The sequence below is a fragment of the Pseudarthrobacter sp. J1763 genome (assembly GCF_050490295.1).
In the GTDB taxonomy this organism is placed as follows: Bacteria; Actinomycetota; Actinomycetes; order Actinomycetales; family Micrococcaceae; genus JBNPEO01.
Map to the genome: position 1 here is coordinate 112,334 of NZ_JBNPEN010000006.1, position 56,237 is coordinate 168,570.

Sequence of the window (56,237 nt, forward strand, 5' to 3'; positions counted from 1 at the left end):
CAGCAAATAACGGTGCCCACCCTTGGGCCGCACTGTCCCCGACCATGGCGTCAACGTTTTCTCGAGTGCCAGCATGAAATGCCAAGTGGTTCAGCCCGGGAGAGGTGCGGTTGTGTTCCCGGCCGGTCATGTCGGACGATTCCTCGAAGACGATGTACGTGGACCCTAGCCGCCAGCTAATCCCGTTTTCCCAACTCTGGTAGATCTCATAGCCCAAGAGATCCAACACCCAGCCCCATTCGCGGGTAGCTCGGTTCAGCTCGGGCACCCAGATTTCAACGTGATGAAGTACGCCCTTTAAGTCATCGTTCACGTAGTGAGTCTGTCACGCACAAAACTGCTGTGGGACAGTCGATGTGCAGGAGATCAGACAGATGCCTCAATCCAGTAGCGTCGCTTGCCATTTCGGGAGTCCTCGTAGACGCCGCCGTTCTTTTCGATCGTCGCCCGAGACCCAACATTGTCCTCATCGCAGGTCACCAAAACCCGAGAAATCCCAAGGTCCGCGGCAAGCGGCAGCGCTTCGGCGAGCGCGGCCGAGGCGTAACCTCGACGGCGAGCCGAGGGCCTAACGCTGTAGCCAATGTGGCCGCCATCGTTGAACAGGAAGTCGTTCAACTCGTGCCGGATCGCCAGCGAGCCGACGAACGTGCCGGTGTCGACCATCCACAAATAGGTGCACGGCACGTAGCCGGGCTTGCGCGGAGAATCCGGCAGGGCATCAGCAACGAGTGAGTCGACGAACTCGCCAAATGCCTTCGGGTCCGTGAGCTCCTCATCGGTCCGACCTTCGGCCCCGGCACCGTCCAATTGGGCGCCGTCGAACTCTTTAAACGCCTCCACCCAGGAGGAATGGAAGCTGGCATCAGGGGTGATCAGGCTGGTCATCCCACGACGGTAGCATTCAAATCACCGCGGCCACGACGCGCAAATTACGACGTCGGTAAAAGTAACCGGCGTTGGTGCCCCGCCTGTTTTTTATACCAATTACGCAAAGCGCTCTACGGCCCGAGCATCGCCTGCAGCGCTCGTCGGTGGTCGGCGAACGCTTGACGACCTTCGGCAGTCAAAGCTACCCATGTCCGGACGCGCCCACGGCCGGTTGGCTTGCGGACCTCCACATAGCCAGCTTCGGCTAGGGCAGATATGTGCTTGCTCAACGACGAATCGCTGATGTCCGCTGCATCGCGCAGAGTGGAGAATTCTGCTTCGTCGACGGCCGAAAGAAATGCGCAGATAAAGAGGCGTCGCGGAGGGTGGATGGTCTCGTTGAACTCGCCAGCTCCCTTGCTCACGCCATGGCCAAACTCAATTTTCGATGGACTGCGCGGTCAACCAAATATCCATAACCTAGGTTCTCAATCAGAACAATTGCGGCCCTAACCCAGGCCGGCCATGGTTGTCCAACGTTTTTGACCAGAAATGCACCGGAAAACATCGATGGAAGCATGATGAGAAGGAACCCGATGGTCAGCCACATAACAGCGCTCCCACTGCGAAAGCCTCCCACGAAAGCGCCCCTGGCTCGCTTGTATCCTCGCGCCGCCAGACTCCCTATAACAAGAGTGGCGATGCCAAGGAACGAGACGAAAATCGGCTGACCCAGTGCAATAACCAACTCTGCGCCGGCAAAAGTGACACCGAACACCGGGTAGTACCACCACGGTGAGCCGACGTTTGGCATGGCGCGTTCGCGGCCGCCGTCGATCATGGACAGCGCAGGCATTGAACCGACCGAATCGTTTTCCATGTTGGAAAGTCAACGCTTATGGGCAGCGGAAGTCAATGGGTAGGCAGGCGACGGCCCACAACGTCAGCGGTGGATCTGGTTGGCTTGGTCGAGGCTAATAGTCTGACCGCCGGCAAGTTCTCCGGCGACCATATCTTTGTAGGCGTACCAAACTGACTTCGGGCCAGTGGGAGGAGGATTCGCCGCGGCTAGGGACAAGGCATCGGGAATTCCGAAGCGGGCGGCAATCTGATCCTCCGTGTCCCCGGGAACCGTGTTGTAAGTCTGAGGGATACCCTTGGCGTCGGCGGTAAACGTTCCCCGGGCACCTTCGATTGCGACCGCTCCTGGCATGAGGCTCATCTTGGTCCCGGACGGTATGGGCCAGTCCGCGTGCAGCGTTGGATTCCATCGCAGGAGCTGTTCCGTGGTGATGCGGAATTCGTAGCCGAGACTGTCAAACGAGTCGCCGGCCACCGTGGTGTAGAAAACGGTGTTGTGGAAAGAGTTGTTGACCCTGATGCCGCCACCTGCGCGGCTGTCCACCGGATTCTTTTGAAGTTGGATGTGCTTGCCGGCACGGACGAAGTAGACGTTGCCTTTCTCGTAGGTGATCGCCACCTTGTTAGCTTCAGCGAGCTGTTCTTCGGTGATTCCAAACCGGTAGGTGATGCCATCCAAGGTGTCGTTGGGTTCAATGACATAGCTTGTGGGAATCCCATTCGCATCAACAGTGGCCTTCCCCATGGCACCCTTGATGGCACCCGGCTTCGGGATAAGACGCAAGGTGGTGTTCGGAGCTAATTCACTGCCGACCGTCAGCCCATTGAACTCGGCGAGCTTGGCCTGTGAGAGATTGAAAGCATCGGCCACGGCAGCAGAAGTATCGCCAGGGATGGTCGTGTAGTAATCCACGTTGCCAAAGGAATCTGCGACTGGCCGCCCACCAAGGAGGATTCTTACGCCATTGTCCGTTGCAGCCGACGTACTAGTTGCTGCGTCCGTAGGAACCGTGGCCGAGTGGTCAACGCTCGGCACCAGGGCCCAGGCGGCGAAGGCGATCGCGACAATTGCCGCAGCTACTAGCCCCGCGAGTGCGAAACGCCCCCAATGACGTTTGGCAGGCACTCGATGAAAGTCGCTGATGGATCCGCCGACCGCAATGTGAGTCACGTCAGAATTAATGAACGACGCCGACTGCTGGCGGCTGCGGTCCAGTTCTTCTTCGGTGATGGCGAGGGCAGGATCGGCAGCTAGGAGAAGGTCTAGAGCTGAATGTTCGTGGCTCATTCTGATACTCCTTCTAAAGTTCTTCACTTTGGAGAGCCCGTGCCAATTCCTTCCGGGCCCGGTGTAGACGCATGCGCACGGCGCTCGCTGAAATGTCTAGAAGTTCAGAAAGTTCGACGGCGGTAAGGCCGTCCCAATACGTCAGCAGGAGGACTTCTCGCTCTCTTGGCGCAAGAAGTTCGATCGCGTCCAAGACCACGGAACCTGTATCCGACGTCTCGTGGCGCCGCTCAAATCGAAGTGCCCCCCACGAGCCCGACGGAACGAGCCACTGACCGGTCATGATTTCGAAGGACGTTCTTCGCTACTCCGAAAAGAAGGATCACTGACAGATCGTCATCGCTGTCCGATTTCTCCCACACAATTCTGAAAACTTCAGCGCAGAGATCTTCGGCAGTCGCGGCGCCATCGGTCCTGCGGCGAAGGTAGCGGTAGATGCGATCATGGGCGGCAGCATGCGCGGTGAGAAACCGCTGCTCCCTGCCTTGATCCACCCGTTCCCCCATATTTGCCAACTCATGCCCTGTCAATGTCCGGCAATCAAAGAACTGTAACGAGATTCTTCAAAAAAAATTTTGGCCACGGCAGACCGACGCCCGTTCCGCGAGTTCGCCCGATTTTAACCACACCCAAGTTGGCCTTAACTGGCCTTTGTTCCTTAAGTTCCAGCCCCACGGACCATACGAATATCCCTCACGCCGTCCTCGACTTGTGAGGTGCCGTCTGGCGCAAACCCGTTTTTCTTGTAGAACGCCTGGGCTCGCGGATTTGGATCGGCCACCCACAGCACGGCCGGAGCGCCGGGCTCGATCACCGCGTTCAGCAACGCTCGGCCCACACCCGAGCCGTGGACATCAGCATAGGAATAGAGGAGGTGGAGTTCCTGGGGTTCATCTGAATCAACCAATGTAGGGCTCGCCATCGCGATGCCAACAACGGAGCCTTCATGCGTAGCGACTGCAACATTATTCGCAGAATACCTAGGGTCGGACAGGACCGCGGTCCAGAACGTCTCTCGCCGTGCCAACAGACCCGGGTCATCCAACACGGCGTCGCTCATCAAGCCGCGATACGTTTCACGCCAAGTGTCCACATGAACCCGTGCCATGTCAGACGCATCGGCGAGTTCAGCGCGGCGCACCACGAAGTTGATCTCCATCGCACAAACATACCTGTGCTGGTGGCTTCGCCTGACCGCCTTCCGATTAGTACTTCTGGGGAAGTTTTACGGATGGCGTCGTAGATGGAGCAACGTTATAGGTCCGGATGCTCGAGGACATCGGATTGGCTCCGCACTACTCGACGCCGCTATTGGGCGACAGGAAGTTCCCATCCGCCTAACCGTCTGGGATTGGCGCGACGCGATTGCCCGTCAGCCCAAAAGGTGTTGAACGATCACGCCCTCGCCGTCGCCGAGACTAACTTCCGCAAGTGCGCCATTAACCAGCGGCATCTGCGGCGGCTGGTGTCCAATGTCGAAGTCAAAAATGATGGGTATGCCAAGGTCGCCCAGTGCACGCTCCACGGCTTGTGTTTGGCTTAGGCCGCTCACCTCTCCCGCACTGTTCCGGCCGATGAGGATTCCTGAAGCGTGCTGGAACCACCCTGCCAGCCGCAAAGACAAAAGCATGCGGAGTACGGATGGTGCATCAGAACCAGAGGACTCAAGATAAACGATCACACCTTCCGGTGCATGGCGCTGGGCGAAACCGGAAACGTCTCCGTAGCGTGAGCCAGCTAAGAGGGACACTGTTTCTAGGCAGCCTCCGATCAGTCGTCCACGCATGTGAACGGGCTGGCCATCCAGCGAGCGCCACTGCGTTGGGGCCTCGTAGGCGGACTCTCGGTCAAGCGGTTCGCTGTTCCAGTCACCCCAAGGACGTGAACGACGGCGGGGAGCGGAACGTTGCGTGAACGAACTCCCCTCAGTCAAACCGGCGACGTGGGTCCAGCGCTGGAATTCCTCTGGTAATTCCCACGGCTCATCCATCAAGTTCGCCCCATGAAGCGTGGCTACGCCGGTAAGGATGGTGAGTGGCATCAGCAGGGTGGAGATGTCAGACCATCCAACGAACCACGTTTTCGCCGCGGCTAAGGCATCCCAGTCGAGGTGCTCGATGAGCTCGATGAGCTCGATTGCGAGCTGACCACCCCACGGTGGAACCACCGCACCTGCTCCCAGGAAAGCTGCTTCTAGATCTTCTGCACGCTCTTTGGCAGTTGCCGGCACAAGGCCGTCAATGAAGGCATGCGTGCGAAGATTCAGTTCAAATCCTCGACGCGTCAGGGCTTTAGCGCCTGCGCGGAGCCGCTCATGTAGCGTGGTAGGGACGCCCATGGATGGCGCAGGGACCTCAATTCGATCCCCGGCACGAAGCGGCTTCGGGTACTGAACGGCAACCATCGCTACAAACCGCTGTGACTGTCAGCTTCATGTGGCGGTTAATAACAAGAAGAAATGGCGGCTTTCCGCGCACACATCATGTGCTTCATTCAAACGTTGAAGGCGGTGCACTTGTACTCCACATGAGTACAGTGCACCGCCTTCAACATCTCCGCAGATCATTAGTGCCTAGACGATCATTCGCGGTGATCAAGTAATCCTTGGGCGGGACTAGCGTGGATCCTCGTTGATGTCCTGCCACAACTGCTTGACCTTGGCGTCCAGATCCGCGAGTACCTGATGAATCTCTGCATCGGACTTACCATCGGGGTCTTCAACCTGCCAATCCACATACTTCTTACCTGGATAGATCGGGCACGTATCGCCGCAGCCCATGGTAATCACATAGTCTGCAGCCCGGACAACATCATCGGTCAGCGGCTTCGGATAAGCATCGCGCGTGTCCATACCAAGCTCACTGAGCAGCTGACGGGTCTCTGGGTGAAGATCATGGGCAGGAAGCGACCCAGCCGAGCGCACTTCAACACGATCCCCGCCAAGCTTCTGTAATAGGGCTGCAGCCAGTTGCGACCGGCCCGCGTTCTGAACACAGACGAACAACACCTGCGGAACTTCATTGTCAATGCGGTCCATGGACTGAGCCAAGGCACGCAAGCGACTGTCTGCGAAGTGCCCTGCAGTTGCCGCGAGGTACGTGCGAATTTTCGCGGTGCGGCCCAAGGCCGTGTAGGACTCGAATACGTAGCGTTCCACCATTTCTGGTGTGAAGATCCCTTCGTAGCGTTCTGCCAAGTGCGCGGCGGTGCGTTGAAGGACGTGGGTGTCTTTAGTGGTGGCGTCTTCGGGAGTCGAGACCGGCGAATTGCTCATGACAGTTCCCTAACTTTTCTTCTCGGACAGCAGTTCGGTGTGGCCGTGCAAGGTGCCAGTAGCAAACCCGATCGTGATCGGTTCAGGTGCACCACAGCAAGAATCAGCACTGGTTTCCGGGCTTCCGCAGCTGGAGGCCGCGGTGTCGGCGGACGCAGGCAGATCGCAGGACCCGCCCAGGTCGGTGGAACATACACCTGTTTCGGGCAGTTCGAGTTCCACCTGGTCGGCGGCTGCCCGGTCACCGGCAAGGGCAGCGGCAATGGATCGGACTTGCTCGTATCCGGTGGCCATCAAGAAGGTTGGGGCGCGCCCGTAGCTTTTCATTCCTACGATGTAGAAGTTGGGATCGGGGTGCGCGAGGACTCGTTCGCCGTGGGCCGTGACGGTGCCGCAGCTATGGAATTCTGGATCGATCAATGGGCCCAGCTGCCGTGGCGCTTCAACGATCTGATCCATGTCCAGACGCAGTTCCGAGAGGATCGACAGATCTGGTCGGAATCCTGTGGCGGGGACGAGGAAGTCCACGTCGATGCTGGTGGCATCGGCGAGGTTGACGGTGAGCCGGTGACCGGTCTCCAGTGAGGTGATCGCAACATTCTCTAGAATGCGGATGTCGCCGTTGTCAACGAATCGGCGCAGGGAGGTTCCGAGCTGGCCACGGGCGGGCAGTTCGTCTGCTGCGCCGCCACCGTAGAGCCGCACTGGGTTCGCTGTGCCTCGTAGTCCCCACAAAATCGTTGTGGTCGGGTGCTTTTGGCGTAGCCGTCCAAGGCTGATGAGCGTATTGGCGGCCGAGTGTCCAGCACCTAGTACGAGGATCGTCTTTCCAGCGAAGTGTTGCGCATCGGCGTTCAAGGGGTCGGGCAATGGGGAGGTGATGAAACCGGCGTCTCGTGCCTCAGCTTCGCCGATCGCGTCGATTCCGGATCGTCCCACCGGGTTGGGCTGGTTCCAAGTTCCGGAAGCGTCAATCACGGCCCGAGCGATGAATTCCTGCGCCCCGGCATCCGTGGCTGTGCGGACTAGGAACAGGGAGTCTGGTCGCTGCTTGGAGTTTGTTTTGTCCACGCCTTTGCCGTCTGGTTGGATGCGGGTGACGTGGGTGACGCGTTGCCCATAGCTAATCTTGGGTGCCAGGGCTGGGTGGTTCGCCAAGGGTTCTAGGTAGTCGCTGACCATCTCTGCTCCGGTAGGCAGTCGGGTTTCCCGCGGTGCGTCCCACTGGCCGGCGTAGGTGTCGGTGGGGGTTTCCAGCAGGCGTCGGGCTGCTGCGTCGATGTTGTAGCGCCAGGTGGAGAAGAGTTTGATGTGGCCCCATGACAGCATGGTCGCACCGGCCGTGGGGCCTGCTTCCAGGACTCGAACGTCCTGGTTCCGTTCGAGCAAGTGGGCTGCAGCGGCCAGGCCCACGGGGCCGGCGCCGATGACAACAACGGGGTGAGTTTGATTCATGGTCTTCTACTCCTTCTTAAAGCGGCAGGTGTTACTTGGTGGGCAGAAGCTCAGCAATGAGGGTTTCAATGCGGGTGCGGATTTCGTCGCGGATCGGCCGCACCGCCTCGACGCCTTGTCCTGCGGGGTCATCGAGCTTCCAGTCTTCATAGCGCTTGCCGGGGAACACCGGGCAGGTGTCTCCGCAGCCCATGGTGATGACGACGTCGGATTCTTTGACCGCTTCGGTGGTCAGTACCTTGGGGACTTCGGCGGACATGTCGATGCCGACTTCATGCATCGCGGCCACGGCGGCAGGGTTCACGCTGTCGGCGGGGGCGGATCCGGCCGAGCGGACTTCGATCTGGCCTTGGGCGAGGTGGCTGAGGAACGCGGCGGCCATTTGGGAGCGTCCGGCGTTGTGGACGCAGACGAACAGGACGGAAGGCTTGGTTTCGGTGGTGTTCATGAGGGTGCTTTCTTATGCGTCGGTGGTGGTTGAGCGGAAGAATTTTCTGGACCATAAGGCGACGTAGACCAGTGCGACGAGCACCGGTACTTCGATCAGTGGTCCGACGACACCAGCGAGTGCTTGACCGCTGGTGACGCCGAAGGTTGCGATGGATACAGCGATGGCCAGGTCGAAGTTGTTGCCAGCAGCCGTGAAGGCAAGGGTGGTGGTGCGGGCGTAACCCATACCTAAGCCTCGGCCGATGAGCATGCTTGCGCCGAAGACCACGCAGAAGTAGACCAGCAGTGGCAGGGCAATGCGCACGACGTCCAGTGGTTGGGCGATGATCGCATCGCCTTGCAGGGCAAAGAGGACCACGATGGTGAACAGCAATCCGTAGAGGGCCCACGGGCCAATCTTGGGAAGGAACTTGTTTTCGTACCACACCTGTCCCTTGGCTTTTTCTCCCAGGGTGCGGGTGAGGAATCCTGCCACCAGTGGAATGCCGAGGAAGATGAGGACCGACAGCGTGATGGCCCAGACGGAGAATTCGGCGCTCGTGGTGGGAAGACCCAACCAGTTAGGTAGAACCTGGAGGTAGAACCAGCCCAGTGCCCCGAACGCGATGACCTGGAACACCGAGTTGATGGCGACCAGGACTGCTGCTGCTTCGCGGTCGCCGCACGCCAGGTCGTTCCAGATCAGCACCATGGCGATGCAGCGGGCCAGCCCGACGATGATCAGGCCCGTTCGGTACTCCGGCAGGTCTGGGAGGAACAGCCACGCTAGAGCAAACATGAAGGCTGGGGCGAGCACCCAGTTGATCACCAGGGAAGTGATCATCAGCTTCTTGTCGCCGATCACGCGGTGGGTTTCGTTGTATCGCACCTTGGCCAGGACTGGATACATCATCACCAGCAGGCCGATGGCTATCGGCAGGGAGACCCCGGCGACTTTGACGGATTCTAAGGCTTGGCCCAATCCGGGAATCAGCCGTCCTAGGCCAAGTCCCAGGGCCATTGCGGCGAGAATCCACACGGGTAGATACCGGTCAAGGGTTGAGAGTTTGGCAGTTATGTGCCCCGTGTCAGTTGGGGCGGCAGCGTTTGTCACGGCGAGTTCTCTCCAAAAAACTAGACATCGACGTTGTTCGATGTTTCGAGTATGCTTGCATATATCGATAAATGTCAATCTCCCGATGGGGACTCAACGAAAGTGACGGCGAATCAATGAGCACCACGGTCGCAACGCCTTCAACCCAGCAGACGAACGAGCTTCCAGCATCAGAAGAAACGCCTTGCTGTGTCCCAGCCCAAGGGCACCAGTCGCTGTTGGCGGAAGAAGCCGAAGTGCTCGCCGCGCGCTTCAAAGCATTGTCTGACCCGAATCGATTGCGCATCTTGTCGATCGTCTCCAGCAGTGCAACCGCCGAAACCTGTGTCTGCGATTTGTCTGAACCCCTGAACCTGGGACAACCAACCGTCTCGCATCACCTGAAGATTCTGGTGGAGGTAGGACTGCTACACCGCGAGAAACGAGGCGTCTGGGCCTACTACTCACTAATTCCCGGTGCCTTAGACTCCCTGGCATCCACACTGACTCCGAAGGGCTAACAATGAACACTGTCAACGAGCAAACGGAACGCCCTTCCGTGCTTTTCGTCTGCGTCAAAAACGGCGGTAAATCGCAGATGGCAGCGGGACTCATGACTCACGAGGTCGGGCAAGCCGTTTCCGTCGGCTCGGCGGGCACCCGCCCCGGCAAGGCAATCAACGATCTTTCGGCCCAAACACTGATGGATCTAGGCATTGATATCAGTGCCGAAACTCCCAAGCAGCTCACCGAACAAATGTTGCGCGACGCCGGATTAGTCGTAGTCCTGGGCACCGAAGCGCAGGTTCCACCACTTGATCAAGTGCAGATCGAAGTGTGGGAAACCGACGAGCCATCGTTACGCGGCATCGAAGGCCGCGAACGCATGGAACTAGTACGCGACGATATTCATGCCCGCGTGAAAGACCTTGCTCAGCGCTTACTGGGCGCCAAGTAAACCTGAACTAACCAACAACTAAGAACTTCTTTACCGTGCTCGATGAAAGGCACCCGCTCATGAGCGTTGACTCTACTGAAGCCATCCGCAACGTCATCATTATCGGCTCAGGCCCTGCCGGATACACCGCGGCGATCTATACCGCCCGCGCAGATTTGGCACCTTTGGTCATTGCCGGTTCAGTCACCGCCGGCGGCGAACTCATGAACACCACGGAGGTTGAAAACTTTCCGGGATTCACCGACGGCATCATGGGGCCCGTCCTGATGGACAATATGCAGAAGCAGGCTGAACGTTTCGGCGCTGAAATTCTCTTCGATGACGTGACTCACGTTGAGTTGGATGGCGAAGTGAAGAAGGTGACGGCCGCCAACGGGCAGACTTATCGTGCCCGCACTGTCATCCTGTCCACAGGTTCGGCCTACCGCACTTTGGGTGTCTCCAATGAGCAGCGCCTGACTGGCCACGGTGTATCGTCCTGCGCCACCTGTGATGGGTTCTTCTTCCGCAATCAAGAAATCGCTGTCATTGGCGGTGGTGATTCGGCGATGGAAGAAGCCTTGTTCCTCACCAAGTTTGCTGCCAAGGTGACCGTCGTGCATCGCCGTGACACACTGCGTGCCTCCAAAATCATGGGCGACCGGGCTCTAGCCCATCCCAAGATCGAATTCTTGTGGGATAGCACTGTCACCGATATCGACGGAGACGAGAAAGTCACCGGATTGCAGATTGAAAATCTGCGCACCGGAGCATCGAGTCGCTTAGCGGTCACCGGTGTATTTGTTGCGATTGGCAACGACCCCCGCACCGACCTGGTCAAAGATCAGCTAGAACTGACCTCTGCGGGAACGATCGCTGTCGAGGCCCGTACCTCGAAAACCTCTGTCGCTGGTGTCTTTGCTGCCGGGGATGTCATTGACCCTACCTACCGTCAAGCAATTACGGCCGCGGGGTCCGGTTGCGTTGCGGCCTTGGACGTCACCCATTATTTGGCCGCTGGGGAAACGACGGACACGACAACTGATAAGTCTGCGCAGCTCGTCTAACTCTCTGGGCAGAAGAGGTGGGGCCGGCCGGTGAATTGGCCGCGGCTCCGGTTTCCCCCGACTCTGTGAAATTGTTTGGGGTTAGTGGTCGTGCCGTCTGTGCGCGGGTGGAACGATCAAGAGCGGACGCTGCTGGTACGCGGCCAGGTGCGCACCGGTGGACTCTCCAACGAGCACTGAAATGCGCGAGCTCACGGAGGTTCGTCTAGTTCCAATAATGAGCATCGACGCACAGGACTCATCTGCAAGCCGAGAGAGCGCTCTCCACGGTTCACCAGCCAGGATCCGCAATCTCCACGACACGTCGCGGCCAACTATGTGCGCTTCGATAGTCTCTAACAGCGTCAGGGCGTCGACGGTGTTCTCTTCATCCAAGTCATCAGGATGCAGGGAGCGATTGATGATGTTTTTACTGAAGCCCCACTCGGTGAGATAGCTATCGGGTTTCACGTAGGCGAAAACAAGGGGCACACCGAGTTGGTGCGCAAGATCCGTGGCGCAGGTCAAAACCTCGGGATGCTGGTGAGGAATGAACCCCACGATCAGTGGCCCGGCCAAGTTCTCCTGGTTCGACAGCATGACAACCCCCAACTGCCTTTGACAGGTAGTGCATCCGTTGTGGTCTCAGGATGACGGAAAACTCTCCCGCGCAAAAGGTCCTCTTCGATGATTTACATGCCGTTCCTTTTGGCTGTACGTATCGAATAGCGATTTTTACAGCAAGAAGTGGCGTAGCAAACAAATAACATGACGCTGACTTCTAGATTTGAATGCGGTGCATTCTCCCCGTTGGGAACAGTGCACCGCCTTCAACAGCATTAACGATAGTTTTCTAGGTCAAGACTGTATCTGGTTGTCGGGTTAGTTGTGCCCGGCGAACGCGAGCCGCGCGTAAACCGTTAGCAATCACCACGACCTCGGCTACCTCATGAACGAGCACGACGGCTGCTAACCCCAGCACACCAGTGACTGCCAGCGGTAGCAGAACAATGATGATAGCTAAGGACAAGATGATGTTCTGATTCATGATGGTTCGACCCCGTCGCGCATGAGATAAAGCCTGCGGGATCAACCTCAGATCATGACCGGTAAAAGCAACATCAGCCGATTCTATGGCTGCATCAGCACCGGTCGCTCCCATCGCAATACCCACCGTGGCAGTAGCCAAAGCGGGGGCATCGTTGATCCCATCACCAATCATCCCTGTTGGAACCTGCTGCACCGACGCAGCGACTTCACGAGCTTTGTCTTCAGGACGCAGCTCGGCATGAACGGTGTCGATGCCTGCGATAGCAGCCAACGCATGGGCAGTACGCGCGTTATCCCCGGTCAGCATGAGCACGTCAATTCCCTGATCACGCAGGTGACGAACCGCTTCAGGAGCTTCAGGGCGCAGTTCATCGCGCACACCGATCACACCAATGACCCGCCCTGCACGAGTCACCATCACACAGGTTTGCCCCGATGCTTCCATGCTTTCCACGGCAGGTGTGAGTGTTCCCGGGGTGATCCAGCGAGGGCTACCCACCGCGACTGGCACACCGTTGAGTACACCAGTAATGCCGTGTCCGGGTTCTTCAACAACTTCGGTTGCTTCAGGGATCGCCGATGCCGCTGAGCTAATGGCCCTAGCCAAGGGGTGGGTGCTGTGGTGTTCCAGAGCTGCGGCAACATTGAGCACAGCATCCTGGCTCACACCGTCAACAGCGTGAACCTGAGTCACCGCTGGCTGATTACGGGTCAGTGTTCCGGTCTTATCGACTGCGATGCGGCGCAGTGAACCTAAACGTTCGAACGCTGCACCACTTTTGATGATGACCCCAAATTTACTGGCAGCACCGATCGCGGAAACAACGGTCACGGGAACAGCGATCGCCATCGCACACGGGGAGGCGGCAACCAGCACCACCAGGGCGCGGGTGATCCACGTTTCCGGATCACCCACAAGAGAACCGATGATGGCCACCAGGACGGCTAGGACGATCACCCCAGGAACAAGCGGTCGGGCAATACGATCGGCTAGACGAGCTCGCTCACCGCGTTCCGCCTGAGCTTGTTCGACCAGGCTCACCAGCGTAGTCAATGAGTTATCAGTGCCGTTGGCTGAAGCGGTCACTTCTATGGATCCTGAAGTGTTGATTGAACCGGCGGCGACCTGGTCACCTACGGACACATCCACGGGAATGGATTCACCGGTAATCGCCGAGGTGTCTAAACTGCTAGACCCCTGGCTGATCACCCCGTCAGTAGCAAGGCGTTCTCCTGGCTTCACACGCAGGAGATCACCAACCCGAATCTCTGATGCGCTGACAACGGTTGGCATGCCGCCGCGGATGACCGTTGCTGTTTCTGGGACCAGCTTCAGTAAGGATCGCAGTCCTGACCGTGCACGGTCCATGGCCTTATCTTCAAGGGCTTCAGCGATGGAATACAAGAACGCCAGCGCGGCGGCTTCCTCAACGTAGCCCAGGATGACCGCACCGACCGCGCTGATGGTCATCAGTAGCCCGATACCGATTTTTCGATTCGAGAACAGATTGCGAAGGGCGCCAGGAACAAAGGTATATGCGCCGAGCAGTAGACCGATCCAGAAGAAGACTAGGGCTACTACTTCAGCGGTATCGCTTGAAGTGGTCCATTCAAGGATGAGGCCGGCGAGGAAGAAAACGCCAGAGGTGATAGGAATGAGCACATGCCAATCCCGGTACCAGGGCAGTTCTTCCTCGATTTCGACGGTGATTTCCGGTGATTCACAACCGCACGCGGAACTCATACTTTATCCTCGACTATTAGTGAACTATCGGTAGTGCAGTCCGGACAGGAAGAATCTACACACGGCACTTGGTCATCGACGGCTAAGGTCACATCCACGAGAGCGCTGAGTGCCGTGGTCAGATGCGGGTCGGTGATTTCGTAGCGAGTTTTACGTCCCTCGAGTTTCGCCACGACAATCCCGCACCCCCGCAAGCAGGTCAGGTGATTCGAGACGTTCGCCCGACTCAACCCCAAGTCCTCGGCTAACTGTGCAGGGTATCCCGGTTCATGCAGCAAAGATAGAAGGATACGCGAACGCGTGGGGTCGGCCATGGCGCGGCCGAGCCGGTTCATCGCTTCGATCCGCGATTCAATATTCATCATAAACTGTACTATACAGTAGATCATGTATAGACGATCTCGTGTCATAAACATTCGTTTTTGACACCCTGAAACTGAAGGATTTGCATCACGCCATTTCAGTTGAAAATTCAAGGGTCAATTTTTCGCACAGGGGTTCAAAACCCAGTTCCATATTCTATGGGTCAGTTCTATTGATGTTTGACGAGTTTTGATACATTTCATGGCATGGGACATCTTCTTGGATATGCGCGAGTGTCTACTGGTGATCAAGACGCGCGGTTGCAGCACGACGCGCTCACTGCTGCCGGGTGCTATCGAATTTTCACCGATACCGCGTCAGGTGCTCTAGAGTCTCGCCCCGAACTAGACGCAGTATTAGACCAGCTGCGTCCAGGCGATACTTTGGTGGTGTGGAGGCTCGATCGTTTAGGTCGGTCCATCCGGCACTTGATTGACTACCTTGATGCTTTGCAGCAACGGGGTATTGAGTTTCGTTCGTTGCAGGAGAATATTGATACCAGTTCCTCGGGAGGACGGTTAGTCTTCAATATTTTTGCCTCCTTGGCCGAGTTCGAACGGGATCTGATCAGAGAGCGAACAAAAGCCGGTCTACAGGCTGCTCGTGCGCGTGGCAAAGTCGGCGGCCGTCCCGCCTTGCTCACGGCTGATAAGCTGCGCACCGCCCGACAACTCTATGAGCAGCAGGAAATGACCCTCACTCAAATTGGCGAAGTACTAGGAGTTAGTCGAAGCACCGTCTATCGTGCATTGTCGAAAACAGCGCAAGAATAAAACCCTCGACCTCAGACCATGCCAAGGTTCAGAATGTAGCCATGCCTTCGAACGGTGCACGGCCTGAACCAGCAAGTCATCAGGCACGCGAAGAAACAGCCGCCAACCGATGGGACATCCTTGCCCGGCATATCAACGGTGGACAAACTCTCGTTGAGCTAGCCAATGAAAGCGGCGTAGGGCTGCGCACATTGCAGCGATGGAAAAATGCCTACGCCCACGATGGGATCGCCGGATTACTGCCTGCCAGGCCGGCCCGACGAGATTCGAAAATCCACCCGCAATTGGTAGCTTTCATTGAGCGATGCGCGCTGCAGACACCGGTACTGAGCATCGCTCAAATTTATCGAGATTCCCTCAGTGCAGCTGAAAAGAATGGGTGGCCAACAGTTTCCTATGGCAGCGTCCGTTCAATCGTGCAAAACCTAGATCCAGCAATGCGAACGCTAGCACTTCAAGGTCCAGTCGCTTATCGAGATAAATATGAGTTGGTGTGGCGGCACCGTGCAGAGGCACCAAATGCAGTCTGGCAAGCTGATCACACCGAACTGGACATTCTCATACTTGATGCGAATCAGAAACCAGCCAGGCCATGGCTGACAGTGATTCTGGATGACTACTCGCGCGCGGTCTGTGGATACATGGTTTTCCTCGGTGCGCCTTCTGCCATCTTTACAGCGCTGGCCCTTCGAGATGCTATTTGGCCCTCTGGCGACCCAGTATGGCCGATGTGCGGGATACCTGATCGCCTGTACGTTGATCACGGCACTGACTTCACCAGCTTGCATTTATCTCAGGTTGCTAAGGATCTGAACTTCGAGATCGTTTATTCAGCGGTTGCACGTCCACAAGGACGAGGGAAGATTGAACGGATCTTCGGAACGGTCAATACTGAGCTGCTACCGACATTGCCTGGCCATCTCATTCGCGGTAAACCATCTTCGTCACCGAAGCTCACCCTTAAAGAGCTCGACAGCAAAATCGAGTCTTTCATTACTGAGGACTATCACCAGCGAACACACCCGGAGACTAAAGTGGCGCCCACAGCAGCATGGCTCAGTCAAGGCTGGCTCCCGCGCATCCCTGAGTCCATTGATGATCTTAATCTGCTGTTGCTCACCGTTGCTAAATCTCGAATGGTGCACCGAGATGGAGTGCATTTCCAAGGGCTTCGCTACATTTCGCCCTTGCTAGCAGCATACGTGCGGGAACAAGTCACTATTCGGTATGACCCTAGAGATATTTCGGAGATCCGAGTGTTCTACCGAGACTCCTTTATTTGTAAAGCGGTCGATCCTGAACATGAGTCAAGTACGGTGACGCTCAAAGATATTCAAGCCGCACGCAATGCGCGCAAGCGCGAACTGCGGAATCAAATCAATCTCAAACTGTCACTTGGATCCCCAACCCAGGCGAACACAGATTCGGAACAAGCGCCACTGACGAGTGCTGCACCATCAGCCAGAAAGAAGCTGCGTACGTATCAGGAGGGAAGCTAATAGTGAGCTCGAAACTCATCGTCACCAAAGAACATCGTCGCTTTATAGAGTTTGCGGATTCGGTCAGGAGACAGAAAACCATCGGTATTTGCTTTGGGCAGGCAGGTGTAGGAAAAACGAACTCAGCTCGGGTTTATGCGAGCTGGGACAAGCTAGAGCCATTTCTTCAAGCGTGGGGGCCACGTAGCGACAACGACGAGCGTATGTATGCGGCATGTAATCGAAAACGTACAGTGTTCTACAACCCTCAAGTCATGACCACAGCCAAACTGCTCAAATCCGAATTACGGCTCGTATCCACGAGATTTAGCATTTGCGTTGATGAACATTTGATCAGCCAAAACAACCGTAGCTCACCACCCCACGACCGACCTGGGAACGTTCAGCTGATAATCGTTGACGAGTGCGAACGCCTGAACGCTGTTGCAGTGGAATATCTGAGAGACTTTCATGACCGGACCCAAATCGCGCTGATTCTTATCGGCATGCCTGGGATGGAAAAGCAGTTCAGCCGCTATCCGCAACTATATAGTCGCATCGGGTTCGCCCATGAGTACAAGGCACTTGGGCAAGATGAAATAGTTTTTGTGTTGCAACGGTGGTGGACCAAACTTGGCCTGACGCTCAACATGGATGATTTCACCGATGCGCAAGCGGTAGGGGCTATTCTCCGACTGACTCGTGGGAATTTCCGATTGATCATCCGGCTCTTCGCTCAAATAGAACGGGTTATGAAGATCAATGAGCTCACGACGATCACTGATGAAGTCGTAGAGGCCGCTCGTTCAACGCTTGTCATTGGCCACGCATAGACCGCCATCTTTGCTGCAAATAACCGCCAAACTAAACTAACAGTCACAGAAAAAGTGAGTGCCAGGCAAGACGACCCGAAAACGATCGTTTTCGGTGTCCCGTAAGAGGAACCTCCCACGGGACATATTCTCAAGGGTCCGGTAGGGAGCGGATGAGGCCAATGGCTCTCCATGCTCAATAGCAGAAGAACCACGGGCCTCTCGGGTATAACGGCTAGTGTCCTGCTCCTAGCTTTCCGCCCATGCGTTCGCGCATTTTGAGACTGGCCGCGTTCAGGCCCTCGATTTCGACGGTCTTACCGTATTTCGCGTATTTGGCGGTGATGGCATCCAGTGCTGCGATGGTGGAGGCGTCCCACAAGTGCGAGCTGTACATGTCGATGACGACGCGATCAGGGTCCTCAACGTAGTTGAACTGGGTGTAGAGGTCGTTGGAAGAAGCGAAGAACAGTTCGCCGTTGACCTCGTACTTGGCAATCTGCTCCCCGAAGTGTTCCTCGATGCGGCGTTCCACGGTGACCAGGTGGGCGACCCGGTTGGCGAACAGGACCATGGCAGTGAGCACTCCGACGCCGACGCCAATGGCCAGGTTGTGCGTGGCTACGGTGAAGATGACGGTGATGACCATGACGGTGGTTTCACTCTTGGGCATCATGCGCAGGGTGGAGGGCTTGATGCTGTGCCAGTCGAAGGTGGCCACGGACACGAAGATCATCACGGCCACCAGCGCGGCCATCGGGATCAGTGCCACGATGCCGCCCAGGGCGACAACCAGGATGAGCAGGAACACTCCGGCCAGGAAGGTGGAGATGCGGGTCCTGGCACCGGAAGCCTTGACGTTGATCATGGTCTGCCCGATCATCGCGCAACCGCCCATGCCGCCGAAGAATCCGGTGATGATGTTCGCCGCCCCCTGACCCCAGGATTCTCGGGTCTTGTTGGAGCGGGTGTCGGTAACGTCATCGACAAGCTTGGCGGTCATCAGGGATTCAAGCAGGCCCACGAAGGCCATGGCCAGCGCGTAGGGGATCAGGATCTGCAGGGTTTCGAAATTCAGTGGAACGTTCGGCAGGAACAGGGCCGGCAGGCTCTCGGGCATCTCACCTTTGTCCCCGACGGTGGGGACCGCCAGAGATGCGACAACGGCAATAAGGGTCAGAACGACGATGGCAACCAGGGGCGCGGGGACCACGGTGGTGAGTTTGGGCAGGCCGAAGACGATCAGTAGACCCAGGATGGTGAGCGGGTAGACCGTCCAGGGGACTCCGAGCAGTTCGGGGACCTGGGACATGAAGATCAAGATTGCCAGCGCGTTGACGAAGCCGACCATGACCTGCCGGGGAATGAAACGCATCAACTTTGCCACGCCCAGCAGGGCGAGGATGACCTGGAAGATTCCGGCGAGGATGACGGCGGCAATGAAGTAGTCCACGCCGTGGCTTTTCACCAGCGGGGCGATGACCAGGGCAATGGCGCCAGTCGCCGCAGAAATCATGGCCGGACGTCCGCCCAAGAAAGCGATGGAGACGGCCATGGTGAAGGACGCGAACAACCCGATGCGCGGGTCTACCCCGGCGATGATGGAGAAGGCAATGGCCTCGGGGATCAGGGCCAGGGCTACGACAAGTCCGGCCAGGACCTCGGTCTTGAGCAGGCGCGGGGATTTGAGGGTGCGGAGAACGGATTGCCGTTCTTCCGGGGTCAGGATCGGGTGTCCTGCCGTGGTTTTCGTGGCCATTGATGGCTCCGTTCAAGGGAAATTGGCGCTCTTGTGCGCTCGGGTACATAAAATGATGTGGGGTCGGTGCGTCCTTGTTTTGCGCTGGTTGGCCGCGGCGAGGAATGGCCGCGGCGACGCACCGAACAAAACCAACTCTACCCTAACGTGAGGGTAGAGTTGGAAGCCGAGGAAACAGGAGAACCCATGACTGACACCCCAACCCCAGCCGCCGATGAGCGGACCATGCACATCGGGGACCTGGCCGAGGCCACGGGCCTGTCCCAGCGAACCATCCGCCACTACGACGAGGTGGGCCTGCTCCCGGCAACAACGCGCAGTGAGGGTGGATTCCGGATCTACACAGACTCCGACCTTCAGCGCATGTTGGTCATCCGTTCCATGAAGCCACTGGGATTCACCCTGGAAGAAATGGGCGACCTGCTGGACACCGTCGACACCCTAGCCGCCGATGCAACCGATGCGAAGGCCCGGGCCAAGCTGACGGAATTCATTGACCAGGCCAACGCTAAACGCGCCAAGCTCGCCCTGAATCTCAGCCGTGCTGATTCCTTTATTCAAGACCTACAGGGCAAATAGTTCCCTTCCAGGCTGCCGGCCCAGCGCGGGGAACCAATCGTTCATTGAACGATCGGAGCAGTCTCACGGTTCCGTAGAGCTATGTTCGGAATGAAATTTTGGAACGTCCCGTAAGCCGGTCCTCATGCGGGACATACGTCTTTCTGGTTTGGCATGTTTTCGAAACTCCGAGTTTGTGGAGTTTGCCGCTCTTTGGCGGTGTTCTGTGATCGCTTTGTGTCGCTAATTGCCGATGACGAGGATGCTGGCGGCGGCTTCGATGACGTCGTCGGTGATGGTGTCGAGCTGGTTGATCTTGAGTACCCGGTTGATCTGAGGGAAGAGCCGTTCGAGGAGGCGAAAGTTGCCTCGGGTGATGCGTTCGATCGCGGCGATGGCTTGCGCGTCGGTGAAGTCGTCAGGGTCGAGAGTCCTGCCGAGTCGCTTCCAGTGGCGATCGAGAACGAAGAGGAGCTCTTCACGGCCGAGGGCACGGTAGTGGTGTGAGAAGCCGAGGCGGCTGTAGAGCTGGGGGTAGTGGCGGAAGCGTTCGTCGACGCCGGGCATGCCGATCAGGATCATCGCGAGGTGGGTGCGGTCGTGCCGGTCCCGAAGAAGCTCCAGGGCGGTGGGGGTGAGCCGTTCGGCTTCGTCGATGATGAGCAGCTCGACGAGGCGAGTGACGTCGTTCTGCCTGACCACTTCCCCGTCGGGCATGAGGGAGCGGAGGTGCTCGTCGGCGCAGATCCCGACTTTGATCTGCCAGTGGTCGATGTCGTGCATGAGGTCCTTGGGCCGGCAGAGGACTTCGGGTGTGTAGAAGACGGTGCGGGATCGGTTCGCCAGGGCGTAGTGCTTGGCGTCGTGATCACCTCTCGGTCCCCATGCGTTGATATACGGCTCGAGTGCGTCCCAGTTCGCGTAGCGGCGGGCGGAGTTGGTCTTCCCGACGCCGGCGGCGCCGTGGCAAATCCCGATGGTCTTCTCCTTTCGGACGGCGTTGGCGAACTCGGTGAAGCGTCGGTGTTCTTTGGTGACGATGAATGCTTGGTTCATCACTCATCCTCTTCGTAGGTGCGCAACTTCGGCCGCCGTTTGCTGGGTTCGGGGGTGCGAAGTTCCTCGCGGGTGGCAACGATCGGGATGCGGTCGTTGATGGCTCGCCGCAGCTGCTTGCGGCGGGCGCGGCGGGCGGTTTCGATGTCGCGGAGGCTGAGGCGAAGGTTGGGGTGAGCTTCGTCGATGGCGGTGCAGAGAAACGTGTCGCGGTCGTAAACGCGGATCTCGGAGATGTCGCGGGGGTCGTACCGGATTGTGACGGTGTGACCGACGAACTGGGCGAGGGTTGGGGCGAGGTAGCGCTGGCCTTGGAAGTGGATGCCGTCGCGTTGAACGACCCGGTTCTTTGGAACAGTAAGGAGGAGCCCGTCGAGTTCTTGAAGGCTGTCGGGCATACGAGGCATCCAGCCGTCCGCGACCCACGCGTCTCGCGGTGAGATCCCCAGCTCGCTGTGGGTCCGGTCGTTGTAGGTGCCGATGAATTCGCTGATCGCGCGGTCGAGACCAGCGAGGTCCAGCAGGGGCGTTGGTGTTCGGCTGCCCGGTCCGAGGTGGCCAGGGAGCGTGGCCAGGAGTTCGGTGTTGATGGTTCCGAAGAACCGTTCGATCTTCCCTCGGCCCTGGGGCCGGCCGACGGTCGAGTGAATAATCCTGAAGTGCAGGGCGAGTGCGGTCTGCTCGAGGTGGTGGCTGATGAAGTCGGAGCCGTGGTCCACGTGCAGGATGTCGGGGATGCCGCACATCGCCCACGCCGGGTCAGTCTTCCGCCAGATCGCCTGCCGGAGAGCCAGGGCGGTGTTGATCGCTGAGGGTGCGCCGGTGAAGACCATGTATCCGCAGATGGCGCGGGAGTAGTCGTCCATGACCGTGGTGAGCCAGGGCCGGTCGGGTTTCCCGTTGGCGCCGACGATGAGGATGTCGAGTTCGGTGTGATCGGACTGCCATGTCTGGTTGGGGTGTTCTGCGCGGCGGCGGAACACGAGCTCGTGCTTGTCCCGGTACGAGACCGGCCCCTCAAGTGCCAGGGTGACAAGGGCCGGATCGAGTGCCTGAACGATCTGGCGAACGGTCGCGTAACTCGGCACCGGCAGTGCGTGAGCTTTCGCCTCCGCGGAGGCGAGCCGGTGCAGGGTGGCGATGCTTGGGCGTGGCCGGGTCAGCGCCAAACGTTCGATGAACGCGACCGTCTCCGATGAGGTTCGGCGGACACCCTTGTCGGTGCGAGGGTGAGGGTCGAGGGCTGCGACGCCGCCCGCGCGGTAGAGCTGGAGCCAGCGTTGCAGAGTTCGGACAGAGATCCCGGTCTCTCGAGCGAGGACGACGAGCGGGATCTGGTCTTCGACATGCAGCCGAAGAACACGCCACCGCTCCGCCGCATCCACGAGCCACCTACACGGTGGCGCTCTCGCGAGCCGCGAGGGCCTGTTGGTGACGGTACAGAGTCGCCCGGCTCCACCCAACGAGTTTCGCCGCCTCCTTCGCCGTGCGGCCTTTCGCCCTGGCCTCGGCGACGAGCTTGAGCTTGTCAGCAACGACGACGGGATCTGACAGGGGCCGGCCGAACTTGGTTCCGCCTTGCCGGGCTGCGGTGATCCCGGCGTTGACGCGTTCTGTGATCAGTTCGCGTTCGTACTCGGCCAAAGTGGCGAGCATGTTCAACATCAACCGGCCCGAGGTCGTCGAGGGGTCGATCCCATCCGAGATGCTTTTCACCTGCACGTCCTGCTCTCGGAGCAGCTTCACCGTGTTGAGCACATCGATCAGGGACCGTCCAAGCCGATCGACCCGCCAGACGACGACGGTGTCGCCGGGCTTGGTGTACTCGAGGAGCTTCTTCATCCCTGGGCGCGAGATCGCGGTCCGGCTGCCCGAGGTGACGTCGGCAAAAATGTCCCGCTCTTGGACGCCGGACTTGACGAGCGCATCGACTTGCAGTTTCGCGTCTTGGCTTCTGGTGCTGACCCGTGTGTACCCGAGATGTCTCACCGGGCCATTCTGCCTCAACAACTGCTAGCAGCGGCGGAGAAAAGACACTTTGCGGTAAGACATGTTTCCGAGACGCATCGCGCCCCGGAAATCCGCCACTCCTTCCCGCGGTCCGGGAGAGGGTTTGCGTGCCTCGGAAAGCTTTAGATTCCCGAGGCAGAGTGTCGGCCGGAAAAGTCGCCTTGCGCTTAGCGTGGCTGAAGGCGACCAATTTCGACGCTGAGTCAGGGTTCGCATCACGGAAGTTGTGCACCCTGACATTTAGGGCTTCCACACGTACGCCCATACGGTCAGACGCGCGGAGATCGCTACGATCACGGCGACGTCGGTAAGGGCCAGCCAGATATCGCTCGCGAACTTGCCGTCGTGATCATGCGACCGACCGCGCTGACTTTGACGAAACCGCTCAACCAACTGTGCAGCGTGTCGATCAGCACAAAGGTGTTTAGAAGGAACGTCAGCTGGAAGAGGATCAAGAATGAAATGCCCTGGGCGCTCGGTTCCGGGGTCTCGGTGTGTTGGGCGTGGCTGCGTTTTCGGAGCCCAGGACGGCTGCCTGGCCCCTCGGTACGGTGATCTTCACGGCCGGGTGACCAAAGATTTTGAATGTTCCTGCGCGACTACTGGCAACTCTGCGTTGGGATGATCAGAGGGGTGTCTCTGGAGTTTCTTTCCATGAACAGCGAGTATCTGGAAAGTTCATCCGCCGTTTGATTGGGTGTCACTGACCGGTCACGCGCGATTCTTAGAGTGAGCACCATGAATAGACAGCCTGAGACAGTGTCGAGGCTCTGGCGCTCTGATGAGCAGCCGATCCTCGAGCAGATCCGTCGCGATTCGGCTGCGTTTTCGCCATCCGAGGCGCAGATCGCGCGAGTGGTGCGTGCTGACCCTCATTCGGTTATGACCTATTCGGTGACCGAACTGGCTCAGGTCTCTAGCACGTCCGTCGGCTCGGTAGTGCGGTTCTGCCAGCGCTTCGGCCTGCACGGATTTCAGGAATTCAAGCTGCTTCTCTCCCGCGAGACCGTCCTTCCCCAGCGCCCGGCCGCGACACACGACGACGATCCGGTTACCGCGACCGTGTTGGGGACCTTGCGCGAGAGTAGTGCTGCGCTTGAGGATGCTGCGGCGCATCTTGACCCGAGCACAGTCGTAGCTATTGTCACTGCGCTGGTGAAGGCACGTCGCGTGCGCTTCGCCGCGGTGGGCACTTCGGCCCCGCTCGCTTCAGACGCTGCCTACCGTTTCACGACACTTGGGCTCGACGCCGCGTTCACCCCTGACTTCATTGCCCAAGAGGTGATCGCCCGCGGCCTTGATGAGCGCGACGTCTGTTTCGTGATCAGCCACACGGGGTCAACGACGTCGACGCTGGACGTCGCCCGCACGGCCGTCAGGTCAAAGGCGGTCGTTGTCGGAATCACCAGCTTCCTCAGCTCACCGTTGGCTGAGTTCGCTGACCTCTTGCTCGTCGCGGGTAGCTCGGAGACACGCTATCGGGTCGAGGCCATAACTAGTCGAATCGTCCACCTGTCACTGATCGACGCCATTTACAGCGTCCTGGCTATGCAGCTCGAAGGCGCGCCCGAAGCGCGCGCCGCATCCGAGGCAGTCGTTAACTCTCACCGCATCTAACGGCCGAGAGACGCAGAGAGGGAAATTATGCAAGGCACCGTACTAAGTGATGCAGGCTCACCGATGCCAGGAGTCGTCGTCAGCGACGGCTTACGGGTCACTCGCACCGACGAGGATGGGCGATTTCGGATTGACCAGGTCCGCGGACCCGTGTTCATTACCCGGCCGGCTGGATGGCGGGTCGACCGATGGTACGTCGGCGCAAGCGCGATCGACCCGGTATTCACCCTCAGCCCAGCTCCGGTGCAGCTGCCCGTCCGTTTTGCACATCTCACAGACACCCACCTCGGCACGGGAGCCGGCTATCCCCAACCGGCCGAAATCGGGACCGGCGAACGCCTGTCGCAGGCCTTCCGCGAGATCGCCGCGGCTCATCCGGGACTCGAGGCCTTCGTCGTCACGGGAGACCTGACCGACCGTGGTCTGCCCGAAGAATTCGCAGCTTTCGTCGCTGCGACCGCAACGACCGAGTTGGCTGTCTACGCGATCCCGGGAAACCACGACCATCTCGTTCCGGATCCGACGGATCTGGTTAGCCGCAACGGCTATGCCATCCATTCCGGGGAGCCCAGGCATTACGAAGACTACCTGGGGCCCAGGTGGTATTCGTTTGATCTACCTGGCCTCCACGTCGTTGCCGTGGACTGGTTCACGCATGAACTCGGTCTAGACCACGAGACCCAGGACACCTGGCTACGCGCCGACCTTGAGATGCTCGCGACCGGGACTCCGTGGATCATGCTCTGTCACGACCAGCCGTGGCGCTCCATTCTCGACGGGCTGCCCAGTGCCCCGATCGCGACGTTCTCCGGCCACCGGCACACCTCCCGGGTCGTCGCGAGCGGCCCCACGCTGCACGTGAACACCCCTCCGGCCATGTTCGGCGGTGTAGACAACTCTCCGGCCACATATCGCATCGTTGTGTGGGACGGCGAGCGGATCACCACAGGGTCACACCAAACCTATCCTCCACAATCCGACACCCGTTCAGGTTGGGCCCGCACCACACAGGCACTCTGGAGCACATCGACCCCGGCGATTGGACAGCGCACACCTTTCATCGTTGCTGACGGTCGGGTGCTCGTACCGCTCGCGCTCGATGATGAGGCCCGCGGCGCGCTGGCCGCATACGACGCCTGCTCGGGAAAGCCCCTGTGGCAGGCCAGTCTTGACGCTCCGCTGCGTAGCGCGCCCGCGGGTGCCGGGACCGCGGCTATCATCAGCTCGACTGTGTCTGGAACGACGTGGGCGCACGACCCGAGCACGGGTGAGATGTTGTGGCAGCGGCCGACATCGGACCCGCTTCGGCGCTTTGGCTTCTACCCACCGACACTCGTCGACGGACTCGTTTTGGTTGGCGACCAGGCTGCACTCCGAGCCCTCGACCAGAGCACAGGCGAGATCGTGTGGGAGCGATCGGACATCGCCGCGTATCAGATCTTCATCACCCTCAGCGCCCCGGTAGTCGACCGATCGGGAGCGAACGGCAGCCTGACGACGGTGCTCTGGGCGGGGTTTCCCGAGCCGAGCACGCCCGTACGACTTGACCCGAAAACGGGCGAGACGATCGCGAACTCTAACGAGGTGGTGGCTGAAGGCTTGTTCGATGTCTTGACGAGCGGCGCCGGCCTGCCGATACGCACCCCCAGCGTTGACCCTGCAACGGGCGACCTGATCGCCACTGGACTGACGAATGTCTTCCGGCGTTCGGCGTCCGGTTCCGCAATACGCTGGTCGTACCCGACCTCAGTGCCGTGGAACCCTGTCGGGGTCAATCTCGGCAGCCACGGCGTGTTAGTCGTCGACGCCGGCGGCGCTGTCGCGATGCTCGACCCCGTCTCGGGCGAGCAGCTTTGGCGCACGGAAATTGCGGCCGACTCCGACGAGTGCTTCCTGACCTACCGGCGCAGTCCTCATCCGCTCTTCGCCCAGGCGACCACGGTGGGCGACCGGCTGCTGATCCCGGCGCTCGACGGTGACATCGTCACGCTAGACGCGCGCACGGGTGACGAGCTGGGCCGCTTCGCCACCGGAGTTCCGATCCTGGCTCCGCTGGTCGTGCACGACGGCACGGCCGTCGCGCTGCATCGTGACGGTCTTCTCGCGGCCTACCCGCTCGCCACGCTCGCGGGGGAACGCTTGTGAGGGGCATACGAATCGGCGGCTGGGCGCTTGCCCTGCCAGCGCTGATCCTGATCGGGCTCTTTCTGCTACTGCCCGGCGTTCTTGCGCTCGTGGGAAGCCTGTTCCAAATCGACCTCGGCGACCGAACTGTGTGGCGCTGGGCTGGGCTGCAGAACTACACGGCTCTCTTCTCCGACCCCGCGGTTGTCGAGTCGATCTGGAATACCGTGCTGTATTCAGCGATGACGATCATCCCGAGCCTGGTCCTCGGACTGGGCCTGGCCCTTCTGGTTGCCTCGTTTCGGCGGGCCAGGCCACTTCTTCAGGTGCTCCTATTCCTGCCCTTCGCCACCAACATGGTCGCGATGGCCGTGGTGTTCCGCTGGATTTTCGCTAACCGTGGCGGTTTTGTAAACGAGGCACTTGCGCTGGTCGGCCTAGCCCCGATCAACTTTCTTGGTGACTCCAGGTACGCGTTGATCACCGTGGCACTGGTTGGAATCTGGCGGCTGACGTCGTTTGTCATGATTTTCTATTTGGCAGGCTTGACGAGCATCCCGACGGCGCTCTACGAGGCATCCGCCGCCGATGGCCTCGGCCCGTGGTCGACGTTTCGTCGCGTAACACTGCCCCTGCTTCGACCGACGACCGTGTTTGCAACAGTCATGGCCGTTCTGCAGGCGGTGCAGGTGTTCGACACAGTCAACGTCCTCACCGGCGGGGGACCGCTCGGGGCTACGGAAACCATCCTGACCATGACCTGGCGACTCGGCTTTGTCTACTTCGACCTCGGTCAAGCGGCTGCAGTGTCAACACTGCTACTGGTCGTTCTCGTGCTCATTGGCGTGCTTCGCCGTCGAGCCTTCCTCGGAGACAAGGAACTCTAATGCGCACCACACACCGCACCCGACGTTTGATAGGCAGGAGCATTCAGATTGTGGCGGTCACCGTATTCGCCGCGATCTCGGTATTTCCCGTCGTCTGGATGTTTCGCATGTCGGTCTCTCCTGCCGACGAGGCCGTGCTCGATGGCTTGCAGCTGCTTCCCGAATCCCTAGACCTCGGCAACTTCACCCGCGCTTGGGACCAAGCGAACCTGGGCCAAGCCATGCTCAACGGCGCACTCGTCACCCTTGGCATCCTGGCCGCACAGCTCGTGACGGTCATACCCGCGGCATACGCCTTTGCCAAGCTGCGCTTCCGTGGCCGCGATGCTGCCTTCGCGATCGTGCTCGCGTGCCTCCTGATCCCCACCCAGGCCATCGCGCTTCCGCTCTATCTCGGAATCGGCTCGGTGGGGCTCGCAAACACCTTCGCCGCCCTCGTCCTGCCCTTCACAACGAGCGCCATCGGGATCTTCATGCTCAGGCAATACATGGTCACGATCCCCGACGCACTGCTCGAGGCCGCGAAGGCCGACGGCCTCGGCGTGTTCTCCACCCTGCTGCGTGTCGTCGTCCCGACGTCGATGCCATCGATCGCGGCCTTCTCGGTGCTGTCGATTTTTACGCACTGGAACGACTATCTGTGGCCCTTGTTGGTAGCGCGCGACAGCTCGCTCTACACACCTCCTCTCGCACTATCAGTGTTCCAACAGGCCGAGACAGGCACCTCCTACGGCGAACTTGCCGCGGCAGCCCTGCTCGTGACCCTGCCGATAGTGGTGCTGTTCATCGTGGCCCAACGCAAGTTCGTCAGCGGCATAGCCGGCGGCGAACTCCCGGGCTGACGTCCAACGCCTCGCAAATACCTCCCGTTATCCACCTCCTCACCACCTCTTCATTCCTCCGCACAGATTGTGAGTATCCCCATGCCCGTACCCAGAAGAGCTCTCGCCTTTGGCGCTGGCCTCATTGCCTCCACACTCGCCCTGACCGGCTGCTCGGCCGCCCAGGAGACCGCTCCGAGCGCGCAGGTCGACGTCAGCTCCTGCGATCCGAGCGGCGTCACCATTTCCGCCCAATACGCCAGCCAAGGTCAAGCCGCCGCCGAGCTTGGCAAGGAGACGCTGGAGAAGAAGTACTCAGGCCTAACCGTCAACCTCAAGGCTGCTCCCGAGGGCACCAGCTACGACGAACTCACGCAGCAGGTCGTCGCTGACATCGCCGCTGGATCCCGTCCCGACGTGATCATGCTTGGCCTGGACCAACTCAAATTCTGGGTGGAGAAATACAGCCCACAGGCGATTGACACTGATTCGCTCCGCGACAGTTACGACCGGGACTATCTCAGCGTCGGCACGGTCGACGGTACGACTTACGTCGCTCCTTTCCAGATCTCGGTGCCCGTGCTCTACACGAACACCACCCTCGCCGAGTCCGCTGGCATCGACGCACTGCCGACCACCCACTCTGAAGTCCTCGAGGACGCGCGTGCCATCCAGGAAAAGACGGACGTCTCCACCCCGATCCAGATCCCTCGTGACAACATCGCCTGGTGGTTTGTCCAGGCCTTCGTCGGCAGTGGTGGCGGCACGTTCGTAAACAAGGACGGCACCGCGGGCTTCGACAGCGAGGAAGGGCGGGCAGCGCTCAAGATTTATCAGACCATCGGCGACGAAAAGCTCGAAGACCAGGTGAGCTGGCAAGACTCGATCGCCCAGTTCACGCAGGGAAACGTGGCCTACTTCTTTGCCACGCCCGCCGTGGGCGCGAGCGTGGCTGCCAGCATCGGCGACTCGTTCGACTGGACTATCTCGGACATGCCGATCCCTGACGGCGGCACCGCGAAGCTCCCCGCGGGTGGTAACGGCTGGATGGTGCTCTCCGACGATGCCTGCCGGGCTGCGTTCAGCAACGAGCTGATCGGCGCCATGCTCGACCCTGAGGTCATCCTGACGAGCTCGCTGGCCAATAGCTACATCCCGGTCGACACCGAGGCCAAAGCCGAACTGCTCCAGCGCCCCGAGGCCGACGGCCCGCTCGGCTACGCCTGGCGATACGAGGGCACCCCGGTTGCCGGATCTGGCTGGGCTGGCGAAAACCTTGGACGCACCAACCAGTACCTGCAGGACATGGTGCAGTCGATGGTCGACCAGGGCGAAGACGTCAACGACGTCGTTCCCAGCACCGCCGATCGCATCAGCGCACTCACGAAGTAAACAAACAAAGGAGCACGAACATGTCTGCTGAGGTTTCCCTTCGCCATCTAGTCAAACAATTCGGCGGCGTAACCGCGGTCAACGACGTCTCAATCGAGGTCGCCGCCGGTGAATCCCTCGTCATCCTCGGGCCCTCTGGATCGGGGAAGTCCACCCTGCTTCGCATTGTGGCTGGACTCGAGGCGCTTGACTCCGGCGACGTGCTAATCGGAGGGAAACCCCAGCAGAATCTCCCGCCCCACGAACGCGATGTAGCCATCGTCTTCCAGCACTTCGCGCTCTACCCCCACATGAGCGCGCTCGAGAACATCACCCTCGGCCTTCGGCACGGCCTGGGTCTGGATCGTGCCGCGGCGCGTCAGCGAGGTCTGGAGTTCGCGAAGCGGATGGATATCGAGGATCTACTCGACCGTAAACCCCGGCAAATGTCGGGGGGCCAGCGGCAGCGAGTCGCCCTCGCCCGAGCTCTCGCCCGGCAGGCTCGCTTGGTGCTACTCGACGAGCCCCTGTCCGGGCTCGATGCCCAGCTGCACATCGCGCTGCGCCAGGAAATCGCCGATCTGATGCGGACGACGGGGGCGACGTCGATCCACGTCACGCATGACCAGAGCGATGCCATGGCCTTGGCCGACCGGATTGCCGTGATCAACAAGGGATGCTTCGAGCAGATTGGCACGCCCGATGAAATCTATAACGAGCCGGCGACGGTGTTCGTTGCGGGCTTCATAGGGTCTCCTCCGATGAATCTTCTCCCTGGAACGGCAGTCGATGGCGGCTACCGCACTATCTTCGGTGACGTTGAGGAGCGCACCACCGCCCGAGAGGTGAGGGTCGGAGTGCGTCCGGAGCACGTGCGAATCGACAGCACGGGCCGGTACCATGCGACTGCCATTGTGCACACCACTATCTTCGAAGGTTCCACCCGGATCCTGGAGGTCACGGTCGGCGATGTCAGACTCGCAGTCCGTACCGACCAGAGCGTGCGCGTGCGTCGAGGCGACTCCGTGTCGCTGAGCTTCGGCGACGAGGACGCGCAGCTCTTCGACGCTGAGACCGGCCGCCGCATCGAGCGATCGCTATCGCGTGTCCGCTGAGTCCGGAGGCGCCCTGCTCTGGGACCTCGACGGGACCCTGATCGACAGCGAGCAACGATGGGCGGCCGTCTGCTGGGAGATCGCTGAGGAATCGGGTATTAAAGAGTGGAGGCCGTCACCGGTGGATATCTCCGGTCGTGCTATCCCGATGCTGGCAGGCATGCTGAGGGAACGCGGAGCGGCAGGCACGCTAGGCTCGCTCACCTCGGCACTTACTGAACGGATGCGAACCCTGAATCGCCAGGACGGAGTCCTGTGGCGGCCTGGGGCTCTAGAAATGCTCGAGACTGCGCACCAGAATGGCGTCCGGCAGGCTCTGGTGACGATGTCGCTCGAGATGAATGTCATCGACATCCTGGAACAGCTACCACGACCCTATTTCGCTCAAATCGTGACGGCGAACATGGTGACCAGGCACAAGCCAGCCCCCGATCCGTACGTGCTCGCCCTCAAACGGCTGGATCTGCCCACATCCGGCTCGGTCGCCATCGAGGATTCTCCCGCCGGGCTGCGCAGCGCCTGCGATGCGGGTTTGAACGTGATAGCTGTACCCTGCTCTGGCGCGATCGCGCCGAGTGACGACTACCAAATCTGGGAAACGCTTGCCGCGCGCGGCCTGCCCGACCTCGTGGCCGCGGGACTCGCCGTAGGCTGAGTAGCCACAGCGGAAGCAGATTCCAACATCGGCCCTGCTTTGCTCCACCAGTTCCCGTCGTGCTGAAGAGATGCCTGCTCGTAAATCGACCTTCGGTCGTTCATGTCGTTCGAATTCCAAAAGCAGTGTCAGCGTTCGTCTCGAACTAATTTATCAAGATAGATGATTCTCGGCGCTCGACGCGCTCGCCCGCGAATCATCACCGAAAGCCCAATACGCAATGCCCGAAGCCTCATGCACAGCGGACAGACAGCGGCCGAGGTCTTACGCAGCCTCGGAAGATTCAGAGCGACGTTCTATCGCCCGGCGCCTTGGCTGGGACTTCTGCCGGGTTCAGTCGCGGTTGATGACTCCCTGGTAGCCGATGACGCCAAATAGCGATCACAGAACGCCGCCAATTATTGTTCAAGTCCACAACAAACCGCCTATCGTGCGCGTCGCTTCAAAAACCATGGTTTTTTCCGCCGCTGTCCCAGTAAATGGCGAGCGGTCCCAGCCGTTCCAGACGTTTTCCACCGCTAAGCCGGCACGCTCCAAGTCCTCAGAAACTTGGCTGAGCGTACGGAACTGAAGGCGCTGCTCGACGTCGGCCGTGTGCCCCGCGTCAATAAATTCGTTGTGGCAGCGCATGGTGACCACCCCGCCGCGTCCGGCGCCGTTACCGCCGTCGTTTCCCACAGACGCCCGACGGCGGTGCTCCGCTCGGTGCCGTCCTCGTTCCACGTTGTCCACGCCCGCGCCTTCGGATTCCGGGTCTCGAATGCCAGCTTTCCCCCAGGCTTCAAACCCCTAGCGATGTCCTTGAGGGTGGCATGCCAGCCCTCGCCCAGGATGTGCATGGCAACGTTTCCCGTCATGAGGATCAGGTCATTTTCCCCGTCATCGATCAAATTCGAGGTGCCTAAACGCCACTCCACCGAGGCACCATTCGGCCGGGAAGTAGCCCGGTCCAGCATGGCAGCCGCCGGATCGATTCCGACGACGGTTCGCCCCGGAGCGCTCAGCGTGACGGTCAGGATTCCCGTCCCGCAGCCGAGGTCCGTAATTCTCTCGGCTTTCAGCTTTGCCGCCAACGACCGGAAGTAGTCGTGATCCGGGCCATCGGGGTTGTCGGCGTCGTAAATCGCTGCCAGCAATTCGTCGTTGTAGTCGTCGTAACCGGCAGGCTTCTGGACTTCTCGAGGCATGTACCCACCCTACCTGCGAGTAGCTATCGCCAAACCAACCGGCCCAAACCCCTTGCGCAGGCTTCACTTCTACTTCTAGTCTTGGCCCACCTGAGCAGAAGTTCCTCGCGGATTATTCTGCTCACCTCTCCCAGGATTGAATGAGGCCGAACAGCATGAACCAAGCAGCACAGCCGGGCAAAGACGCCTTCGGCACCATCTCCGTAGCGGCGATCTTGGCGGAATCTGCCAAGCGTTTCCCTCAAGACACAGCACTCGTCGTAGGGGACGAACACACCAGCTTCAGCGAACTATGGGATCAGACCCGTGCCTACGCCGGAGCGTTGCGGGCGCGCGGAATTGGCCCCGGTAGCCGCGTAGCGGTACTCATCCCTAACGTTGCCGACTTTGCCCGCTGTTACTACGCCATTCTGGCCCTGGGCGGCGTGGTTGTCCCGCTCCATGCCCTCCTTAAAGGCCACGAAATTGAGTACGTCCTCCAAGACAGCGGCGCTGAATTGTTGATCTGTGCCGCCCCGCTCTTGGGCGAAGGCGCCAAGGGTGCCCAAGCTGCCGGCGTCGAACTTTTGACGGTTCTGGTTCCGGAAGGCGGCGCCGAAGCGGCACGGGTCGAAGACGAATCCGCCGCTGCCGAACCCATCCCCAGCTACGTCCCGTGCGCCCCCGAAGACACCGCCACCATCCTGTACACCTCCGGCACCACGGGCAAACCCAAAGGCGCGCTCGGCAGCCACTTTGCCTTGGTAGAACAGGTCAACACCTTATTGACCAGCACCTTCGACGTCCGCCGCGGCGACGTGCTTTTCGGCGGCCTACCGCTCTTCCACACCTTCGGCCAGACCTGTGTGCTCAATGCCGGAATCCGCGCCGGAGCAACCATCGTGCTGCTGCCAAAGTTCACCGGAGCCGCCGCCCTAGAAGCCGTCAACCAGCACAAAATCAACGTCTTCTTCGGCGTCCCCACCATGTACATCGCCCTCCTGGAAGCAGCCAAAGAGAACCCAGAACGCCCCACGGCCTTGCGGTACTGCATCTCCGGCGGCGCCTCACTGCCCCTAGCCGTGATGGACCGATTCCGCGAGGTGTATGACTCCGAAATCTACGAAGGATACGGTCTCACCGAGACCTCCCCCGTGGCCAGCTTCAACCACGTTGGGGTCCCGCCGCGCCCCGGAACCGTGGGAACCGCAGTCTGGGGAGTTGACGTAGAGATCGCCCGCCCGGAAGTCACCGACTCGATCGAGCTACTGCCCACCGGCGAACTCGGTGAACTCGTGGTCCGCGGACACAACCTCTTCAAGGGCTACCTCAACCGCCCCGACGCCACCGCCGAGGCCGTGGTGGACGGCTGGTTCCGCACCGGCGACCTTGGCACCAAAGACGAAGAGGGATACCTGCGGATCCTGGACCGCAAAAAAGAAATGATCATCCGCAACGGCTACAACGTGTACCCGCGCGAAGTTGAAGAAGTGTTCAGCGCCCACCCGGACGTTGTGAGCGTGGCGGTTTACGGTGTGGACCACGAAGTTCACGGCCAAGAAATCGCCGCCGCCGTGGTCCTGACACCGGGCAGCACCATTACAAAAAAAGGCTTACTCGAGTACGGGTCAGAACGCCTTGCCGCGTACAAATACCCGCGCGTGATCAAAGTGATGGACGCGTTCCCCACCGGCCCCAGCGGCAAAATCCTCAAGCGCGAGCTAATCGCCCACCACAACGAGGACAAAACGGCGTAACCAACCACAGCGTTACGCAACATAACGACGCCGGGACGTCCCGGCGTCGTTATCGGTGCTATGTTTTTGCTGAGTAATGAGCACCGGTCCCAGGCCCTGACTGACCGGTCGGCAACCCTCCCTTCCGCGGCGGGGTGCCTCAGGTGAATACTCGGCAGGCCGGAACGCGGTCTGCAAGCGCGCAGAAAAGGAGTACCCGGATGTCTGAAATCCTCGCCGAATCCGTACCGGCAACCACCGAGCAAGCCCCCACAGAAAAACTGGCCTACCGTCTGATCACCGGCCCTGACACCCGCGAATTCTGCGAGCGGATCTCCGCGGCCCTTGCCGACGGTTACGAACTGCACGGCAGCCCGTCCGTCACTTTCAACGGCACCTCCGTGATCGCCGCCCAGGCAGTGGTTTTGAAGGAAGCACAGGGCCAGGCATGAGCTACGCTGGCGACCTCACACCCGCCCAGGCGTGGGAAAAACTGCTGGCCGGAGCCGTGCTGGTGGACGTTCGTACCGAGGCGGAATGGGCACACATCGGCATCCCGGAAACCAAGGAAACACCCAACGACGCCCTCTTTATCCAGTGGAACCTCGCCGGTGGCGTGCAGAACCCGGACTTTCTGGATGACTTGCGTGCACAAGCACCAAAGAACGACGACGCCGAACTGATTTTCTTGTGCCGTTCAGGTCAGCGGTCCATCGCCGCAGCCGAGGCAGCTACCGCTGCCGGCTTTAGGTCCTTCAACATACTGGAGGGCTTCGAAGGCGTTCCAGACGCTTATGGGGACCGGATAGTGAACGGCTGGAAGAACAGCGGGCTACCTACCAATTTGGGGCGCTGAATTATGACTTTTAACCCTGACGCCGAATCTTGGAGCCCCACCACCCAGGCGGTGCGTGGAGGTTTGGACCGGACTGGTTTCCAGGAAACTTCCGAGGCGCTGTTCCTGAACTCAGGATTCGTTTACGAGAGCGCGGCCGCAGCTGAGCGGGCGTTCACGGGCGAAGACGAACGCTTTGTGTATTCCCGCTATGGCAATCCCTCCGTGGCCACTTTCCAGGAGCGACTGCGGCTTCTAGAAGGCACCGAGGCATGTTTCGCCACGGCCTCCGGCATGTCTGCTGTGTTCACCGCACTCGGTGCACTGTTGGCCGCCGGGGACCGAGTAGTAGCTTCGCGCTCACTCTTTGGCTCTTGTTTTGTGATCTTGAATGAAATCCTTCCCCGCTGGGGCGTTGAAACAGTATTCGTTGACGGCCCAGATTTGGATCAGTGGAGGGAAGCCCTCTCAGTCCCCACACAAGCAGTCTTTTTTGAATCCCCGTCCAACCCCATGCAAGAAATTGTGGACATTGCCGCGGTTTCACAACTTGCCCACGCGGCGGGGGCCAAAGTTGTGGCGGACAACGTTTTTGCCACGCCTTTACTCCAGCGCTGCGGAGACTTGGGCGCTGACGTCATTGTCTACTCAGGCACCAAGCACATCGACGGTCAAGGACGTGTGATGGGTGGCGCCATTCTGGGCACCAAAGAATTTATTGACGGCCCGGTCAGGAACCTGATGAGGCACACCGGCCCGGCGCTATCCTCCTTCAACGCCTGGGTACTGACCAAGGGGCTGGAGACCATGGATTTGCGGGTCACTCGCTCGTCCTCCACAGCGCTTCGCCTTGCCGAGTGGCTTGAACAGCAGCCGGGTGTGAGCTGGGTGAAGTACCCGCTTTTGAAGTCCCACCCGCAGTACGATCTGGCCGTCAAGCAGATGAAGGCTGGCGGCACGGTGCTGACTTTTGAACTGGCTGAAACTGACGGGCGAACGGCCAAGGAAGCGGCCTTCGCCCTACTGGACGGGCTGCGGATTGTGGATATTTCCAACAACCTGGGCGACTCCAAATCACTCATCACGCATCCGGCCACCACCACTCACCGGGCCATGGGCCCCGAGGGGCGTGCGGCGATTGGATTGAGCGACGGCGTGGTGCGGCTTTCCGTGGGACTCGAAGACCCTGAGGACCTCATCGCCGACTTCGATCGGGCGCTCGCTGCCTAAGGTTCCTTTGTGACGGCCACCTAGCGCGACTTTGGTGTACATTGACTCCACTGTTGAGTGGGGGAAATGATGCGATTCAGGTCCAAAGTTGCGCTGGGATGGTCTGTTGCTGCGATCACTGCCGTGGCGCTTTCTGCGTGCACTTACGACGACGGCTCCACGGCAGCGCCGGGCCCTTCACCGAGCGGTTCTGCGGCTTCGACCAACCCTACGGTAAGCGCCACCCAAACCACTAGCGAGCCAAATACGCCCGCGAGCGACATCTCACTATCGGCCTCGCCCAGTGACAAGTCCCTCGGGTTTTTGGGGCCCACTGAGGGCAGAATGCTGACTGCCGTTCCAGAACGAACCGGCGGCTACGATTCCGGCCCGCTGGAAACAAAGAGCCCTGCCATCCTGATCCGGGCTCTGTGCCAGGGTCCAGGAGATCTGAAAGTGACCCTCAACTCTGAACTGCACGTTGTACTGCCTTGCCGAACAAATGAACCGTACGGCCTATCCTCTGCTTTGGACACTCCTGCTGGCCCGGAATTCTCGGTTCATGTAGAGGCTCCGTCAACCGTCCGCTGGGTCCTAGACGTCTCCGAGCAGCCCGTTTCAGGATCCCCAGCGCCCCCTAAGTAGGGGCCGCGCTATCTAATAACTCCTTGCATTGTTGCGCCTTTAGGAGAATACTTAGCATTGCTACTTAGCCCTGCTAAGTATTAGCGAAACTGCGGAGAACCGATGCCAAGCAATCAAGAACACAGCGCAAAATCAGAGCAGAAAAGCCCCGCCGACACGCTGGCCATTGAGCTCCGGACCGCAGTGATGCGAACCTCCCGGCGGCTTCGCATCGAAGGCACCGGTGACGCTATTACACCCGGCCAGTACACCGTGTTGGCCCATCTTCAAGGCGCCCCACACACCTTGAGTGGACTCGCCGAACTGGAACACGTTCAGGCGCCATCCATGACCCGAATAGTCAACGCTCTCACGGACCAGCAATTTGTGGAGCGGACACCGCACCCCGAGGATCGGCGCCAAATCCTGGTATCCATCACACCAGCCGGTGAAGCTGTGCTTAATGAGGCTCGAAACCAGCGGACGGCATGGCTTGCTCAACGCGTCGCCGGGCTCAGCGAAGAGGACCAGGCAACCCTCAGCCGCGCTGCACACATCATGCAGGAAATGAGCGCCAAATGAAGTCAATGTTCCGCGCTCTTGAAAACCGCAATTACCGCCTCTGGGCTAGCGGTGCACTGGTGTCCAACATCGGCACTTGGATGCAGAGAATCGCACAAGACTGGCTAGTGCTGACGATCCTGACCGACCACTCAGGAACCGCCGTCGGTATTACTTCCGGGCTCCAATTCCTACCCATGCTGCTACTGGGCCCCTACGGCGGGGTCCTTGCTGACCGGTACCGTAAACGCATCATCCTGCTGTGGACACAGACGGCCATGGGCCTCACCGGACTCCTTGTGGGCCTACTGGTTATGACCGGCTCGGCACAGCTCTGGCAGGTCTACCTGGCCGCACTAATCCTAGGCGTGGCAAGCGCAGTGGACGGGCCAGCGCGGCAGGCGTTTGTCTCTGAACTTGTGGAGTCCAAGAATCTAGCCAACGCTGTAGCGCTGAACTCTGCCTCATTCAATACCGCTCGGCTCACTGGCCCAGCCATCGCCGGCGTGCTGATCGCATGGATCGGCACAGGCCCGGTTTTCCTACTCAACGCGGCCAGCTTCGCAGCCGTCATCGTGTCATTGTTGCGCATCCGAATCGCTGACCTCTCACCAGCACCTGCCGTGGTTAGAGGCAAACACCAAGTGCTGGATGGCCTGAGCTACGTGCGTGAACGCCCCGACCTTGTGCTGATTCTGGTGATGGTGGGGATCCTTGGAGCGTTCGGCATGAACTTCCCCGTCACCAACGCCTTGATGTCCACCGAAGAATTTGGCATGGGCCCCGGCGAGTTCGGACTCCTGGGCTCCATTATGGCCGTGGGCACCCTGGCTGGCGCACTTCTCGCGGCCCGCAGATCCGGCCCACGTCTGAGGTTTCTGCTCGGCGGCGCCTTGGCCTTGGGATTCTTCACGCTGATCGCAAGCATCTCCCCCAACTTCTGGGTTTATGCGGTCATCCTGATTCCAGTAGGCCTAGCATCAATCACGTTCCTGAACAGCTGCAACACCAGCATCCAGCTCTCAGCGGACCCACAATTCCGGGGCCGCGTCCTGGCACTGTACTTGGCCGTCCTGCAGGGAGGAACCGCCATCGGCGCCCCACTCATGGGTTGGATCGGCACCGAATTCGGCCCCCGCTGGGCCATCGGAGTTGGCGGCTTAGCGGTTCTTGTGGCTGGAATCGGCGCGCTCATCGCCGTCAACAGGCATAGCGGCCTGACCTGGCGGCAGCAGTTCTACGCCGTCTCATCTAGAAAAAGTCCGAGCTTTTGAAGCCAGTTTCGAAGTCGCTTTAGATCCCGGGAAGGACCCGCTTGAGCTTTGGACTTGGCTCGTTCTCGCGCGAGCGTGAAGCGCCTAGCGGCCCAGCGCCGTCGTGCGTTACACCCACCGCCTTGGCCACCACACCCGCAAACCCGCCGCTGGTCTCAAACGCTTCACGTTGCACGCGCGCACCGTTGCCGCGGGCAAAAATGTCAGCCACGGCCGCGGCAGCCACGTCCCATTCGCCCTGCTCTTGAAGCACCTCGCGTACATGCTCCAGCAAGGAGTCGACGACGGCGCGGGCCGGCTGAGGCGTGAAGGTTTCCGGATGCAGCAGCTCGCCGTCGATCCCGGCACGGCTCGCTTGCCACGACGCCATCTCCAGCAACACCACCGGCGTGCATGCGGGCGCATTTCCGGCCACAGCCGAGCGCGCGGAAGTCTCAACCAAAGCGCGAACCAGCACCGCCAACAAAGCAGCGTCCTCGGCACGGAGACAAATATCTGCCACGCGCACCTCCACGGTCGGCTGGTCCTTAGACACCCGCGCGTCGAAATAAATCATGCCCTGATCCAAGGCGACACCGGTGCCAACCATCCGATCCACCAGGCTGCGGTAATTCTCCAGCGACCCAAAAACCTCGGTGGGCCCCGCCATTGGCCAACGGTTCCAAGCCTGGCTCCGATAGCTCGCGTAACCGGATTCCTTGCCATTCCAGTATGGAGAGTTGGCGCTCAGAGCGACCAACACGGGCAACCATTCGCGCATTCGGTCCAGAATGGCCACACCTTCTTCATCCGATTCCACGGAGGTGTGAACATGGAAACCACAGGTGAGTTGATCGGCGGCCATCAGCCCAAACCTGCGGTTGATTTCAGCGGTCCGCTGCATCGGTGTGGTGTGCGGCTCCGTAGCAACAGGGGACGTTGCCAAGGCTGCGATGCGGGCACCATGGGCGTGCGCTGCGGCATCAGCCATGGCACGGCTCGCCCGGATCTGGCGCAATAACTCGGCGTAATCGGAGCACGGCTCGGTTTGAGTTTCAATCTGCTCAAGCTTGAACTCGGCCGTGAGCCCCTCGCCCTCGGGAGCAGTATCCTCGGCAAGAAGCCGGTCCGCGATGGCCAATGGCACACCCGTTACCGGATCCACAATCAGCAGTTCTTCCTCAACACCAAAAGTACGCATGGGGCCATTCTGCCCTGTTCGGCAGCAGAATCGCTTTAACGCAGTACGCGGCCCGGCGCATGAAAGATCCGCCGGGCCGCATACGAACAATCGACGTCAGTCCTGGAAGTACTCGATCCCGGCGCCGATGCTGTTCAAACGCTCGGCCAGGTCCTCGTAGCCGCGCTCAATCACGTAGATGTTGCGCAGCTCGGAGGTTCCACGAGCTGCCAGCATCGCCAACAAAATGCATGCAGCGGGCCGCAACGCCGGCGGGCAACCAACCTCAGCGGCGCGCCACTTGGTAGGCCCGTTGACGTAAATCCGGTGCGGATCCAGCAACTGAACGTTAGCGCCCAGCTTGTTCAGCTCGGTCAAGTAGATGGCGCGGTTCTCGTAGACCCAGTCATGAATCATGGTCTGACCTGTGGCATTGCCGGCAATCACGGCAAAGAACGGCAGGTTGTCGATGTTCAAACCAGGGAACGGCATCGGGTGGATCTTGTCCACCGCGGCACGCAACTCAGACGGCTTGGTGGTGACATCCACCAAACGGGTGCGGCCGTTACGTGCCACGTACTCCCCGGAAATCTCCAATTCCTGGCCCATGTGTTCGAGCATGTTCAGCTCGATCTCCATAAACTCGATGGGCACCCGGCGGATAGTCACCTCAGAATTGGTGACAATCGCAGCGGTGATCAGGCTCATCGCCTCGATGGGATCCTCGGAGGGGAAGTATTCGATGTCAGCGTTGATGGCCGGGCGGCCGGTGATACGCAGCGTGGTGGTACCGACACCCTCTATCTTGACGCCAAGCATCTCCAAGTAGAAGCAGAGGTCCTGCACCATGTAGTTAGGGCTGGCATTGCGGATAACTGTGGTGCCCTGACGGTGCGCGGCAGCCATAATGGCATTCTCGGTGACAGTGTCGCCACGCTCGGTCAGCACAAAGTTGCGATCATGCGAATCGGCCGGCGGCGCCTGAACCGAGTAGAAACCGGACTTCGCCTCCACCTCAAGGCCAAACTGACGCAAGGCCTGCATGTGAGGTTCCACTGTCCGGGTACCTAGATCGCAACCACCGGCATACGGCAGCTGGTATTCGGCCCGCTCATCCAAAAGAGGGCCCAAAAGCATAATGACGCTGCGCGTGCGGCGAGCGGCAGCCACGTCCATGGAATCCAAGTCCAAGGTGGCGGGGCGGCGAATCTGCAAGTCGTTGGCGTTCAGCCACGTGCACTCCACACCAATACTGGTCAGCACTTCAACAATTCGGTTGACCTCTTCAATACGGGCCAAGCGGCGCAGGATGGTGGTTCCGCGGTTGATCAAGCTAGCGCACAGCAGTGCCACACCCGCGTTTTTGGAGGTATTGACGTCTACGGCACCGGAGAGAGTACGTCCACCCTCAACGCGCAAGTGGGTCATTTGCTGACGGCCCACCTTGACTATGCTGCGGCCAAAAATGTCCTCGAGGCGCTGGATCATTTTCAGGCTGAGGTTTTGCCGCCCGGTTTCCATTCGCGCCACGGCACTTTGGCTAGTCCCCAGCTCTGAAGCCAACTGGCCTTGGGTCCAACCTTTTTCTCCACGAGCATCGCGAAGTAGTGCACCAACGTGTTCAACAGTCTGCTGAGTCATAGCTTAAGAAATATCATCCATGAGTTATTTAAGTCGAATCGACGCGCCGAAGGGCTCCTTTAGTGAGCCCTAAGTCACCTCATGCGATATTTGGCATAACCCAGTGCGGCTTACTGCTGGGTAAATACAAAGTTCCACGTGCCACACACAACGGCCGCGCTCACCGCTGCTAGCGCAATCAACAAGCCACCGCCCAGCACCCAAACGTCCATCCCACTGTACGCCGCAGGCCGTGCCCACGAGCGTTCGCCGGCACCAAAACCGCGCGCCTCCATGGTCACCGCTAGCCGTGACGCCCGCCGGATCGCCTGCACCAGCAACCCAAAACTCTGCCCCAGCTTCGCCTTGATCCGCACCAAGGGATTCCCGGTGGCCCCTACGCCCCGGGCGCGCCGCGCCATCCCAATGGTCTGCCATTCCTGGACCATGATCCCCACGAGCCGCAGCGCAGCCAATGTCCCCAGCACAAAACGGTGTGGCAACTTGGCCTGCTGAGCCAGCGAATCCGCCAAGTCTGTGGGATCCGTGCAAGCCATCAACAGCACGGCTGGCAACGCAACAGCCAAACCGCGCAACATAAACGCCAGCCCCAAGGTCAGTGAGCCTTCGCTCATGGACCAGATGCCGACGTCGAACAGCATTCTCCCGTGTTCCGGCGCCAGCAGCGCCGTAGACCAACCGCCCAGGATCGCCGCCAAGAGTAGTGGCCAGCCTCGCTGGAACAATTGCCGAGCACTCAGCCCGGCCAGCGGCAGTATCAGCAATTCAGCTGCGAGAGCCACGGAGGCTGACAGCCAGTCAATGGACAGCACCAGCGCCAAGGTAATGATTACGACGGCGGCGAATTTGGCCAGCGGATTGGCCCGGCTCAGCAGCGCCCCACCGGGGGTTTGGGTGTCGTTATGCGGCAAAGGTACCGTGGCGCTCATGCCTGCGCTTCCCTTTCCGAGTGCGCTTCCGAGTGCGCTTCCGGACTCAGTTTCAACTGAGCCCCACCCAAAACGTGAGTGAATTCGGCGTCGTGCGTGACTGCGACAACGGCGGTCCCGGCGTCCAGGAGCTCGGTGAGCAAGGACGCAAGTTCGGCCCATGTATTGGCGTCCTGCCCGAAGGTTGGCTCATCCAAGACCAATACATCGGGGTGCGCGGCCAGCACTGTGGCAACGGAGAGTCGCCGTTTTTCACCGCCGGAAAGGGTATACGGGTTGGCGTCGGCAAGTTTTTCCAACCGCAAGCGGGCCATAAGCTCTTCAACGCGCTCGTCACCGCGGCCCAATTGCGCAGGCCCAAAGTGCAGTTCGTCGATCACTTTTCCTGTCACAAATTGATGCTCGGGTTCCTGAAATACCGTGCCAATCCGCTCGATCAGTTCCTTGGGCTTCCATCGGTAGGGGTCAGTTCCCGCGCCGCGAGCCAGTGGCTCGCCAGCATTGACCTGGCCAGAGACGGGAGCCAGCAGCCCGGCCAAGGTCAGGGCAAAAGTGGATTTTCCGGCACCGTTTGGCCCGGTAACACTCAGGGCTTCGCCATGCTTCAGGACAGTATTAACACCATTGAGAACCGGGACGGCTGGGATTCGTCTAAATCCGCGGCGTGTGGCTTTTGTGCGGGACACAGCGAGGTCCATTGCGCTCAGTAGCGGCTTGTTTCCAAGATCTTCGGCCATAACCGTGGCGTTGCGTCCCCGAACTTCGGGCACCCAGCCCGGCACCCACACCCCGGCCGCTTTGAGCAGGTCCTCATTGTGGGTCAGCACCGCGCCCGGATGTCCGTCCGAAAGCACACCGTCCGGGCCCAGCACCACAATCCTGTCCACGAGGTCTTTCCATACGGAGACCCGGTGCTCAACCACCAGTAGTGTGGCACCAGTTTTCTCCACACAGCGTTCCACGGCATCGCGGACTTCCAGCACACCGGCCGGGTCCAGATTTGCGGTGGGCTCGTCCAACAAAATGATCCCAGGGCGCATCGCCAATACGCCCGCCAACGCGAGGCGCTGTTTCTGACCACCGGACAGTTCCGCCGTGGAGTGCCACAAAGGCAAGTGAGAAAGTCCGACGTCGGCCAGCGCCTCGCGCACCCGTGGCCAGATTTCCTCGCGGGGCACGGCCAGGTTCTCCGCACCGAACGCCACATCGTCACCAATGCGGCTCAACACCACTTGGCTTTCCGGGTCTTGCTGAACTAACCCTGCCCGGCCGCGGGCCGCCCGCGGATCCAAGCCGTCCAGCAGCAAGGTGCCCTGTTGCTCGGATTCCTCAGTGTCGCTTACCGCCCTAGGTGCGGTAGCGGCGTGAGGCGCGGCCCCGGCGTCGTTATCTCCCAAAACGCCGGCGAGGGCATGTAAAACCGTGGACTTTCCGGCACCGGACGGGCCCAAAAGTAGTACCCGTTCGCCGGGCCGAATATCCAAATCTAGCCCGCGGACGGCCGGGGTGGAGCGGCCAGCATGCCGCCACCCCCAGCCCTGCGCCCGGACGCTTGCCGGCCGGAAAGCCGCAGCTGATGAGGCCATCAGGAGAACGCCGGCTCCTTGTCAGCACGGCGCGAGGCAAAGGAGCTCAATACGCCGGTGGTGGCCAAGCCGCGCGTGGCGATCCATGACAACGCACCGGCGATGATGGCTCCGGAGATGGTGGTGAAGACGATGTAGACGAGCTTGTCCGCACCGGAATAGGCAATGTTCCAACCCCACGGGAGGAAGCAGTCATTGAGGCCACAGAACAAACCAGCGCCTGCACCGGCCAGCAGGGAAGCGGTGAGATTAAAGTTGCGGTACTTCAGCGCAGCGAACACTAACTCGGCGCCCAAACCCTGCAGAATGCCGGAGATCAGCACCGTAACCCCATACTGGGAACCCATCAGCAACTCGCCCATGGATGCCACAGCCTCACAAAAGAGTGCGGCACCGGGCTTGCGGATGATCAGCATGCCCAATACTGCCGGAATCATCCAGCCACCGGCATAGAGTCCGGACAGCGGCGGGTACGCCACGGTTGCGGGGGAAATAAGGTTGGCGCCTTGGGACCAAGCCCAGAAAATAACGCCACCGGCTACGGCAATCAGTGCCGCAACCACAATGTCTACTACGCGCCAGCTTTTACGTTGCTGAGCAGCTACTTGCGTTGTCATGTCTTCCTCCTGAGGAAACAGGAGGGGAAAGCGCCCCGGCGTCTTGCGGCCCCGGCACACTTCGAGAACTCGACTCCCTATCGCCGGTACTAACCGGATCAGGTTCGAGGGTCTGCGGTCATCCGCACTCTCAGCACCCACACAGCTGACCCGTTAAGGTCCGACGGCGGCGCTCCCCTGTCGTATAAATCTGCCCTGATGGGCGTGGTCAACTTTACACCCGTAGGGGCGCGCGGACGCAGGTGGAGGCCTGAAACTTTCTAAAATCCTTACACTCCGGGCAATTTTGCACTGCGTGCACTTAAGGCTCTAAGCTGAGCGAGTGACACTCACCGCTCCAGAACTGCACTCCCGGCGCGAACAAAACAAACTCGCCACTCGGCAGGCCATCATTCAGGCTGCGCTGTTACTGCTACGCAACCATGGCCTCGGCCAGTTCACCGCAGACCAGCTCGCCGAAGAAGCCGGCATTTCACGCCGCACGTTCTTCAACTACTTCCCCAGCCCCGAAGCCGCCCTCGCCGCGACCACCGAGGGTTTCCTCGACGTCGCAATTGCGAGTTTTTATGACCGACCTGCGGATGAATCGCTCTTGGACTCAGCCATCGCGGCCGTGTCCGCACTGGCAGATCCGGGCCATCTTGGCCCCATGGCCGAGGTGTGTTCGTTGACCATAGGGCAAGCTCAAATGTCCCGTTTTCAGCTCGAAGCCTGGGACAACGCCACCGCCCGGCTCACCGAAGCCACCTTGCAACGATTAGGCCCGGACACTGATCAGCTCTACGTACGCGCCATGGTTGGCGCGGTGATCGCGTGCGGAAAAGCCGCCATGGAAATCTGGCTGGAACGCCACGGCGGCAAAGACAACACCCCCGAATCACTCGCTGAACTACGCCAACTTCTCGTGGAATCCATCTCGCTGTTGCGCGACGGTTTTGCCCACTAACTTTCCGCCTCAACCCACGTCCTAGAACGGTCTTCCCATGGCTCTTTTGCTTTACCGGCTCGGAAAATTCTCCTACCAGCACCGCCGGTGGGTGGTCACCTTTTGGCTGGCCCTCCTGGTCGCCGTCGGTGGTTCCGCCGTCGCTTTCCACGGCACCACATCCAACAACTTCAAGATCCCGGGAACCGAAACACAGCGGGTCCTCGATGAGTTGAAACAAGAGCTGCCCAAGTCCGCTGGCGGCAGCGCCCCCGTGGTGTTTGAAGGCAGCAATGGTGCGGCAATTACTGATGCGCAAAAAACTGCCATCTCCGCAGCGCTCAAGGACCTCTCCAGCGTTGACGTGGTGGAAAGCTCGGTAGACCCCTTCACCACCCAAGCTCAGCTGGATGGCGCCCTCGCCACCTTGGAAGCCAACCAGAAGAAGATCGACGACGGCAAGGCCCAGCTAGCCGCCGGTCAGAAACAACTCGACGCCGCCAAAGCGCAGATAGATGCAGGCAAGGCCCAAGCCGCCCAGGCTCAAGCAGCTGGTGTCCAAATCCCCGCAGCTCAGGCCGCTGCAGCCGCCGCACAGTTAGAGGCCGCTGAAAAGCAATACAACGACGGCGTGGCTCAAGCTAAAGCCAGCGCCCAGGAACTTACCGATGCACAGAGCAAACTGGACCTCGGCAAGCGTCAGCAAAAGTCTTCCGAAGGTATGCGCTTTGTCTCCGAAAACGGCAACGCCGCGGTGGCACAAATCCAGTTCAACACCTCCATCAACGCCCTAACCCCGGCTCAGCGCGAGCAAGTTCAGGACGTGGTGAATAAGGCCAAGTCCTCCGGCGTGGAGATCTATTTCAGCAAGGAAATTGTTGAAGACGTTTCTGAGCTCTTTGGTACGGCCGAAATCGTAGGCCTGGCCGTGGCTGCATTGGTGCTGCTGCTGATGCTCGGCACCCTGGTTGCTGCGGGGCTGCCGCTCCTGATGGCCATCATCGGTGTGGGTGTGGGTGTGGGCGGAACGTTCGCACTGACCGGCGTGATTGAGATGAGCTCTGTTTCCCCGATGCTCGGCCTAATGATCGGCCTCGCGGTGGGCATTGACTACTCCTTGTTCATCGTCAACCGCCACCGGAACCAGCTGCTTGAGGGCATGGAGATGGGCGAATCGATCGCCCGCGCCACCGGAACGGCCGGTAACGCGGTGACCTTTGCCGGCCTCACCGTGGTGATCGCCCTTGCCGCACTGGTTGTTCCGGGCCTGCCATTCCTTGCCGTGATGGGTATTGCTGCAGCAGCAACTGTGGCGATTTCCGTGGCCGTTGCCATCACGCTCACCCCGGCACTCCTAGGCGTCATTGGCACCAAGTTGATTTCCAAGCGTGCATGGAAGAGGCGCGAAAAGCACCTCGCGCACACCGCACACCACGCCAAGGACGACGACGGTTCCCACGGTTGGGGCGGTTTTGTCACCAAACACCCGTGGCTCTCCTTGGTGGTCAGTGTGATTGCCTTGGGCCTGGTGGCAATCCCCGCCACCCAGCTACGTTTGGCACTACCCGACGGCGGGACGGAACCTGCCGATTCGAGCGCCTACAAGGCGTACAGCACTGTTGGCCAGAACTTCGGTGAAGGCATGAACGGCCCCATCGTGTTGGTGGCCAAGCTGCCTTCCGGGCTGAGCGAGACCGATGCCCAAACCAAGGAATACAACATCTCGGATGTTCTGCGCACTGTGGAGAATGTTCAGGCTGCAGTTCCGGTTGCTCTGAGCGAGGACCGCACTACTGCGGTTTTCCAGATCATCCCCAAGGAAGGGCCGGCCAGCGCCTCGACGGTCAAGGTGGTTTCCGATCTGCGGGCTAAAGGCACGGAGTTGAAGTCTTCTGAGGACGTCACCATCGGTTTGACCGGTCAAACCGCCGCCAACGTGGATGTTTCCAACAAGCTCGGCGACGCCCTACCACTGTATTTAGTGATTGTGGTGGGCCTTTCACTGATCTTGCTGATGCTGGTGTTCCGCTCCATCATTGTTCCGCTGCTAGCAACGGCTGGCTTCCTACTCTCCCTTGCCGCGGCATTTGGTGGAGTGGTGGCCGTGTACCAGTGGGGCTGGCTGGGAAACATCTTTGACGTTCACCACCCCGGCGCAGTGCTGAGCTTCTTGCCGATCATTCTCATTGGTGTGCTGTTCGGTTTGGCCATGGACTACCAAGTGTTTATTGCCTCGGGTATGCGCGAGGCCTACATGCATGGCGCCACGGCTCAGCGGGCTGTGCGAAGCGGGTTCAGCCATGCAGCGAAGGTGGTCACCGCTGCTGCGATCATTATGACCAGTGTGTTTGCCGGGTTCATCTTCAGCCATCTGACAATGGTCCGGCCCATGGGCTTTGCCATGGCGTTCGGTGTGCTGGTGGATGCCTTTATTGTTCGCATGACCATCATCCCGGCAGCCATGCACTTGTTGGGCAAGGCAGCTTGGTGGCTGCCGAAGTGGCTCGAGCGCATTTTGCCGGACGTTGATGTGGAAGGTGCCAAGATCGTGGCCCTCACCTCGTCGCCAGCTGAAGAATCTGCTGTTGAAGAATCTGTGGCAGCAGAGAAAGACGCGCCCGCTCACAGACGCTAGGCTGGATCCAGAGTTGTTCGCAGGAAAAATTCCCATCACGAGGAGTGATCAATGAACATTTTGCTGAAACTGTTGGGCACGGGCGTAAGCATCGGTGCAGGAATTGTTGGCAGCAAGCTCGTCAACGCTGCGTGGCTCAAGGCCACTGGCAACAAGCCGCCTAAGCCCGGCGATGAGGCCGAATCTAGCCTGCGTCAGGCATTGGTTTTCGCCCTGATTTCCGGTTCGGTGAGTACCGTTATTCAGGTGCTCACAGGCCGTGGAACCCAGCGAGCCATTGCTCGATTCAACAAGACTCAGGACATCGTCTAGGGCCATCGCACGCCGCGTCATAGACCCTGATCACGTGAGTCGTGAGAACCGCTACATTTTTGGACATCCGCATCCGGGATCCCGGATGCGGATGTCCAAAAATGTAGCGACTTACGGGTAAGTCCGTTCGCGATCTACTCGCGCTCCGGCGTCTGCTTCATCAGTTCCCTCAGTGCCCTGTTCGGCGGCACGGGCTACTACCTCGTCCAGATCATCCAGGCTCAACAACTCGGGGTGACGGTGTTTGGTCCGGTACCCAGCCCGGCCCACCATGTGTGCTGACACGGGCACGGTGAGTAGCTGGAAGATCCACGCAACAATGAGCACCGGCCACACCACCCAGGAACGCATCTGCAAACCCACTGCGGCGAGCAACAAAAACAAACCAAGAACCTGCGGCTTTGTGGCAGCGTGCATCCGGCTCATCAGATCCGGGAAGCGCAACAAGCCAATGGCCGCGGCCAAGGACATCAACGCCCCCACCACCAAAAATACTGCGGTGAGCCCGTCAATAATGGCGTCCCCAAGAGAAGCGTCAAGAATCATTGCTCTCGCTCCTCCGCTCAGCCACAAAGCGCGCCACTGTCACCGAACCAATAAAACCAATCAGGGAAATGGACACCACCAACACCAGATTGTTGAGGTTCCGGTTCGCTGCCATGTCGATGCACAAGACAGCACCAACGATCGCGAGCAACACGTCGGTGGCAAGCACCCTGTCCAGCAAGGACGGTCCGCGCGCAATACGGATAATGGCCCCCACCGCGGCTAAGGCGAGGATCACCGAGGTGACAATCAAAACTATGGTCATCATCGGCGTCGTCCCTGTTCATGACTGTTGTGCAGGGCCGTAAGGTCCGTTCGGCTACCCATAATGGCAATCAGATCCGCCTCGATCTGCCGCACCTGCTGGCGTAGCTGTTCAGCGTCCTCGCTGTCCCGAATATTGAGCCCGTGCAGGTACAGCGTGGAGGTGCTGCGGTCCACATCTACCACCAGCGATCCCGGAATCAGCGCCGCCACGTGCCCGGTGGCTGTGACAATCAGATCGTCGTGACTGCGCAGCGGGACGGCCACCACCGCATTACGCACCTGAGGTCCACGCGCGACGGCGATATACAGCACCTGGCAACTCGCCACAATCACTTTCCCCAAAAAAACGACGGCAAAACATAGAGCCCGCAGCACATTAAACCGCCCGCTGAGCTCCACGGGTGGTAAGTAAAACAAGCGCGCAATTACCACCCCAATAACAGCCCCAAAAATCAGGTTGCCAGCGCTGAAGTCCCGCCACAGTGCACCCCACACCAGCACAAGCCACAGCAGCAGCGGGAGTTCTTGTTTAAGCGAAATCCGGTGACGGGTCACTTGGCACCGTCCTTTGCCGGAACTGGTACATGATCGCCTAGGACTGCGTGAATGTACGGTGTACGGTCCAGCATTTCGTGAGCCGCCTGATCGCTAAACCGAAATAACGGCCCGGCAAAAACAGTGAGCGCTACACCCATAGCCACCAACGCTGCCGTGGGGAACACCATCCCCCACGGCAGCAGGCGGCTGGCAGGTTCATGGCCCAGAAGGGCGGGCGCTGGGAACTCGGCGTCTGAGGGTTTGCGCCAAAATACCCTGTTCCAGACACGCGCAATGGCTAACAAGGTCAACAGTGAAGCCACCACACCACCGGCCACCAAGACGTACGCAAGTGGTGTCCCCAATTGCACACCAGCCTGTAGCAGACCCAGTTTGCCCAAGAAACCGGAGAACGGCGGGATCCCAGCAAGGTTCATCGCGGGGACAAAGAACAGCAGCGCTAGTAGCGGGCTCAGCTTGGCCATTCCCGCCAAACGGTCCATAGACGAGCTGCCACCGCGGCGTTCAATCAGGCCAGCCACCAAAAAGAGCGAAGTCTGAATAGTGATGTGATGGGCCACGTAAAACACCGCAGCCCCCAGTCCAGCCACTGAGCTGATCGCCAAACCAAAGACCATGTACCCAATGTGACTGACCAAGGTGAAAGAGAGTAGACGTTTGATATCGCTCTGGGCAATGGCACCCAGGATTCCCACAATCATGGTCAACAACGCCACCACCATCAGCGGGGTGTTGAGAGTGTCCCGCGGGAACAGCAACGTTTCCGTGCGGACCATGGCGTAAACACCCACCTTGGTCAGCAAACCTGCGAACACTGCCGTGACCGGCGCGGGGGCCGTGGGGTAGGAGTCAGGGAGCCAGAAGGAGAGCGGGAAAACTGCGGCCTTAATACCAAAAGCAACCAGCAGCATCACGTGCAGGAGCGTTTGAATTCCGGGATCCAGTTCAGCGAGTTTGATCGAAAGATCAGCCATGGTGATGGAACCTGTGGCCCCGTAAATCATGGCGATCGAAATCAAAAACAGTACCGAAGACACTACCGAGACCACCACGTACGTAACGCCAGCACGAATGCGAGGACCCGTCCCACCCAAGGTCATCAACACATAGCTAGCGGTTAGCAGAATCTCGAAGCCGACATAAAGGTTAAAAAGGTCCCCGGCCAGGAAGGCGTTCGAAACCCCAGCCACCAGAATCAGGTACGTGGGGTGAAAGATCGAAACAGGGCCGTCCTCGCCGCTATCGCTCACACCCTGCGCTGAGGCGTAAAGCAGCACGGCGAGGCTGATCGCCGAGGAGACCACCAGCATGAGCGAGGAGAACCGGTCCACCACCATCACAATGCCAAAGGGTGGAACCCAACCACCCAGCGTCACCGCGTAGGTTCCGCCATTCCACACCGAGCCCAACAAAACGCATTCGAGCGCCAAAGTAATGGACAAAATTCCGACGCTGACAGTTCGCTGAGCCTTGGCATGACGGATCAGCATAAAGGTCACTGCGGCACCCAAAATGGGCAAGAGTACTGCCAACGGGGCAAGACTTGCTACGTTCACTGCTGCTCACCGCCGTCGTTCTGAAGTTTGCCTGCGCTGGGTTGATCGGTAGGGCTGTCCTCAATCAACCGGGTGGACCCTGGTTGCTCTTCGGCCGCATGTGGGTGATCTCCGGCGTCGGCGGCTCCGGCTCCGGCAGTACCAGGTGCGCGGCCATCGGGGCTCGGTTGCGCCAGAGGGAATTCAGAGGTTTCCACAGGAATCTCAGCGTCATCCTCAGCGTCAAAACTGGGAGTGTTAGCCACGCGACGGTCTTCAATATCATCAGTAATTTCGTCTTCTCGGCCCAGAACCCAAGTCCGGTAGATGATGCCGAGCATAAAAGCAGTGACCGCAAAGGAGATCACAATGGACGTCAGAATCATCGCCTGCGGCAGTGGATCACTATATGCCTTGGCCGGAATACCTTTTTCGAAGAACGGCGCGATCCCGGCATAGCCACCGGTGGTCAGGATGAGCAAGTTTGTGGCGTTAGCCAAAAGCATCAGACCCAAAAGAACCCGGGTAAGGCTACGTTCCAAAATCAGGTAGATGCCGCACGCATAGAGGACACCCATCACCAACAGGAGGGTCAGGTTGATACTCATGCCTGACCTCCTTCGCGGGTCAGTTCTTCAGCCTGTTCAGATTGGACTGCGGGTTGGAAGCGTTTCTCATGGTTCTCATCAATCTCCGAACCAAGGCTGCGCAAGACGTCCAACACCAAACCAACCACCACAATGTAGACGCCAATATCGAACAAAGTAGAGGTCACAAATTTGATCTCACCAAACACCGGCAGGCTGAACTGGATAATGGCGCTTTGGAAAACATCGCCGCCCAAAAACAGCGGAAACAAGCCGGTCAAGGCGGCAAGGGCCAGCCCCACTCCCAACAATGTTCCGGCACTGACCGGGCTTGCCTCAGCAAGTTCAAAACGGCCACCAGCAAGGTAACGAATGGTCAGTGCCAGCCCGGCCATCAGACCGCCGGCAAAACCACCACCGGGCAGATTGTGGCCAGCCAGCAGCAAGTACACAGAGAAAATGATCATGGTGTGGAAGATGAGCCGCGTCACAACCTCAAAGATGATGGACCGCCGTTCCGGCGCCAAGGTACGCCCCGCCACCAGCCACGCATCCCGGGTGCTCGCCGCGAACTTCCGGGCAGTGTCCAAAGCCGCAGCCTCACGGGTGCCTTCCTCCGCACCGTGATGCCGGCCCACCACTCCGTCCTCAACAGCACTACTGGAAAGCACGTTCTCCCCACGCGAGCGCACAAAAATCAGGCTCGCAACACCCGTAGCTGCAAGGGCCAATACGGAAATCTCGCCGAAGGTGTCCCACGCCCGAATATCCACAAGGGTGACGTTAACAACGTTCAGTCCCCCACCGCCGTCGTACGCCAATTGCGGGAAACTCAAGGAAACCGGATCAGCAACCCGGGCGCCCATCACGTAGATAGCCACAAAAATCATGGTCACCCCAAAGGCCACGCCAATAATCACGCGGACCAGCCGGTATTTGCCACCAGTTCGGTCCCGTAGCGCGGCAGGCAGGCTACGCATAGCCAAGACAAAAGCGGCCAACACAATGGTCTCCACAAGCATTTGTGTCAATGCCAAGTCCGGGGCGCCCTGCAAGGCAAAAATGAGCGCAATTCCATACCCGGTCACTGAGACCATCAGCACGGCATAAAAGCGTTTATTGGCCCGGACTGCAGCAAGCGCACCAATCACAATGCCAACCCCGGCCACCCATTGCAGCGGAGAGCCCGGATCAATCCAGTGCATTCCGTCCGGCAAACTTTGGCCGTTGATCAACAGCACTGACGCCGGAACAGCAAAGGCCACGCTAAGGATCACCGCGAGGTAGAAAAAGATGGAACCACGCTGCGTGCGGCCGGTAATCCACACCGCCGCATCATCCAAACCACCAATAACGTTCTGGTACACCTTGTCCGAATCCACCCACGCCGGCACTTTGCTCTGCCAACGGCTCACCGGCTTGCGCAGTAGGTACAGCGCAATTCCCACCATGAAGGTGATAGCCGTGAGCCCCAATGCGGGTGACATACCGTGCCACAACGCCAGGTGCCCTGCGCCGTGAGTCGCTGCGCCGTGAGTTGCTGTGCCGTGAGCTACTGTCCCGGCGTTCTGCTCCAATAGTGCCGCATACGGTTGGATCCAGCCGTCAACTGGTGCCGGCCACAGTCCATACACAATGGTGAGCACGCTCAACAGGGCTGGTGCGGCAATAAAGGACGGGCTGACCGCCTTGAACGGGGTAGCCGCAACACCGGGTTTGTCGGCAAAAGCGCCCCACATAAAGCGGGCACTGTAAGCGAAGGTGAGGATGGAGCCCAACACCATACCAACCACAATCACAGGCCCCCAGGAATGAGCGTGATCGCCGGTTCCCCATTCAACAAAGGCCGTAAACACCGATTCTTTGGCCACAAAACCGGCCAACGGAGGCAGCCCAGCCATGGATGCGGCACCAACCGCTGCAATAATCCCCAGCGCGCGGGCAGAGGAAAAGACACCAGAAAGTTTGCGCAGATCGCGGGTCCCGGTTTGGTGGTCAATGATGCCAACCACCAAAAACAGTGTGGCTTTGAACAGCCCGTGACCTAGGAGCATGGCGATCCCGGCAAGCGCAGCCGCGGGTGTGCCAAGGCCAACCACCATGGTCAAAAAGCCCAGCTGGCTTACGGTGCCATAAGCCAAAATGAGTTTGATATCCGTTTGGCGTAGCGCCCGGTAGCCGCCTACCAGCATGGTGGCGAGCCCCAAGCTCAGAACAACCGGCAGCCAGAACTCGGTGGTAGCAAACCCTGGGGCCAGCCGCGCCACCAGATAAACACCTGCCTTGACCATAGCTGCAGCATGCAAGTACGCGCTGACCGGGGTGGGCGCGGCCATTGCGCCAGGCAACCAGAAATGGAATGGAACCAGGGCGGACTTGGTGACAGCTCCCACCAAAATCAGTACGACGGCGCCTGCCACACTTCCTGAGGTTGCCGGGGAATTCACCAGCTCCGAGGCGCGATCCAGGATGCTGGAAATCCGGTAGGTGCCGGCTGCGTTGCCGAGCATAATCAGCCCGATCAGCATGGTCAATCCGCCAGCCGTGGTGACCATCAACGCTTGCAGGGCCGAGCGCCGAGCTGCCAAACGAGTGCGTGCGTACCCAATGAGCAAGTAGGAGAGGATGGTGGTCAGTTCCCAGAAGATAAACAGCAGAATGAGGTCATCTGCGGTGACAAGTCCGAACATCGCACCGGCGAAGGCCAAGAGTTGGGCGCCGAATCCGCCTAGGTGAGAGTCCTTGTTTTTGAAGTATCTGGCGCAATAGACCAGCACCAGTGCGCCGATTCCCAGCGCCAAGAGGCACATGATCCAGGCGAGTGCGTCTAGGCGGAAAGCTAAGTTCAGGCCCAGTTGTGGGATCCAGGGTTGGAGCTCGGTGACGGCGCCGTTTTTGCTGCCGAAGACGGCGTTGTGTTGGGCCAAGAGCCACACAAAAGAACCGGCCGGCACTGCGGCGAGCGCATAGAACGAGTTCCGTCCCCAACGCTGGAAGATCCAGGGCGCAACAATTGCCAACGCAAAGTGGGTGGCAAGAATTGTCAGCACTAGGTTCTCCGCAAAATCGTGGGATTCGGTTATCAAAAAGTTGGAGCAGGCGGCAAAAAGGTTGGGTTCTGTGCCAGCAGTTTATCAAGTGGAAGAGCATCCCCGGCCCCTTGAACCCATTCCCTTTACCAGGCGTTACACGGATGTTAGCGAAGATCAGCCCAGTTCTGCCTTGAGCTCCGGCTAGCATTCCACTATGAGCACAGGACCTACCCCGGCTACTAGCGCGCCACTTTCCGAACTCGAGGTTGGCACATCCACCGTGAAGAAGCGGCAGATTGCTGCGTGGGCTGCATGGGACTGGGGTTCTGCAGCTTTCAACGCGGTGATGACCACCTTCGTTTTCACCGTGTACTTGACCTCCAAAGCGTTCGGGGGCGAGGACCATGCTTCGGCCGTTCTGGGTGGCGCCTTGGCGATTGCCGGGGTGTTGATTGCGCTTCTAGCTCCGGTGACCGGACAACGTTCGGATACAGGCGGGCGGCGAAAATTCTGGCTCGGAGTGAATTCCGTGGCGGTGGCTGTGCTGACCGGCTTGTGCTTTTTTGTTTTCCCCAGCGCCCAGTTCTTGCTCCTTGGCGTCACACTCATCGCCCTAGGCAACGTGTTTTTTGAGTTTGCAGGTGTGAATTACAACGCCATGCTCGCCCAGATTTCTACACCCAAAAATATTGGCAAAATCTCTGGCCTCGGCTGGGGAATGGGTTACCTCGGCGGCATTGTGGCGTTGCTGATTGTGCTCCAGCTTTTTGTGCAGCCGTCCTTTGAATGGTTCGGTTCCAGCACAGAGAACAGCTTGAACATTCGTCTTGTTGCAGTGTTCTCAGCGCTGTGGTTTATGATTTTTGCCCTGCCAGTCCTGTTCGCTGTACCCGAACTTCCACGCAAAGCCACCGGCCCCAAGCTTTCCTTCACGGACTCGTACAAACTATTGATTCGCCGGATCAAGGCGATCTACCGCAGCAGCCCACACACCATCTACTTTTTGCTCGCGAGCGCCATCTTCCGCGATGGATTGGCTGCCGTGTTCACTTTTGGT

The 56,237-nt window shown here is 59.6% G+C and carries 56 protein-coding genes, 1 pseudogene and 2 riboswitches (2 of these 59 running past the window's edge); of the genes and pseudogenes, 25 read left to right on the plus strand and 32 right to left on the minus strand.

All coding sequences use genetic code 11. The features are described from left to right. The 12 genes from ACQQCD_RS08025 to arsB all read right to left on the minus strand — a co-directional run. On the minus strand, positions 1-313 hold the 5' portion of the coding sequence (locus tag ACQQCD_RS08025) for a VOC family protein (RefSeq protein ID WP_430267876.1). The gene continues 92 nt to the left of window position 1, outside the view; 313 of the gene's 405 nt are visible here — the first part of the coding sequence; its start codon is at positions 311-313; its stop codon lies beyond the left edge, outside the window. A 53-nt stretch (positions 314-366) separates the two neighbouring features. Continuing rightward, positions 367-888: a GNAT family N-acetyltransferase gene (locus ACQQCD_RS08030; RefSeq protein WP_430267877.1), complete on the minus strand. Its 522-nt coding sequence runs from the start codon at positions 886-888 to the stop codon at positions 367-369. A gap of 113 nt (positions 889-1,001) precedes the next feature. After that, a complete protein-coding gene (locus tag ACQQCD_RS08035) occupies positions 1,002-1,295 on the minus strand; it encodes a winged helix-turn-helix domain-containing protein (RefSeq protein ID WP_430267878.1) in 294 nt (97 codons plus the stop codon). Then, the gene (locus ACQQCD_RS08040) at positions 1,292-1,750 is read right to left on the minus strand and encodes a hypothetical protein (protein ID WP_430267879.1); all 459 of its coding nucleotides are present in this window, start codon (positions 1,748-1,750) and stop codon (positions 1,292-1,294) included. The genes ACQQCD_RS08035 and ACQQCD_RS08040 overlap by 4 nt, the downstream gene beginning before the upstream one ends. 63 nt (positions 1,751-1,813) lie before the next feature. Continuing rightward, positions 1,814-3,019, minus strand: coding sequence for a LysM peptidoglycan-binding domain-containing protein (locus ACQQCD_RS08045; protein WP_430267880.1), 1,206 nt, complete (start codon positions 3,017-3,019; stop codon positions 1,814-1,816). A 13-nt stretch (positions 3,020-3,032) separates the two neighbouring features. Next, positions 3,033-3,302 (minus strand): RNA polymerase sigma factor, encoded by a 270-nt coding sequence (locus ACQQCD_RS08050; protein WP_430267881.1) that lies wholly within the window; start codon positions 3,300-3,302, stop codon positions 3,033-3,035. A gap of 375 nt (positions 3,303-3,677) precedes the next feature. Continuing rightward, positions 3,678-4,178 (minus strand): N-acetyltransferase family protein, encoded by a 501-nt coding sequence (locus ACQQCD_RS08055; protein WP_430267882.1) that lies wholly within the window; start codon positions 4,176-4,178, stop codon positions 3,678-3,680. Positions 4,179-4,391: 213 nt separating this feature from the next. Continuing rightward, positions 4,392-5,423: a S66 family peptidase gene (locus ACQQCD_RS08060; protein ID WP_430267883.1), complete on the minus strand. Its 1,032-nt coding sequence runs from the start codon at positions 5,421-5,423 to the stop codon at positions 4,392-4,394. Between the two features lie 210 nt (positions 5,424-5,633). Further along, positions 5,634-6,293, minus strand: a complete 660-nt coding sequence (locus ACQQCD_RS08065) for a three-helix bundle dimerization domain-containing protein (RefSeq protein ID WP_430267884.1) — start codon at positions 6,291-6,293, stop codon at positions 5,634-5,636. A 9-nt stretch (positions 6,294-6,302) separates the two neighbouring features. Beyond that, positions 6,303-7,748, minus strand: coding sequence for an FAD-dependent oxidoreductase (locus ACQQCD_RS08070; RefSeq protein WP_430267885.1), 1,446 nt, complete (start codon positions 7,746-7,748; stop codon positions 6,303-6,305). Between the two features lie 31 nt (positions 7,749-7,779). Continuing rightward, positions 7,780-8,196, minus strand: coding sequence for an arsenate reductase ArsC (locus ACQQCD_RS08075; protein WP_430267886.1), 417 nt, complete (start codon positions 8,194-8,196; stop codon positions 7,780-7,782). Positions 8,197-8,208: 12 nt separating this feature from the next. Continuing rightward, on the minus strand, positions 8,209-9,291 hold the full coding sequence (gene arsB / locus ACQQCD_RS08080) for an ACR3 family arsenite efflux transporter (protein WP_430267887.1): 1,083 nt from the start codon (positions 9,289-9,291) through the stop codon (positions 8,209-8,211). 116 nt (positions 9,292-9,407) lie between these two features. On the opposite strand from arsB, the gene ACQQCD_RS08085 reads away from it, so the two are divergent. Genes ACQQCD_RS08085 through trxB form a run of 3 tightly spaced genes read left to right on the plus strand, consistent with a single transcriptional unit; the run spans position 9,408 to position 11,274 of the window. Beyond that, positions 9,408-9,791 (plus strand): ArsR/SmtB family transcription factor, encoded by a 384-nt coding sequence (locus ACQQCD_RS08085; RefSeq protein WP_430267888.1) that lies wholly within the window; start codon positions 9,408-9,410, stop codon positions 9,789-9,791. Positions 9,792-9,793: 2 nt separating this feature from the next. Then, the gene (locus ACQQCD_RS08090) at positions 9,794-10,228 is read left to right on the plus strand and encodes a low molecular weight phosphatase family protein (protein ID WP_430267889.1); all 435 of its coding nucleotides are present in this window, start codon (positions 9,794-9,796) and stop codon (positions 10,226-10,228) included. 59 nt (positions 10,229-10,287) lie between these two features. After that, the gene (gene trxB, locus ACQQCD_RS08095; protein WP_430267890.1) at positions 10,288-11,274 is read left to right on the plus strand and encodes a thioredoxin-disulfide reductase; all 987 of its coding nucleotides are present in this window, start codon (positions 10,288-10,290) and stop codon (positions 11,272-11,274) included. Between the two features lie 81 nt (positions 11,275-11,355). Here the strand turns inward: trxB and ACQQCD_RS08100 are convergent, their stop codons facing one another. The 3 genes from ACQQCD_RS08100 to cmtR form a co-directional block, all read right to left on the minus strand. After that, positions 11,356-11,853, minus strand: a complete 498-nt coding sequence (locus ACQQCD_RS08100; RefSeq protein WP_430267891.1) for a universal stress protein — start codon at positions 11,851-11,853, stop codon at positions 11,356-11,358. Positions 11,854-12,106: 253 nt separating this feature from the next. After that, the gene (locus ACQQCD_RS08105) at positions 12,107-14,047 is read right to left on the minus strand and encodes a heavy metal translocating P-type ATPase (protein WP_430267892.1); all 1,941 of its coding nucleotides are present in this window, start codon (positions 14,045-14,047) and stop codon (positions 12,107-12,109) included. Beyond that, a complete protein-coding gene (cmtR, locus tag ACQQCD_RS08110; protein WP_430267893.1) occupies positions 14,044-14,412 on the minus strand; it encodes a Cd(II)/Pb(II)-sensing metalloregulatory transcriptional regulator CmtR in 369 nt (122 codons plus the stop codon). The genes ACQQCD_RS08105 and cmtR overlap by 4 nt, the downstream gene beginning before the upstream one ends. A gap of 204 nt (positions 14,413-14,616) precedes the next feature. On the opposite strand from cmtR, the gene ACQQCD_RS08115 reads away from it, so the two are divergent. The 3 genes from ACQQCD_RS08115 to ACQQCD_RS08125 are packed head-to-tail and all read left to right on the plus strand — an operon-like array spanning position 14,617 to position 17,494. Then, entirely contained in the window at positions 14,617-15,183 is a 567-nt protein-coding gene (locus ACQQCD_RS08115; protein ID WP_430267894.1) for a recombinase family protein, read from the plus strand. A gap of 41 nt (positions 15,184-15,224) precedes the next feature. Continuing rightward, entirely contained in the window at positions 15,225-16,682 is a 1,458-nt protein-coding gene (locus ACQQCD_RS08120) for a Mu transposase C-terminal domain-containing protein (protein ID WP_430267895.1), read from the plus strand. A gap of 2 nt (positions 16,683-16,684) precedes the next feature. Then, on the plus strand, positions 16,685-17,494 hold the full coding sequence (locus tag ACQQCD_RS08125) for an AAA family ATPase (protein WP_430267896.1): 810 nt from the start codon (positions 16,685-16,687) through the stop codon (positions 17,492-17,494). A 214-nt stretch (positions 17,495-17,708) separates the two neighbouring features. On the opposite strand, the gene ACQQCD_RS08130 is transcribed toward ACQQCD_RS08125, so the two are convergent. Next, complete coding sequence (locus ACQQCD_RS08130; RefSeq protein ID WP_430267897.1) at positions 17,709-19,232, minus strand: SulP family inorganic anion transporter; 1,524 nt, start codon at positions 19,230-19,232, stop codon at positions 17,709-17,711. A 186-nt stretch (positions 19,233-19,418) separates the two neighbouring features. Between ACQQCD_RS08130 and ACQQCD_RS08135 the strand changes: the two genes are divergently transcribed. Continuing rightward, on the plus strand, positions 19,419-19,811 hold the full coding sequence (locus tag ACQQCD_RS08135) for a MerR family transcriptional regulator (RefSeq protein WP_430267898.1): 393 nt from the start codon (positions 19,419-19,421) through the stop codon (positions 19,809-19,811). 222 nt (positions 19,812-20,033) lie between these two features. On the opposite strand, the gene ACQQCD_RS08140 is transcribed toward ACQQCD_RS08135, so the two are convergent. The 4 genes from ACQQCD_RS08140 to ACQQCD_RS08155 all read right to left on the minus strand — a co-directional run bounded on the left by ACQQCD_RS08140 (position 20,034) and on the right by ACQQCD_RS08155 (position 23,249). After that, entirely contained in the window at positions 20,034-20,846 is an 813-nt protein-coding gene (locus ACQQCD_RS08140; protein WP_045245673.1) for an AAA family ATPase, read from the minus strand. Continuing rightward, complete coding sequence (locus tag ACQQCD_RS08145; protein ID WP_085370114.1) at positions 20,846-22,231, minus strand: Mu transposase C-terminal domain-containing protein; 1,386 nt, start codon at positions 22,229-22,231, stop codon at positions 20,846-20,848. Before ACQQCD_RS08145 ends, ACQQCD_RS08140 begins: the two co-directional genes overlap by 1 nt. Before the next feature lie 7 nt (positions 22,232-22,238). Continuing rightward, positions 22,239-22,835, minus strand: a complete 597-nt coding sequence (locus ACQQCD_RS08150; protein WP_045245692.1) for a recombinase family protein — start codon at positions 22,833-22,835, stop codon at positions 22,239-22,241. 261 nt (positions 22,836-23,096) lie between these two features. After that, on the minus strand, positions 23,097-23,249 hold the full coding sequence (locus ACQQCD_RS08155) for a hypothetical protein (RefSeq protein WP_430267899.1): 153 nt from the start codon (positions 23,247-23,249) through the stop codon (positions 23,097-23,099). A 345-nt stretch (positions 23,250-23,594) separates the two neighbouring features. Between ACQQCD_RS08155 and ACQQCD_RS08160 the strand changes: the two genes are divergently transcribed. The 7 genes from ACQQCD_RS08160 to ACQQCD_RS08190 all read left to right on the plus strand — a co-directional run bounded on the left by ACQQCD_RS08160 (position 23,595) and on the right by ACQQCD_RS08190 (position 31,446). After that, positions 23,595-24,473, plus strand: a complete 879-nt coding sequence (locus tag ACQQCD_RS08160; RefSeq protein WP_430267900.1) for a MurR/RpiR family transcriptional regulator — start codon at positions 23,595-23,597, stop codon at positions 24,471-24,473. A 27-nt stretch (positions 24,474-24,500) separates the two neighbouring features. Further along, positions 24,501-26,618, plus strand: coding sequence for a PQQ-binding-like beta-propeller repeat protein (locus ACQQCD_RS08165; protein ID WP_084603745.1), 2,118 nt, complete (start codon positions 24,501-24,503; stop codon positions 26,616-26,618). Beyond that, positions 26,615-27,484, plus strand: a complete 870-nt coding sequence (locus tag ACQQCD_RS08170) for a carbohydrate ABC transporter permease (RefSeq protein WP_045245719.1) — start codon at positions 26,615-26,617, stop codon at positions 27,482-27,484. Before ACQQCD_RS08165 ends, ACQQCD_RS08170 begins: the two co-directional genes overlap by 4 nt. After that, entirely contained in the window at positions 27,484-28,326 is an 843-nt protein-coding gene (locus ACQQCD_RS08175) for a carbohydrate ABC transporter permease (RefSeq protein ID WP_158505497.1), read from the plus strand. Before ACQQCD_RS08170 ends, ACQQCD_RS08175 begins: the two co-directional genes overlap by 1 nt. Before the next feature lie 81 nt (positions 28,327-28,407). Next, positions 28,408-29,697: an ABC transporter substrate-binding protein gene (locus ACQQCD_RS08180; RefSeq protein WP_158505496.1), complete on the plus strand. Its 1,290-nt coding sequence runs from the start codon at positions 28,408-28,410 to the stop codon at positions 29,695-29,697. Positions 29,698-29,717: 20 nt separating this feature from the next. Next, positions 29,718-30,791 carry an ABC transporter ATP-binding protein gene (locus tag ACQQCD_RS08185; protein ID WP_045245710.1) on the plus strand — a complete coding sequence of 358 codons (1,074 nt, stop codon included), beginning with the start codon at positions 29,718-29,720 and terminating at the stop codon, positions 30,789-30,791. Continuing rightward, a complete protein-coding gene (locus ACQQCD_RS08190) occupies positions 30,781-31,446 on the plus strand; it encodes an HAD family hydrolase (protein ID WP_045245711.1) in 666 nt (221 codons plus the stop codon). The genes ACQQCD_RS08185 and ACQQCD_RS08190 overlap by 11 nt, the downstream gene beginning before the upstream one ends. A 518-nt stretch (positions 31,447-31,964) precedes the next feature. On the opposite strand, the gene ACQQCD_RS08195 is transcribed toward ACQQCD_RS08190, so the two are convergent. Then, positions 31,965-32,633, minus strand: coding sequence for a class I SAM-dependent methyltransferase (locus tag ACQQCD_RS08195; protein WP_430267901.1), 669 nt, complete (start codon positions 32,631-32,633; stop codon positions 31,965-31,967). A gap of 155 nt (positions 32,634-32,788) precedes the next feature. Between ACQQCD_RS08195 and ACQQCD_RS08200 the strand changes: the two genes are divergently transcribed. The 7 genes and pseudogenes from ACQQCD_RS08200 to ACQQCD_RS08230 all read left to right on the plus strand — a co-directional run bounded on the left by ACQQCD_RS08200 (position 32,789) and on the right by ACQQCD_RS08230 (position 38,851). Continuing rightward, positions 32,789-34,369 (plus strand): long-chain-fatty-acid--CoA ligase, encoded by a 1,581-nt coding sequence (locus tag ACQQCD_RS08200; RefSeq protein WP_430267902.1) that lies wholly within the window; start codon positions 32,789-32,791, stop codon positions 34,367-34,369. 72 nt (positions 34,370-34,441) lie between these two features. Next, positions 34,442-34,555, plus strand: a riboswitch (SAM riboswitch). Between the two features lie 14 nt (positions 34,556-34,569). Beyond that, a pseudogene (locus ACQQCD_RS08205) lies at positions 34,570-34,797 on the plus strand (DUF1737 domain-containing protein); the annotation flags it as partial. After that, complete coding sequence (locus ACQQCD_RS08210; protein ID WP_430267903.1) at positions 34,797-35,204, plus strand: rhodanese-like domain-containing protein; 408 nt, start codon at positions 34,797-34,799, stop codon at positions 35,202-35,204. The pseudogene ACQQCD_RS08205 and the gene ACQQCD_RS08210, both read left to right, overlap by 1 nt. Positions 35,205-35,207: 3 nt before the next feature. Continuing rightward, a complete protein-coding gene (locus tag ACQQCD_RS08215) occupies positions 35,208-36,413 on the plus strand; it encodes an O-succinylhomoserine sulfhydrylase (protein WP_430267904.1) in 1,206 nt (401 codons plus the stop codon). A gap of 66 nt (positions 36,414-36,479) precedes the next feature. Beyond that, on the plus strand, positions 36,480-37,037 hold the full coding sequence (locus ACQQCD_RS08220) for a hypothetical protein (RefSeq protein WP_430267905.1): 558 nt from the start codon (positions 36,480-36,482) through the stop codon (positions 37,035-37,037). A gap of 102 nt (positions 37,038-37,139) precedes the next feature. Further along, a complete protein-coding gene (locus ACQQCD_RS08225) occupies positions 37,140-37,598 on the plus strand; it encodes a MarR family winged helix-turn-helix transcriptional regulator (protein WP_430267906.1) in 459 nt (152 codons plus the stop codon). Then, positions 37,595-38,851 carry an MFS transporter gene (locus ACQQCD_RS08230; protein WP_430267907.1) on the plus strand — a complete coding sequence of 419 codons (1,257 nt, stop codon included), beginning with the start codon at positions 37,595-37,597 and terminating at the stop codon, positions 38,849-38,851. Before ACQQCD_RS08225 ends, ACQQCD_RS08230 begins: the two co-directional genes overlap by 4 nt. Positions 38,852-38,870: 19 nt before the next feature. Here ACQQCD_RS08230 and ACQQCD_RS08235 read toward each other — a convergent pair whose 3' ends face one another. From ACQQCD_RS08235 to ACQQCD_RS08255, 5 genes are all read right to left on the minus strand, one after another. After that, positions 38,871-40,031 (minus strand): glutamate--cysteine ligase, encoded by a 1,161-nt coding sequence (locus ACQQCD_RS08235; RefSeq protein WP_430267908.1) that lies wholly within the window; start codon positions 40,029-40,031, stop codon positions 38,871-38,873. Positions 40,032-40,127: 96 nt separating this feature from the next. Then, positions 40,128-41,651 carry a UDP-N-acetylglucosamine 1-carboxyvinyltransferase gene (locus ACQQCD_RS08240; protein ID WP_430267909.1) on the minus strand — a complete coding sequence of 508 codons (1,524 nt, stop codon included), beginning with the start codon at positions 41,649-41,651 and terminating at the stop codon, positions 40,128-40,130. A 110-nt stretch (positions 41,652-41,761) separates the two neighbouring features. Then, positions 41,762-42,580, minus strand: coding sequence for an energy-coupling factor transporter transmembrane component T family protein (locus ACQQCD_RS08245; protein WP_430267910.1), 819 nt, complete (start codon positions 42,578-42,580; stop codon positions 41,762-41,764). After that, on the minus strand, positions 42,577-44,166 hold the full coding sequence (locus ACQQCD_RS08250; protein ID WP_430267911.1) for an ABC transporter ATP-binding protein: 1,590 nt from the start codon (positions 44,164-44,166) through the stop codon (positions 42,577-42,579). The genes ACQQCD_RS08245 and ACQQCD_RS08250 overlap by 4 nt, the downstream gene beginning before the upstream one ends. After that, a complete protein-coding gene (locus ACQQCD_RS08255) occupies positions 44,166-44,783 on the minus strand; it encodes an ECF transporter S component (protein ID WP_430267912.1) in 618 nt (205 codons plus the stop codon). Before ACQQCD_RS08255 ends, ACQQCD_RS08250 begins: the two co-directional genes overlap by 1 nt. 57 nt (positions 44,784-44,840) lie before the next feature. Further along, a riboswitch (TPP riboswitch) is annotated at positions 44,841-44,972 on the minus strand. Positions 44,973-45,105: 133 nt separating this feature from the next. Here ACQQCD_RS08255 and ACQQCD_RS08260 point away from each other — a divergent pair. From ACQQCD_RS08260 to ACQQCD_RS08270, 3 genes are read left to right on the plus strand one after another with little or no spacing between them, the layout of a single operon-like run. Continuing rightward, positions 45,106-45,729, plus strand: coding sequence for a TetR family transcriptional regulator (locus tag ACQQCD_RS08260; protein ID WP_430267913.1), 624 nt, complete (start codon positions 45,106-45,108; stop codon positions 45,727-45,729). A 37-nt stretch (positions 45,730-45,766) separates the two neighbouring features. Next, complete coding sequence (locus ACQQCD_RS08265) at positions 45,767-48,343, plus strand: MMPL family transporter (RefSeq protein ID WP_430267914.1); 2,577 nt, start codon at positions 45,767-45,769, stop codon at positions 48,341-48,343. Positions 48,344-48,394: 51 nt separating this feature from the next. Then, positions 48,395-48,655, plus strand: a complete 261-nt coding sequence (locus ACQQCD_RS08270; protein ID WP_430267915.1) for a DUF4235 domain-containing protein — start codon at positions 48,395-48,397, stop codon at positions 48,653-48,655. A 111-nt stretch (positions 48,656-48,766) separates the two neighbouring features. Here ACQQCD_RS08270 and mnhG read toward each other — a convergent pair whose 3' ends face one another. The 6 genes from mnhG to ACQQCD_RS08300 are packed head-to-tail and all read right to left on the minus strand — an operon-like array spanning position 48,767 to position 55,198. Further along, positions 48,767-49,201, minus strand: a complete 435-nt coding sequence (gene mnhG, locus ACQQCD_RS08275) for a monovalent cation/H(+) antiporter subunit G (RefSeq protein ID WP_430267916.1) — start codon at positions 49,199-49,201, stop codon at positions 48,767-48,769. After that, positions 49,191-49,469, minus strand: coding sequence for a monovalent cation/H+ antiporter complex subunit F (locus ACQQCD_RS08280; RefSeq protein WP_430267917.1), 279 nt, complete (start codon positions 49,467-49,469; stop codon positions 49,191-49,193). The genes mnhG and ACQQCD_RS08280 overlap by 11 nt, the downstream gene beginning before the upstream one ends. Further along, on the minus strand, positions 49,466-50,023 hold the full coding sequence (locus tag ACQQCD_RS08285; RefSeq protein ID WP_430267918.1) for a Na+/H+ antiporter subunit E: 558 nt from the start codon (positions 50,021-50,023) through the stop codon (positions 49,466-49,468). The genes ACQQCD_RS08280 and ACQQCD_RS08285 overlap by 4 nt, the downstream gene beginning before the upstream one ends. Continuing rightward, a complete protein-coding gene (locus tag ACQQCD_RS08290; protein ID WP_430267919.1) occupies positions 50,020-51,582 on the minus strand; it encodes a Na+/H+ antiporter subunit D in 1,563 nt (520 codons plus the stop codon). Before ACQQCD_RS08290 ends, ACQQCD_RS08285 begins: the two co-directional genes overlap by 4 nt. Continuing rightward, positions 51,579-52,169 carry a Na(+)/H(+) antiporter subunit C gene (locus ACQQCD_RS08295; RefSeq protein ID WP_430267920.1) on the minus strand — a complete coding sequence of 197 codons (591 nt, stop codon included), beginning with the start codon at positions 52,167-52,169 and terminating at the stop codon, positions 51,579-51,581. The genes ACQQCD_RS08290 and ACQQCD_RS08295 overlap by 4 nt, the downstream gene beginning before the upstream one ends. Further along, a complete protein-coding gene (locus ACQQCD_RS08300) occupies positions 52,166-55,198 on the minus strand; it encodes a Na+/H+ antiporter subunit A (RefSeq protein ID WP_430267921.1) in 3,033 nt (1,010 codons plus the stop codon). The genes ACQQCD_RS08295 and ACQQCD_RS08300 overlap by 4 nt, the downstream gene beginning before the upstream one ends. Positions 55,199-55,394: 196 nt before the next feature. On the opposite strand from ACQQCD_RS08300, the gene ACQQCD_RS08305 reads away from it, so the two are divergent. After that, positions 55,395-56,237: the 5' portion of an MFS transporter gene (locus tag ACQQCD_RS08305; RefSeq protein ID WP_430267922.1), read on the plus strand. Its footprint extends 561 nt past the window's final position; the window shows 843 of its 1,404 coding nt (coding positions 1-843); the start codon lies at positions 55,395-55,397; its stop codon lies beyond the right edge, outside the window.

Excerpts from the sequence above, each read along its gene's own strand:
- ACQQCD_RS08245 (WP_430267910.1), bottom strand. The coding sequence starts at position 42,580 with ATGAGCGCCACGGTACCTTTGCCGCATAACGACACCCAAACCCCCGGT.
- ACQQCD_RS08090 (WP_430267889.1), top strand. The coding sequence starts at position 9,794 with ATGAACACTGTCAACGAGCAAACGGAACGCCCTTCCGTGCTTTTCGTC.
- ACQQCD_RS08140 (WP_045245673.1), bottom strand. The coding sequence starts at position 20,846 with ATGAACCAAGCATTCATCGTCACCAAAGAACACCGACGCTTCACCGAG.
- mnhG (WP_430267916.1), bottom strand. The coding sequence starts at position 49,201 with ATGATTCTTGACGCTTCTCTTGGGGACGCCATTATTGACGGGCTCACC.
- ACQQCD_RS08135 (WP_430267898.1), top strand. The coding sequence starts at position 19,419 with ATGACTGACACCCCAACCCCAGCCGCCGATGAGCGGACCATGCACATC.
- ACQQCD_RS08065 (WP_430267884.1), bottom strand. The coding sequence starts at position 6,293 with ATGAGCAATTCGCCGGTCTCGACTCCCGAAGACGCCACCACTAAAGAC.
- ACQQCD_RS08045 (WP_430267880.1), bottom strand. The coding sequence starts at position 3,019 with ATGAGCCACGAACATTCAGCTCTAGACCTTCTCCTAGCTGCCGATCCT.
- ACQQCD_RS08100 (WP_430267891.1), bottom strand. The coding sequence starts at position 11,853 with ATGCTGTCGAACCAGGAGAACTTGGCCGGGCCACTGATCGTGGGGTTC.
- ACQQCD_RS08180 (WP_158505496.1), top strand. The coding sequence starts at position 28,408 with ATGCCCGTACCCAGAAGAGCTCTCGCCTTTGGCGCTGGCCTCATTGCC.
- ACQQCD_RS08050 (WP_430267881.1), bottom strand. The coding sequence starts at position 3,302 with ATGACCGGTCAGTGGCTCGTTCCGTCGGGCTCGTGGGGGGCACTTCGA.
- ACQQCD_RS08185 (WP_045245710.1), top strand. The coding sequence starts at position 29,718 with ATGTCTGCTGAGGTTTCCCTTCGCCATCTAGTCAAACAATTCGGCGGC.
- ACQQCD_RS08255 (WP_430267912.1), bottom strand. The coding sequence starts at position 44,783 with ATGACAACGCAAGTAGCTGCTCAGCAACGTAAAAGCTGGCGCGTAGTA.
- ACQQCD_RS08230 (WP_430267907.1), top strand. The coding sequence starts at position 37,595 with ATGAAGTCAATGTTCCGCGCTCTTGAAAACCGCAATTACCGCCTCTGG.
- ACQQCD_RS08165 (WP_084603745.1), top strand. The coding sequence starts at position 24,501 with ATGCAAGGCACCGTACTAAGTGATGCAGGCTCACCGATGCCAGGAGTC.
- ACQQCD_RS08175 (WP_158505497.1), top strand. The coding sequence starts at position 27,484 with ATGCGCACCACACACCGCACCCGACGTTTGATAGGCAGGAGCATTCAG.
- ACQQCD_RS08250 (WP_430267911.1), bottom strand. The coding sequence starts at position 44,166 with ATGGCCTCATCAGCTGCGGCTTTCCGGCCGGCAAGCGTCCGGGCGCAG.
- ACQQCD_RS08115 (WP_430267894.1), top strand. The coding sequence starts at position 14,617 with ATGGGACATCTTCTTGGATATGCGCGAGTGTCTACTGGTGATCAAGAC.
- ACQQCD_RS08220 (WP_430267905.1), top strand. The coding sequence starts at position 36,480 with ATGATGCGATTCAGGTCCAAAGTTGCGCTGGGATGGTCTGTTGCTGCG.
- ACQQCD_RS08240 (WP_430267909.1), bottom strand. The coding sequence starts at position 41,651 with ATGACTCAGCAGACTGTTGAACACGTTGGTGCACTACTTCGCGATGCT.
- ACQQCD_RS08105 (WP_430267892.1), bottom strand. The coding sequence starts at position 14,047 with ATGAGTTCCGCGTGCGGTTGTGAATCACCGGAAATCACCGTCGAAATC.
- ACQQCD_RS08070 (WP_430267885.1), bottom strand. The coding sequence starts at position 7,748 with ATGAATCAAACTCACCCCGTTGTTGTCATCGGCGCCGGCCCCGTGGGC.
- ACQQCD_RS08280 (WP_430267917.1), bottom strand. The coding sequence starts at position 49,469 with ATGATGACCATAGTTTTGATTGTCACCTCGGTGATCCTCGCCTTAGCC.
- cmtR (WP_430267893.1), bottom strand. The coding sequence starts at position 14,412 with ATGATGAATATTGAATCGCGGATCGAAGCGATGAACCGGCTCGGCCGC.
- ACQQCD_RS08030 (WP_430267877.1), bottom strand. The coding sequence starts at position 888 with ATGACCAGCCTGATCACCCCTGATGCCAGCTTCCATTCCTCCTGGGTG.
- ACQQCD_RS08130 (WP_430267897.1), bottom strand. The coding sequence starts at position 19,232 with ATGGCCACGAAAACCACGGCAGGACACCCGATCCTGACCCCGGAAGAA.
- ACQQCD_RS08225 (WP_430267906.1), top strand. The coding sequence starts at position 37,140 with ATGCCAAGCAATCAAGAACACAGCGCAAAATCAGAGCAGAAAAGCCCC.
- ACQQCD_RS08085 (WP_430267888.1), top strand. The coding sequence starts at position 9,408 with ATGAGCACCACGGTCGCAACGCCTTCAACCCAGCAGACGAACGAGCTT.
- ACQQCD_RS08295 (WP_430267920.1), bottom strand. The coding sequence starts at position 52,169 with ATGAGTATCAACCTGACCCTCCTGTTGGTGATGGGTGTCCTCTATGCG.
- ACQQCD_RS08210 (WP_430267903.1), top strand. The coding sequence starts at position 34,797 with ATGAGCTACGCTGGCGACCTCACACCCGCCCAGGCGTGGGAAAAACTG.
- ACQQCD_RS08215 (WP_430267904.1), top strand. The coding sequence starts at position 35,208 with ATGACTTTTAACCCTGACGCCGAATCTTGGAGCCCCACCACCCAGGCG.
- ACQQCD_RS08040 (WP_430267879.1), bottom strand. The coding sequence starts at position 1,750 with ATGGAAAACGATTCGGTCGGTTCAATGCCTGCGCTGTCCATGATCGAC.
- ACQQCD_RS08060 (WP_430267883.1), bottom strand. The coding sequence starts at position 5,423 with ATGGTTGCCGTTCAGTACCCGAAGCCGCTTCGTGCCGGGGATCGAATT.
- ACQQCD_RS08120 (WP_430267895.1), top strand. The coding sequence starts at position 15,225 with ATGCCTTCGAACGGTGCACGGCCTGAACCAGCAAGTCATCAGGCACGC.
- ACQQCD_RS08195 (WP_430267901.1), bottom strand. The coding sequence starts at position 32,633 with ATGCCTCGAGAAGTCCAGAAGCCTGCCGGTTACGACGACTACAACGAC.
- trxB (WP_430267890.1), top strand. The coding sequence starts at position 10,288 with ATGAGCGTTGACTCTACTGAAGCCATCCGCAACGTCATCATTATCGGC.
- ACQQCD_RS08055 (WP_430267882.1), bottom strand. The coding sequence starts at position 4,178 with ATGGAGATCAACTTCGTGGTGCGCCGCGCTGAACTCGCCGATGCGTCT.
- ACQQCD_RS08270 (WP_430267915.1), top strand. The coding sequence starts at position 48,395 with ATGAACATTTTGCTGAAACTGTTGGGCACGGGCGTAAGCATCGGTGCA.
- ACQQCD_RS08235 (WP_430267908.1), bottom strand. The coding sequence starts at position 40,031 with ATGCGTACTTTTGGTGTTGAGGAAGAACTGCTGATTGTGGATCCGGTA.
- ACQQCD_RS08075 (WP_430267886.1), bottom strand. The coding sequence starts at position 8,196 with ATGAACACCACCGAAACCAAGCCTTCCGTCCTGTTCGTCTGCGTCCAC.
- ACQQCD_RS08200 (WP_430267902.1), top strand. The coding sequence starts at position 32,789 with ATGAACCAAGCAGCACAGCCGGGCAAAGACGCCTTCGGCACCATCTCC.
- ACQQCD_RS08160 (WP_430267900.1), top strand. The coding sequence starts at position 23,595 with ATGAATAGACAGCCTGAGACAGTGTCGAGGCTCTGGCGCTCTGATGAG.
- ACQQCD_RS08265 (WP_430267914.1), top strand. The coding sequence starts at position 45,767 with ATGGCTCTTTTGCTTTACCGGCTCGGAAAATTCTCCTACCAGCACCGC.